The following is a 57,523-nucleotide window of genomic DNA, read 5'->3' as shown; positions in this document are numbered from 1 at the left end:
AGACTCTGACCCGCCCGGACGGCTCCCCCGTCCGTGTCCTCGTCGTCGACGACGAGCAGATGCTGGCCGATCTCCTGGCCAGTGCACTGCGCTACGAGGGCTGGGAGGTCACCACCGCAGGCACGGGAATCTCCGCGGTCAAGGCGGCCCAGGAGATCGATCCGGACGTCATCGTCCTGGACATCATGCTGCCGGACTTCGACGGCCTGGAGGTGATGCGCCGCGTCCGCGGCCACAGCCCCACCGTGCCCGTCCTGTTCCTCACCGCCAAGGACGCCGTCGAGGACCGCGTCGCGGGACTGACCGCCGGAGGCGACGACTACGTGACCAAGCCCTTCTCCCTGGAGGAGGTCGTGGCCCGCCTGCGCGGCCTGCTGCGGCGCTCGGGCGCCAGTGAGCACAAGCCCGCCTCCCTGCTGGAGGTCGGGGACCTGCGCATGGACGAGGACTCCCACGAGGTATGGCGCGGCCAGGACGAGATCCGCCTGACGGCCACCGAGTTCGAACTGCTGCGCTACCTCATGCGCAACCCCCGCCGCGTCCTGTCCAAGCCCCAGATCCTCGACCGGGTCTGGAACTACGACTTCGGCGGCCAGGCCAATATCGTCGAGCTCTACATCTCCTACCTGCGCCGCAAGATCGACAAGGGCCGTGAGCCCATGATCCACACCATGCGCGGCGTGGGCTACGTGCTCAAGCCGGCACCCGGCGCCGAGGCCACCGCGACCACCACCACTTAAGGCTCAGGCATGGCCGACTCCCAGACTCCCGCCCCCGCCTCGGCGGGCAGCACCCGTCCCCGGCCCTCCTGGAGGGACAGGTGGCGCTCCGCCACCAGGCGCCTGCGACGGCGTCGGCCCCACGCCCCTGAGGAGGTGGCGGACGGCGGCGCCCCTCGCGAGTCGGCCGGCGCCCCCCCGCCGCGCTCCCGCAGCCTGCGCACGCGCCTGGTGGCGGGGGTGCTGGGACTGGTCCTCATCACTACGGCCATCATGGGGGCCCTGTCCACACTGACGCTGCGCCACACCCTCATGAACCGACTGGACCAGCAGCTCATCGCGGCCTCCGAGCGGGCCGCGAACCGGCGCCACGGCGTCGAGCAGGCCGACACCGCCCCCCAGGCCCAGCCACCGACCTCCATGCAGGGCGCACAGGACCCCCAGCAGGAGCAGGACCCGCCGCCCGACTCCCCCCAGGATCCGGACGGCCCGCAGGACGACGGCAAGCTGGTCAAGGACGGCAAGGTACCCCCCGGCCTGGACGCCACCGGCCAGTCCACTGGGACCCTGACGGTCGTCATCTCCGGGGAGCCCCGGGCCTCGGGCTCCGCGGCCTCCATCCAGGCCGCCTACATCGACACCCAGGGCCACTACACGGCCCTGGACGAGCACCGCACCCGGGTACTGCTGGGGCTGACCGCCAACGGCCGGCCCGAGACGGTCCGTATCGACGCCCTGGGTGACTACCGGGCCCTGGCCTCCCGGGACCCGCACAGCGGCGACACCGTCATCATCGGCCTGTCCATGGAGGGGGACAACGCCCTGGTCCGTACCCAGCTGCTCATCGAGACGGCCATCGCCCTGCTGGGCGCCGTCGTCGTCGCCCTGGCGGGGCGCGCCATGGTGCGCTCCTCCCTGGCGCCCCTGGAGCGGGTGGCCCGTACCGCCCACCGGGTGGCATCCCAGCCCCTGGAGCGCGGGGAGGTCTCCATCGAGGAGCGCGTACCCGCGAAGGACCTGGCCTCCTCCACGGAGGTCGGGCAGGTGGGGGGCGCCCTCAACACCCTGCTGGGGCATGTGGAGGGGGCCCTGGCAGCACGCCAGCGCTCCGAGACCCAGGTGCGCCAGTTCGTCGCCGACGCCTCCCACGAGCTGCGCACCCCCCTGGCCTCCATCCGCGGCTACACCGAGCTCATCCAGCGCGAGGGGGCGCACACGCCCCTGCCGCCGCAGGCCACCCACGCCCTGGAGCGGGTCCACTCCGAGTCCCTGCGCATGACCGCGCTGGTGGAGGACCTGCTGCTCCTGGCCCGCCTGGATGCGGGGCGCGAGCTGCGCCACGAGGAGGTCGACCTGGTGGGCCTCGTCGTCGACACGGTCGCCGACGCCCGGGCGGCCGGGCCCGAGCACCACTGGGAGCTCGACCTGGAGGTCCTCGAGCCCCCGGCCGACGACCGGGCCGGTGAAGGCCACGAGGACCAAGAGCCCCCCGAGGAGGACTTCATTCCCGAGCCGGCGCTGGTCATCGGCGATGAGGCGCGCCTGCACCAGGTGATGGTCAACCTACTGGCCAATGCGCGCGTCCACACCCCCGCGGGCACCCGGGTGGTCACCACGGTCTCGCGCCGGGGCTCCACCCTGGTGGTGCGGATCGCCGACGACGGCCCCGGCATCGATCCGGAGGTCCGCGACCGGCTCTTCGAGCGCTTCGCCCGCGCCGACTCCTCCCGGGAGCGCCGCACCGGCTCCACCGGGCTGGGGATGTCCATCGCCCTGGCCATCGTGCAGTCCCACCGTGGGAGCCTGACCGTGGAGTCCAGCACCGGGACCGATCACGGCACCGTCTTCACCATCGCCCTGCCCGCCGCCGAGCTCGACTGACCCGGGCTGAGCGGTTTGAGCCCCGGTCAACCCGGCCGACCGGGTGGGCGCCGGTGATCCGGTTCCGCAGGAGCGGGCGATCCACAGGCGGATCCTGGCCCGCCTCCTGCGCGCCGGTGGTCCGGTGGTGTCGGCGAGACCGACGGCCTGGCCGCGTCGGCGGTCTCACTGGACCAGCGGTCTCGCAGGGCCTACGTCCGACCCTTACCACCCGACCCTTACCGCCCGGCCTCCCGCGCGCCCCGAACCTGACCGGTCTCCCAGATCGTCAGGGAGACCAGCGCGGACAGGGCCAGGCAGGTCAGCCCCGCCGTGGCCATGGATCCCGTGGCATAGGCGGTGAAGTAGTCCCAGTGGTAGAGCCCCTCGCCGGTCTCCTGCCACACCCGCACTCCGGCGATGGCGGCGCCCGCACAGCTCAGCGCCCCGGCCAGGGCCAGGAGCCGGTTCCAGGCCTGCTGACGGCGCAGGCGTCCGGGAGCCGCCGGCTGCGGTAGGGGCTCGGCGGCGTCATCCCGCGGCCTCATGGCCCGTACTCTCGGGTTGGCGTCGTCGGCCCAGGCGCCAGCGGCCACGGCGATGGCGCCCCAGGCCACGGGCAGGAGGATCGCTGCCAGAACGTCGGAGGGGCGGTGCCACTGCATCACCAGCGTGGAGTAGCCCATGGCCACCGTGCCCAGGGCGCCGAGCCATGCGGCGGCCGCCCGCCAGCGCGGCCCGGCCAGCAGCACCAGGGCCACGGCCGCCGAGGCGGCCATGGTCGTGTGCCCCGAGGGCAGGGTGTTGGCGTTGTCGAAGCGCTCGGTGATGCCGTAGTCCGGCCGCCACAGGATCCAGTGCTTGACCAGCTGGGTACTGATATTGGCCCCGACAACGGCCACGACCGCCCACAGCGCCCGCCGGTGGCTGCGGCGCAGCAGGCCGATGATGAGGATGACCACCACCAGGGTCACCGCGGCCGGCATGGATACGACGCTCAGCAGGGGGCGGGCATGCGGGGAGACGTAGTGCGACCCGATCTGGGAGCCCTCCAGGGCGGCGGCGTCCAGGTACTGGCCGCCGTAGGTGAGCACGAATACGGCCCACAGGATGACGACCCCCGCCAGGCAGGCCAGGGCCAGCAGCACGGCGAGCCGCCGCCTGCGCCTGGGGGCGCCGGAGCGCGAGGAGATCATCACCGCCACATGCTAGGGGCACCGGGCGCCGATGGGGCCGGGGCACGACCGCGATTCCCGGTGGTCCGCGTCTCGGATTCCCGCCCCGCAGCCCGGCTCAGCCGGCCACCACCCTCCCGCTGCACATCTTCAGCCGCGCTGGAGCCCGCCAGCCCCAGCCGAAGCGCATGATCCCGCGCCCCTGGCTCATCCAGGGCATCTGAAGATGTGCAACGGCCGCTCAGCGCAGGGTCAGGAAGCCCATGCGGGCCAGGTCCCGCACCGACTCGACCATCTCGGCGCGCACCTGGAGGGCCCCGTCCTGGTCCAGGCCGCTGAGGGAGGAGACGGCGGCGGCGATCTGGGTCACGCTCAGCTCGCCATCGGCCACGCCCACGAGCGCGGCGGTCACAGTGCCCACCTGGACCGCCCGGCCCAGCGCCCCGCCCTGGCGCAGGATGATGGCGGTGGGCTCGCTGCTGCCCGGCAAGTGGTGGCGCTCCTCGGTGACATCGGCGGCCAGGATCGGGGCGAGGCCGGCCACGGCGTCGTCATCGAGGCCGGCCAGGCGGTCCTGGAGGGCCAGGACCTGGGCGAGGTGGGGGCCCAGCGGCCCCTGCCCGCTGGTGGCGACCTCCTCCAGGACGCGCCAGGGGGCGCGGCCCGCGGGGTCGGCGGGCCGGGCCAGGATGAGGTAGCCGAAGCCGATGGCCTCGATGCCGTGCTCCTCGAAGTCCGCGATCCATGCCCCCAGGGCGGCCTCGAAGGCACCGGGGTCGCGCTCGGGGGCCAGGCCGCCGTCGCGCAGCCACATGGTGGCGTACTCCACCGGGTCCTGGGCCTCCCGCTCGATGACCCAGGCGTCGAGGTCCTGGGGCAGCCAGGAGGCGACCTCATCGCGCCAGTGGCGCCTGCGCCGGTGCTCCCAGTTGCCCAGGGCCACCACCGTGCCGCCGGGCTCCAGGTGGTCACCGATGCGGGCCAGGAGGCCGGGGAGGATCGGGCCGCCTGCGTCCCGGTACTCCATGAGGGGCAGGCCGGCCCGCCGCACCGCCGGTGGGGTCAGGACGAAGGGCGGGTTGGTGGCGATGAGGTCGAAGCGCCGATCGGCCAGGGGCTCCAGAAGGGAGCCCTCCAGCAGCTCGACACGCTCCTGCTGCCCGGCCAGGGCGGTGTTGAAGGCGGTGAAGGCCAGTGCCCGCGGGGACAGGTCGGTGGCGGTGACGTGCTCGGCGTGGCGCAGCAGGTAGAGGGTCTGGATACCACAGCCGCAGCCCAGGTCCAGGGCGGTGCGCACGGGGGTGCGGGGGGTCAGCGCCGCCAGGGTCAGGCCCGCGCCGCCGATGCCCAGCACATGGTCGGGGGCCAGGGCCCGGCCGGTGACGAGCTCGCCCAGGTCGGAGGCCACCCACCAGCGCACGGTTCCGGCGTCGTCGCCGGCCTCGTGGGGTCGCAGGTCCACCTGGGCCCGGACCTGACCGGCCTGGTCGGGGGGCGTGACCAGGCCGATCGCGACCGCGCCACGAGCGCGGGTGCGGGGCAGGACGGCATCGAGCTCGGCGGCGGCCACGGGCTGGCCGAGCATGAACAGTGCGGTGAGGATCGCCGTCGGGGAGGGGGCGGCGCCCGCCTGGCGGTCCTCCTCCAGGGCGGTGCGCACGGCGCGCAGGGCCGGCAGGCGGATCTCGCGGCGCAGGGCCTCCTGAGCGGTGCTCCCCAGGAGGTGGGCGACGGCGTCCACGCCCCAGCCGGTGGCCTCCAGGTCCTTGCGCAGTGCAGCGGCCTGGTCCGCGGTGGCCACGGGCGGCGGGGGCGAGGCCGGGGGCGGTGCAGCGGTGGTGGCAGCAGGATCCTGGCTCATGCCCACGACGCTACCCCGCCCCCTCAACCTTTCGACAATTTGCATGAGATCGTACTTCTCCAGCGCTGGAGAAGTACGATCTCATGCAAATTGTCGAAAGAAAGGGGGTCAGCTGCGGGGGTCGGCGTCGATGGCGCCCTGGGGGTCGTTGAACAGGAGGTTGGAGATCTCCACCTGCACCATCTCCACCTGGGGGACGTCCTCCAGCCGCAGGGGATCGTCGGAGGAGGTCTGGAGGGCCAGAGTGCCGCAGCCGAAGAAGCGGTCGGAGACGCTCTTGTCCTGCTGGACATCCGAGATGCGGCTCAGCGGGAGGTCGTGGCCGGTGCGCGACAGGATCCCGGAGCGGGTGATCACCCGCTTGGTGGTAATGGTGTAGGTCGTGTTCCACCAGGCCAGCCAGGGCAGGATGAAGACCGGGATGCTCACCACGAGCGCCACGATCCAGATCGCCAGCAGTCCCCAGGGGGCCCAACTGCCGGGAACGTAGATCGAGGCGACGACGGCGGCCACTACGATGAGGACCTGGGCGATGATGCGCCACAGGATGATCTTGATATGGGTGCGGGTATGGCGCACCACGACCTCGTCTCGACTGAGCATCTCCCTTGGTACAGGCATGCGCCCATGATGCCAGACGCGGCTGGCATCGTGGCGAGCAGCGCGGAAGCCGGTCCCGGTGGGGCGAGCCCGGGGCTCAGGCGGTGAGCATCTCCAGGCCCACCGAGGCGATGACCGGGACGATCCCCAGGATGATGAAGGCCGGCAGGTAGCAGACCCCCAGGGGCAGGACGAGCCGGACCGCGAGCCTCTGGGCGGCCTCCTCGTCCTGGGACCGCCTGCCGGCCCGCAAAGACTGCGCGGTGGCGGCCAGGAGGCTGATCGGGGAGGCTCCGTCCTGCCATCCCGGGGCCAGGCAGGCCTCCAGGTGCGAGCGCCGCCTGCGCCAGGCCGGGTCGTCCGGCGCCTGCCAGGCCTCCTCCCAGCCCGCCCCCAGCAGCAGGGCCCGCCCCACCACGGCCAGCGGCTCCTCCTCCATCGCCCGCCCCATGGCCACCAGCAGTCCGGGCAGGGAGGCACCGGCCCGCAGGGATGCCGCCGCCAGGTCCAGCACCAGCGCCTCATCGACTCCGCCGGCGGGCGCGGTCGCGGCACGCACGAGGCGCGCCGTCACGCGGTGCCCGGCGATCATGAGGACGAGGCCCAATACCCCCAGGGCCGAGCCCCAAGCGCCGTCGAGAAGCAGATGGGCGGGGTCGGCGCCCACCAGCGCCCCCAGGGCCAGTCCCACCGGGGGCAGGCCGGCCAGGAGGCGCGCGGTGGTGCGCGGGCCGGTGAGGGCTGCGGCGCGCGAGGACTCCGCGCGACCCGACTCGGCCACTCCCTCGGCCACGGCCTCCAGGATCTCTGCCAGGGGCGCGCCCAGGGTGGCCGACAGCCGGCAGGAGGCCACCGCACCGGGGACGGCGGCCCGGGCCGCACGGCGACTGAGCGCGTGCCGGCCCCGGGGCGGCAGGCGCCAGCACGGCCGGCCCGAGCGCCACCGGGGCAGCCAGGACTCGCCCCTGCCGCTGCCCAGGGCGCGCAGCGCCGGGGGCACGCCGTCCTCGTCGGGCTCCAGGCCCCAGGACACGCCCGCCCGCTCCAGGGCCCGCGCCCAGGCCCGGGCCGGGGCGGCGCCTGCGCGAAGGACGGCGGCAACCTCGATGAGCAGCAGGCCGATATCCGCCTCCGGCACCCTGGCACCCCGCCCGTTCGCCCCGCGCCACAAGGCGCTAGCGGCCTCCACCTGGGCTGCGGATCGGCGTGTGGGACCCAGGGACTCCGGCAGGCCCCTGCGCGCGGGCAGGGCCAGCACCGCACCGGCCAGCGCCACCAGGAGTGCGGCCGCCCACGCCCCGCCGCCTGCGGCGCTCATGGAAGCCCGCCTGAAGCCGTCGCCTCACCGCCCGGGCCTCCCTCCAGGGCGCGCCCCAGGGCCGCCTCCACGGGCGGGCGCCCGATGCGCGCGGCCAGGGACCCCGCCCCGGGCCCGGCCTCCACCAGGCCGTCCTCACCGACGCGCAGGGCCTCCTGGCACTCCAGGACCGGGCCCGCCTGCGACACCCGGCGTGCGAGTACTCCCAGGGACTCCACCCACCGGCGCGCCCCAGCGGAGCCAGCACTGCGGCGCAGGTGGACCACGACGTCCAGGGCGCTGGCGGCCTGGGCCGCCAGCGCCGCCTCGTCCATACCGGCCAGGGCCCCCAGGGCGGTCAGGCGGGCGGGGACATCGGCCGGGGAGTTGGCGTGCAGGGTGGCCCAACCGCCCTCGTGGCCGGTATTGAGGGCGGTGAGCACATCGCGGACCTCCGGGCCCCGGCACTCCCCCAGCACGATGCGGTCGGGCCGCATCCGCAGGGCCGTGCGCACCAGGGAGGTCATCGTCACCTCGCCCACGCCCTGGACATTGGCGCCGCGCTCCTGCAGATGGATGACATGGGGGTGGTCGGGCCGCAGCTCGCTGGCCTCCTCGATGCAGACGATCCGCTCAGTGCCCGGCACGCGGGCGAGGAGGGCCGCCAGGAGCGTGGTCTTGCCCGTCCCGGTCGCGCCGGTGATGAGGCAGCTGGCCCGCTGCTCCACCAGGGCGGCCAGGACCCCGTCGATACCGGGGGCGAGCGTGCCGGCCCCCACCAGCTCCTCGAGGGTGTAGCCGCGGCGCCTCCTGGTGCGCAGGCTGATGAGCGTACCCTCGCTGCTCAGGGGCGGCAGGACCGCGTTGAGGCGGGTGCCGTCGGGCAGGGTGGCGTCGACGGTGGGGCAGGCCTCGTCCAGCCGCCGCCCCGCGGAGGCCGCCATGCGCACCGCCAGGGCGCGCACCTGGCCCTCGGGCATGGCCGCCCCGGCGTCCTCCAGTCCGCGTCCGCGGTCGATCCAGATGCGCCCGGCCCCCACCAGGACATCGGTGACTCCCTCGGTGTCGATGAGCGGCTGGAGGTCGGGACCGGCCCCCTCCATGTCGGCCCGCACGCGCCGGCTCAGGCGGGCCAGGCCCGAGTGCCCGGTGGCGGGGGAGGCTCCGACGTCGAGGGCCTGATCCATGCTGCTGCCGCGGGCCAGGGCGCTGCGGATACGGGTCAGCTCGGCGCCCGCGGCGCCCTGCACCTGGATGCTCGGGCTCACCGCCCCGTTCCCCTCACCGGCCATGGGCGCTCACCGGCCCGCCGGTGGGCCCGCCCGCAGGCTCCCAGGTCGGGGGCTCCGTCTCTTCGCCGGCCTGCGGGGCTGCGCTCGCCCCACCCCCGACGGCGGCGCCCGGTCCCGCGCCTCCGGCCGGAAGCGCACGCTCCTCCTCCGAGGGCTCGGCCAGGCCCAGGCGGCGGACCAGGGCGCCTGCGGTACGGCGCAACGCAGAGCGGGAGCGCACGGGGTCCTCCCCGCGGATGATGCGCTGGCGCACGGCTCGGTCGGTGGGGACGGTGGCGAGCACAGGGCAGTTGGCGACGAGCTCGAGGTCGGGCATCGAGATGTCCTCGCCGACCTGTCGCACCAGGAGGCCCACCCCCTCACCCCGTCGAGGCCCACCGCTGCCCGCTCCCACCTGCAATCGGGGGACCAGGGCCTGGCAGGCCACCGCTGAGCGCAGGTCCAGGCCGCTGAGGAGCAGGACCTGCGAGCCCGGAGGTGGCGGGCAGCCCCGGGGCAGGTCGAGCAGGACGACGTCGTGCTCGCACAGGAGCGCCTCCAGGACGGCGGGAAGCACGGTGGGCAGGAAAGGCCCGGCCTGGGGCGCGGCGCCCGCCGTGGGGATGGGCAGGGCGGGCCCGCCCCGGCCATCACCGGTGAGGAAGGGGATGGTGTGCCAGGCCGGTAGGGCACCGATGAGCCTTCCCGGGCGGAAGGCCGACTCCTCGTGGGGCAGGTCGGCCCACCGCAGTCCCGGCAGTACCTCGTCGCCGAAGAGCAGGCCCAGGCCACCGGCGGGATCGAGGTCCACAATGGCCACACGCCTGCCCGCACGGCGCAGCGCCCAGGCCAGGTGGATGAGCAGGGTGCTCACGCCCAGGCCTCCCAGGGCCCCGGTCAGTGCCAGGAGGCGGGCACCCGTCGGGATGGGGCGCATGGCAGCGGCCTGCTGCCCCGGGCAGCGGCCGCCCGGGTCGGGTCCGCGCTCGGCGCCGCCGACCGCTGCCTCGGCGGGGCCGACGCCGGTGGGCTCGTGGCCGCCACCGGGGGCATGCGGGGTGGGGGTTTCAGGCGTCCACATCATGACCTCCTCGGACCGGTGCCGGCCAGCACCGGCGACGTCGCTGGCGGACGGGGCCCGCGTGGCACCCGCCCACCGCCCACTGTGCGACGGCTGATGGGGATGCGCCCCCGCAAGGGCCGGCCCTGTGGACAGAACCTGCAGAACAGGCACCTGTGGAGCACTGCTCGGCTTGCGATGACGCGACAACGCCACCCGGGGCTCGGCTATCCGGGCCCGGATGACCGCCGCCCCGCGCCTACAGGCACCCACCGGACATGCACGTATCACGCATTAAACTCATAGAAAATAATCTATGTGCGCCCACTAACCACCCATTAAGCGACCACTGAGCACTCACCGAGCACTGCCGACGGCGCACCGGGGAGCGGCAGAGTGGCCCCGACCACCGAACCGTGATGTGATGAGTCCATGTCCCCAGCGGCCCCAGCGTCCCCCGCATCCCCAGCACCCCCCGGCTCGCCCTCGCCCGGCGGGGCCCCGGCCCCTCGCCGCGCCGCGGCGCCGCAGGCCACCCCGGGGTCCACGGCGCCCGCGGCCGCCCCGCATCGCACTGCCGCCTACTTCGACCTGGACAAGACGATCCTGGCGACCTCGGCGGCGCTGGCCCTGGGTGAGCCGATGCGCCGCTCGGGCCTCATCTCCCGCACCGCCGTGGCCCGGGGCGTGGTCGTCCAGCTGCCCTACCTGCTCGTCGGAGTGGACACGCCGCAGGCCACCAGGATCATGGAGCGCCTGGCCCGCATGCTGTCGGGGATCTCGCGCAGCGAGCTGCGCCAGGTGGTGGACGGCGCCCTGGGAAGCGCCATCGAGCCGGCCTGCTACGCCGAGGCGCTCCACCTCATCGCCGCCCACCAGCAGGCCGGGCACGATGTGGTTGTCGTCTCGGCCTCCACCAGCGAGATCGTGGAGCCGGTGGCCCGTATGGTGGGGGCCAGGCGTGCGGTGGCCACCCGCCTGGAGGTCGACCCCCAGGGTCGCTTCACCGGCAGGATCGAGCGATCCCTGCTCCATGAGCAGAAGGTGGTGGCCCTCCAGGAAGACGCCGCCGCCCACGGCATCGACCTGGAGCGCTCCTGGGCCTACTCCGACTCGGTCTCCGATGAGCCCATGCTGCGGGCCGTGGGGCACCCGGTGGCCGTCAACCCCGACCGGGATCTGCGCCGCCTGGCCGCCCGTGAGGGCTGGCCGGTGCGCGACTTCGCCCGGCCCGTGCGCCTGCGCTCCTGGTCTCCCCCACCACCGGCCGCCGGAGCGCTGATGGCGGGCCTGCTGCTGGCCGTGGCGGCGACGACGGGCTGGGCCGTGGCCCGGATACCCCCGCGACGGGCGGCCGGGGTGCCGCTGGGCCCGCGCCTGGCGCGCCGACTCGGCCGCTGATCGGCGACCGGGAGTCCGCCGGCCCGCCCCGCCACAGCCCATGGGCCGTGGCCATAGTGGATGGCATCCGCCCTCCCCGGCCGCTGGACGCCGCACAGAACCACTGGAGCCCTGCGGAAGCATCCGCCCCGAGGGCCAGGCGGGCCCCGGGCAGCCCGGCGCTATCGATGCGGGCAGGCCGCCCTCATCCGGCCTGCCAGGTGCCCGCCTGCACCGCGCGGCACAGCCGGCCGGCCTCCTCGATCCCCACCAGGATCGCCTCGGCCTGCCACACCACCCATTCGGCCACCCCCTCCATGGTCCCGGTGGCGTAGGCGGCGGCCGCCTCGGTGTAGGCGCCGGGGGCCTGCGCCGCATACAGCTCGGTGACGGCGGTGCCCGTGGGCTCCAGCGCATCGGCGGTGATGAGGTGGCGCACCAGGAGCCTTCCCACGGCGGCGTTGCCGGCGCTGAAGGGCCGCACCGCGACCATCTCGGCGTGGACGACCGCGGCGCGCACCAGGGCGGGAGCCTGGCGGGCCTCGATGAGGGCGAGCAGGCCGTCCAGCCGGGCGTGCAGCCGCCCCGCGGTGGGGGCCGGCGCGGGCCCGCCCTCCCGGGGCGGGGCGTCGGTGCGCGGGGCGGCCACCTCGGCCATGGCGATCCGCCCGCCCGCCGCCAGGGGTCCGGTGATATCGCGGTGCAGTGCGCTCAGCAGGCCCCGCGCGTGGGGCACAATGGGCCGGCCGCGCCCCACCAGGTCGGGCATCCAGCCGACCACCTGCGTGCCCGCGCGCCACAGGCCCGCGGCCGCGTCCAGTCCCGGATCGCCGGTGAGGGCCGCCTCCAGGCCCGCGGCGACCTGGCTCCTGAGGACCTCGGCGGGCACGACGACGCCCTCCACCCCGGCGCCGGCCACCGCCCCACGGATGGAGGACTCCGCCCGGGCCTCACGCCACCGCCGCCGCAGGGCCCCGTGCCAGCGCAGCTCGGCCGAGGCCTGCCGGATCGCCTCCTCGGCCTCGAGCACGCGCCGGTCCTGGGCGATCGCCCGCAGGGCGTTGAGCATCACAGCGCCCGGCTGCGGCTCGGTCGGCGCAGGCATCGCAGCCGTCGCGGCCGCCCGCGCACCGCCGGCCTGCACGCCGTCGGCTCCCACCGCCGGTGCGCCCGGCTCCCCGCCGTCACCGCCCGGGCGCGCCGTCCCCCGCCGCCTGCCGGAGGGGAGTCCCGGACCGGGCTCGGCGGAGCCGATCCCCACTGACATCCTGACCATGGACCCACTGTGGCACACCCGGGGGACAGGCCCGCGCACACCCCCGGCAGAGCTCGGATTCGGCTCGGCCACGGCCCCTCCCGGGGTGCGGGCGCCGTCCCGGAATAGGGTGCAGTATCGGTCTCCCATTAGAATCGGGCGGGTGAGTTCCTCCCCTTCCCCATACGCCTCGTCCCCGGACCCGGTGACCACTCCCCCCTCGGGACTGGACCTCGCCCCCCGGGGACGGCGCTGGGACCACATCCTGACCGCCTTGACCGGCGTCGCACTATGCCCTGCGGCCCTGGCCCTCATCGGCATGTCCGCGACCGCCGTGGCCGCGGGCCACCCGCTGCGCGCGGCGCTGCTGCTCCTGGGCCTGGCGGCCCTGTGCCTGACGGCCTGCCTGTTCTTCGCGGCCCGCTCCTCAGTGGGCCTCCTGGCGGCGGGGCTGAGCGCGCTGGCCGTCCAGGTCGCCATTCTGCTGGCGCCGGGGCATGCGGCCACCCTGCCTGCCGCCTGGGCCCGCACCCTGGTCTCCTGCGGTGCTGCGCTGCTGGCCGGCGGGCTGTGGCTGGGCGCCGCCTGGGGGATGCGCCTGGCCCGCCGTGGCGGGCACCTCCAGGGCCGTTCGGCCTTCCGTCTGACCCGGGCCGACAAGGAGATCGGCACGACCCCCGCGCCGCCGCCCTCCCGGCGGCCCGATCACCTGCTGTCCCTCCCCTGGGTCCTGGCGGCTCTGGGCGCGGCCTTCCCGCTCCTGTACCGCTCCTACGCCGAGGTCAGCAGCCCGGGCGTCCCGACCGGCCTGGGCGCCTACGCCTCGGTTCTCACAGCCCTCGTCCTGCTCATCATCGCCGCCGCCTCCACCGGCAGGTCCTCCCTGGGGGCCCGGGCCGGCGGGGTGGCGATCATCGTCCTGGCCCTTCCCGCCCTGGCGGATCCCGCTCTTGCCTGGTACCGCCCACTGGTCCGGCTCGTGCCCCACGGCCCCGGGCCCGCAGTGATCATCGCCGTCGGGCTGATGCTCCTGACGTCGGGGTGGGGCGCCCATATGGCCCGCCGTCAGGGCCGCTCCCACGAGCTCGCCGACCTGCGCTCGGGCCCGACCCGCCTTTCGGGGCGGGCGGGCAGCCACTACGGTGAGCACACACAAGGAGGAACTCGTGAGCACTGACCACCCCCGCGGACAGGATGACACCCCGACGCCCACCACGCCTCTGGCCGCCGTGGCGCCGCAGCACGACGGCGGTCCGGCGGGCTCCGGCACGGCCGCGCCCCAGACGCCGGGTGGCAGCGATGGCGCGGCTGAGCGCGGCGCGCAGGCCGGGTCCGCACCGATGTCGTCGACGCCGGCGGAGGCGCGGGGCGGTGACGCCTCCGATAACGCCTCCGCGCGGGGGGCTCAGGACGCCGAGAATCCGGTCAAGCGCAGGCACCCGGCGGCCGAGCCCGCGGCGAGCCCCCGGCCACCGGCGGCCGACGACGCTGCGACCGCCTCGACGGGTGCCGATGCGGGTCACGGGGCCGCCGGTGACGTGGTGGCGCCCTCGACTCACGGCTGGTCGGCCGACCATGGGCATGCCGCCTCCCGGCACCTGCCCCACGAGGAGCTGGGCATCGCCCAGCCCCTGGCCAAGTCCGACGCCCTCCTGGATCGCAACCGCCGGGGCAGGGGCCAGCCGCCCTATGCCCTGCGCATGCCCGAGGCCCGGGCTGCTGCCCCGCTGGCCCGCGGCACCTCCCCGCATCAGGCTCCCAGCGTGCCCGAGACCCCCAGCGTGCCCCAGGCCGCCGATGTCCCGGAGGTGCCCAGCCTGCCTGAGCCCTCCACTGTTCCCCAGGCGCCCGAGGTGCCGCAGACCCCGACTCTGGAGGACACCTCCCGGGAGGCGCCGGCGCCCCTGACTCCTGAGGCCTCGGCGGCTTCGGGGTCCTCAGGAGCCACAGGCGCCCTCCACGCCCCCGCGCAGCCGCAGGAGGCAGGCCAGGCCCCGCCGCGGCCCGGCCTGCCTCCCTCGCAGACCCAGGAGCCTGCTGAGGTCCAGGATCGCGCAGTCGCCCAGGAGCCCACAGGATCCCAGGAGCCCGCGGGGGGCGTGGCGCGGGTCAGCCCGGCCACGGCCTCTCAGCGCCGCATCATTGTGGACGATATGCCGGAGGCCGAGCCGATCATGATGGATGCAGCCACGCCCGAGGAGCCCCTCAGCGATGAGGAGGCGCTCACGGCGGAGCCCGAGCCCTCCTCCGCAACGACCGGCCGGCAGGCGGTCGCCGCCCAGCAGGTGGTCGAGCAGGGCGACCAGGAGGTCTCGGCCCTCCCGCAGTCCGCCGTCGACCAGGACGCGGCAGGCACCGATGGGCCCGCAGCCGACCCCGCCCCTCAGGAGGCGCGGCCCGGGTCCGAATCGGCCCGCGACCAGGAGCCCCCCATGCCGGGCACCGCAGCGAGCCCTGCTGGTGCGGCGCCCGCGGAGCCTCTCATCGCGGATGCCGGGGCCGCGGCTCCCACAGTCGCCCAGGCCCCGCGCACCCCTGAGCCCGAGCGGGCACTGGGCTCCCAGAACGGCCCGGCACCCGAGCGGGCACTGGACTCTCAGGGCGTCATGAAGCCCGACGGCGCACTGGAGTCCGAGGCCCTCCCGGCCGCCGGGGCGGAGGAGGCTCAGGCCGCTTCCACTCCGCCGCTTCAGGCACGGGTCGCACCTGCGGCGCAGGGTGCGGCGCCGGCCCTCAGCACTGGCGCCAGCGCCGTCGTCGCGGAGTCCGCCCCGGTCGAGCCGGCAGGCGCTGCGCCCCACTCCGCTGCGCCGTCGGCGCCTTCAGAGCCGGCGCCCACGGAGGTACCCGAGGCGGCGGCACCTGACGCGGCGATGCCCGAGGCCCCGGCATCCACATCCGCCGCGCCGGTCCCGGCAGCGGACTCCCGAGCCGTGGCGCGGCCCGTCACCGCAACAGCGCCCCTGACTGCGCAGCAGCGGCCGGCCGAGCCTCTGGCCGCCGAGCCGCCGGCCGCACAGCCCCCGCCCGAGGGCCTCCCCTCCGAGGCGGAGCCGGTCCCCGCGGTGCCACCGGTGTCCTCCTTGGCCCCGTCGCGGACGGCCGACTCCTCAGCGCCCCACGAGCCCGCCACACCCACCCGTGAGCCTGCTGCGGCTCCGCAGCTGGCCTCCGACGACGAGGCCGCGGAGGCTGCGGCGGGCGAGGCCCAGGCCCCCGCGGGGGAGCCCGCCGCCGTCCAGGAGCCGCAGGACTCCCTCGCGGCCTTCGCGCCCCTCCCCGCCCCGCCCAAGGCCGCCTCCCCCGCGCCCGCTGCACGGACGCGGGACCGCGACTCGGATCCCGAACCGACCGCCGCCTCCCCCGAGAGCCCCAGCGAGCGGGACATCCTCCTGGAGGGCGCCAGCTCCCTCACGCGGGCCCCGCGGCGCACGGCCTCGCACTGGGCGGGTGTGCTGCTGGCCCTCGTCCTGCTGCCGGTGGCCTGGTTCCTGGTCAACGACGGCGCCAGGGTCCTGACCGGTGGGGATGCCACGGCGTGGCCGGCAGCGGTCTCGATGCAGGGCGTCCTGGAGCTGGGGGCCGGCGCGCTGCTGCTGTGCCTGGCGCTGCTCATGGCGCACCGCTCCAGCCTGGGTGCTCTCGTCCTCGGGGGGATCAGCCTGCTCATCGGTCTGCCCTTCGTGGTCGCGCCCGGCGCGGTGGCCTCCCTGCTCGGCCCCACGGTGGAGCGCCTCCAGGCGCATTCGGAGCTGGGCGAGGCCCTGGCCACCTACGCCATGACCGACGGGCTGACGGGTCGCTTCGCCCTCATGGGCCTGGTGATCATCATGGTGGGCCTGGTCGCGCACACCTCCCGCCGGGCCGGTCGCCGCGAGCAGGCGGCAGCGGAGCAGAACAACGAGGGCTCAACCAGTCTCGACTTCCTCCTCGACGAGCGATCGTGAACCGCGCCGCACCAGTTCCGGGAGCGGGAGGGGCCGTGCGATGCGCATGAGCACCGTCGGCGACGCCGCCCGCGACGCCGTTCCGATCATCATCGGCTACCTCACCCTGGGGCTGGCGGCGGGCATGCTGCTGGCGGCCGCCGGCCTGTCCTGGTGGTGGGCACCGGTGTGGAGCCTGGTCATCTACTCCGGCACCATGCAGATGCTCCTGGTACCCCTGGTGGCGGCGGGGCAGCCGCTGGCCGCGATCGCACTGTCCGCGTGCTTCGTCTCGGGCCGGCACGTCTTCTACGGCCTGGGCTTCCCCCTGGAGCGGCTTCGCGGCGGCCTGCTGCGGCGGCTCTACGGCGTCCATGCGATCACCGATGAGGTCTACGCGTTGCTGGCCGCCAAGGACCGCCGGGCCATGAGCGGGCGCTACCTGCTGGCCGTGGAGGCCATCAGCCAGGCCTCCTGGGTCGTGGGCACGACGGCGGGGGCGCTGGCGGGCACGGGGCTGGCGGCCCTGCTGGGTGAGCGCATCGAGCTGCTCGGCTTCGTCCTGACCGCCCTGTTCGTGGTGCTGGCCATCGAGAACTGGCGGAATCACCCCGATGCGGCCGTCGTCTGCCTGGCTCTTGTGGCCAGCGCCGCCGGTCTGGCGGTGGGCGGCTCGGCCACGCTCCTGACCGCCCTGCTGGTCCTGGCCCTGGGCCTGGTGGGGCTCTTCGCCCTGCGCTCCAGGCACCGGCCGCAGGTGCGGCCCGAGGAGGAGCGATGCTGAGCGATCCGCAGATCGCGGTGGCGGTCGGAGTCGTCGCCCTCATCACCTTCGCCTGCCGGATCCTGCCCTTCGTGCTGCTGCGGGGACGCCCGCGCAGCCCCCTGCTGGACTTCCTGTCCCACGCCATGCCCCTGGGGGTCATGATCGTGCTGGTGGCCTACACGCTGAGCGGGGTCAGTACCGCACCCTCCAGCTGGATGCCGGCGGTGGGCGGCATCGCGGCGACAGCGGGCCTGCACCTGTGGCGGGGGTCGATCGCCCTGTCGCTGATCGGGGGCACCGCCACCTATGTGGCACTCAGCCTCCTGCTGGCTTGAGCCGGCGATAGACTGCGCTGGTGCCTGTCACTGCCAACCGGCCCGGCCCCTGGGCCCATCGTGATCTGACCGCCGGGGGCACCCGGTTCCATGTCGCCCTGGCGGGCTCGGAGTCGGCCCTGGACGACGGCGCCCCCCTGGTGCTGCTCATCCACGGCTTCCCCGAGTGCTGGTGGACCTGGCGCAGCGTCATCCCGGCGCTCTCCCAGGCCGGGCACCGGGTGGCAGCCTTAGACCTGCGGGGGTTCGGCGGCTCGGACCGTCCGCCCTCGGGCTACGACCTGGCCACGCTGGCACGCGACGCCGCGGGGGTGGTGCGCTCCCTGGGCGCGGAGCGGGCCGTCGTGGTGGGGGCCGGGCTGGGGGGCCAGGTGGCCTGGGCACTGCCGGGTATCGCCCCGCAGCTGGTGTCGGCCATCGTCCCGGTGGGGGCGCCCCACCCTCTGGCCATGCGCTCCCTGCGGGGCCGGCTGCTCTCGGGCTCGGCGATGCAGTACCTGGGGCTCCAGATCCCCGGGATCGCGGAGAAGCGCCTGCGCAACCGCGGCAGCCTGGACAGGCTCCTGCGTACCTGGGCCGGCCCCCATACGCGCGAGGCCCTGGCCCAGCCCGCCGCCTACTACGCCGATCTCCTGGCGCGCCCCGGTGCTGCGCGCGCCGCCCTGGAGCCGCTGCGCCGTCCGCGCCTGTCCCGGGTGGAGTCCGCCGCCCTGGCCACGCCCGTGGAGGTCCCGGTGCTCTCGGTGCAGGGCGAGCTCGACCCGGTCCAGCCCGCCCAGGCCTATGCGCGCGACACCCACCGGGTCAAGGAGCGCCTGCACCAGGTGACGGTGCGGGGGGTGGGCCACTTCCCCCAGGAGGAGTCCCCCGAGGACCTGGTCTCGATCCTCCTGCCCTTCCTGGAGGAGCACGCCGGCCCCCAGTAGGGCGCGTGTGCCAGGCGGGCCTCTGTCAGAGACCCGCCTGCGGGCAGAGCCCGGCGGCGAGCAGGGCGCACTCCTGGCAGCGCGGGGCCCGGGCGGTGCACACGGCCCGGCCGTGGTCGATGAGCCGGTGGCAGCCGTCGGTCCACCGCTCGGGGTCCCACAGGGAGGCGATGTCCCTCTCCACGCGCACCGGGTCCTTCGAGGTGGTCCACCCCAGGCGCCGCGAGAGCCGCCCCACATGGGTGTCCACGGTGATGGCCGGCACGCCGAACGCATTGCCCAGCACCACATTGGCGGTCTTGCGCCCCACCCCGGGCAGGGCGACGAGCTCCTCGCGCGTGCGGGGCACCTCGCCCCCGAAGCGCTCGGTCAGCTCCGCGCCGATCCCCAGCAGGTGCCCAGCCTTGGCGCGCTGGAAGCCCAGGGGTCGCAGGATCTCCTCCAGGTCCTCGCGCCTGGCCCCCGCCAGTGCGGCGGCGTCGGGATAGCGGGTGAACAGCTCGGGGGTGACGGTGTTGACCCTGGCGTCGGTGGTCTGGGCGGAGAGCACGGTGGCGATGAGCAGCTGGAAAGGGTCCGCATGGACGAGGGCGCAGTGGGCGTCGGGGTAGAGCAGGGCGAGCTCGTCGTCCACGGCCGCCGCGCGCTGCGCTCCGCTCATGGCCTGGGCCCCGGGCGTCAGCACCTCAACGACCGGTGCGGCGCCGTCGTCGCCGGCACGCCCGGGGGTGGCGGTACTCGCCACCGCGGCGCCGGCCGTCCTCCTGGGATTCACCCGACCCATCTCCTTCACTGCTCTCCAGCCATCTTCTCACCATCATCGGCCCACCGTGCGCCTCATGCCCCGATGCCGGCCGCAGGTGCGGGGCCCGGCCGGCCACCACGCGCCGAGACCGGTGGCCCCCAGCCGCGATCAGTCACAATCGACCTCACCTGATATCGACCGAGGTCATGCTCTGAGATAACACGTCAGACCACAAGTCCTCTGGGCCTTTGACGCGAGACACAGGAGGGTTACAATGCACGACGGCGTGCCTTGGGTCACAAGACCGTGGCAGGATAGACGTTGAGGGCTCCCGCTCACGGGACGCCAGCCCTACCAGAACCACCAGGAGGACCTCCGTGGAAGACACCATCATCTCCAGGATCCCGCTCTTCGAGGGCTTGAACCCGGAGGAGCAGGAGGAACTGCGCGCCATGATGACGCAGACGACGCTGCGCCGTGGCGAGACTCTTTTCAATGAGGGCGACCCGGGCGACAGGCTCTACATCCTGCTCTCCGGCAAGGTCAAGCTGGGCCACGCCAGCCCCGATGGCCGGGAGAACCTGCTGGCCGTCCTGGGCCCCGGCGAGATCGTCGGCGAGCTGACCCTGTTCGACCCGGGCCCGCGCTCCACCACCGCCACCGCCGTGGCCCCCACCGAGATGCTCACCCTGGACCACAACCAGCTCATGGCCTACGTGGAGTCCCACCCCCAGTTGGCCAAGGACATGCTGCGCGCCCTGGCCCAGCGCCTGCGCCGCACCAACACCGCCCTGGCCGACCTGGTCTTCTCCGTCGTCCCGGGCCGCGTGGCCAAGGCGCTGCTCGACCTGGCCGACCGCTTCGGCTCGTCCACCGAGGACGGCGTGCACGTGCCCCACGACCTCACCCAGGAGGAGCTCGCCCAGCTGGTGGGCGCCTCGCGCGAGACGGTGAACAAGTCGCTGGCCGAGTTCGTCTCCCGCGGCTGGATCCGCCTGGAGGGGCGCGCCGTCACCCTGCTCGACGTCGACCGCCTGCGCCGCCGGGCCCGCTGAGCACCCCTGGGCGCCCCCGGCCTCAGGCCCCCGCCCCGGGGCCGCACCGCAGTCGGCTCGGCGCCGGCGGGCACTCCTGCGCTCGATGCGGCGTCACGACGTCGGGCGAGCGGCTGGCGCTCGGTGCTTCCCGCAGCCGACGGGCGGCCGCCCGCCCGTGGGTGCGCCGTCGTGGGTGCCGAGTCGGCCGGGCGAGCCGCCCGCCTCAGGGACTCGGGGTATGCGGCGCTCCTGCAGAGCACAGCTGAGAGTGCTGTTGGGGGCGAGGGAGGAGGCGGCCCTGCGCCGTGAGCACCGTCAGGACAGGGGGCGCTTGAGGTAGGCCACCAGGTTCTCCGAGCCGGTGGGGCCGGGAACGACCTGGACGAGCTCCCAGCCCTCCGCGCCCCACTGGTCGAGGATCTGCTTCGTGGCGTGGGTGATGAGGGGGACGGTGATGTATTCCCATGTCGTGGTTGCCATGGCCTCAGCCTAGGGTCGCCCGGCCCTGGCCGGAAGCCCGCCACCGCACGTGAGACGCGCTCCGCACGGCCGCCCGCGATGCCTCGCCGGTGCCCGCTGCCGAGGAGCGCCGGGGCCCACGGGCAATCAGGGCCTGAGGCTCAGGAGGCGCAGCGCACGCGCGCCAGGATGCGGGGAGCCCTGCGCGCATGGATCTCCGCCACCAGCTCGTCGTCCTCGCGCTCAAGCCACACGCCCCAGTCCTCGACCTCGGGGAAGCGCCGCAGCAGGGCGCGGCGCTCACGCTCGGTCAGCCCGCCCCAGACGCCGAAGCTCGACTCGGAGTTGAGCGCCTCGGCCAGGCACTCCATGCGCACCGGACAGGCGAAGCACACCGATCGCGCGTCGCGCTGCTCAGCTCCTTTGCCGAAGAGATAGTCCGGCTGGACAGTCGCGCAAGCGGCCCGCGCTGCCCAGGTCTGGTCGTTTGCTGCCATAAGTCTCTCCCCTAAGACGGACGACAGATGCCGATGTCGGCCGCGTCACAGCCGTTACCGTATGGCAACCGAACATCACATGCCAAATCCCTGACGGGACCCTGCGATGCATCAGACATCTCATCTCTAGTCCTTCGTGACACCGCCATCCCCGCGACCTGCACACCTGCTCATCCGATCGCGCTCGGCCGCGCCCGCCGCATGGGGAGTGCTCTCCAGACGTTCTCTGTCAGCGAGCCCGACGACCTCGGGGGGCCTGCCGCCGCCGGAGGCGACCACCGGTGCGCCAGCAGGTCCATCGCCTCGGCGATACCCGCGGCCTCGGCCCGCACCGGGCCGCGCATCCACAGCCTTCCTAGGGTCTTCTCAGCCCACAGGAGGAGCACGCCACAGCACCATCTGGCTATTCCACGTAGTCTGGGGCCATGTCGACATCCTCCGCTCGCGGACGCTCCCTGAGCCCGGCCCAGGTCGTCTCGATGCTCCTGGTCTTCCTTCTGCTCTCCACAGCCGGGGGCATCCTCTCCGCCGGCTTCGCGGCGCCCTTCGTCGGGGTCACCACGGCCCTGACCAACGCCTCGACCCAGCTCTTCGAGGAGCTGCCCAGCGACTTCAACATCCAGGAGCCCAGCGAGGTCTCCGTCATCAAGGCGGCCGACGGCACCAACATCGCCGAGTTCTATGCGGAGAACCGGATCGTGGTGCCGCTGGACCAGATCTCCATCAACATGCAGAACGCGATCGTGGCGGTGGAGGACCAGCGCTTCTACCAGCACAAGGGCGTCGACCCCACCGGCATGGTGCGGGCCCTGGTCTCCAACACCCAGTCCGACAGCCGCCAGGGAGGCTCGACCCTCACTCAGCAGTACGTGCGCAACGTGCTGGTGGAGGCCGGGCTCCAGGAGGACGACCCCGCCGCCATCCAGGCGGCCACGGAGAGCACGATCCCCCGCAAGCTGCGCGAGGTGAAGTACTCCCTGACCCTGGAGCAGAAGTACTCCAAGCAGCAGATCCTGGAGGGCTACCTCAACATCGCCCCCTTCAGCCCCTCCACCTACGGGGTGGAGGCCTCCGCGCAGCACTACTTCTCCCACTCCGCCGCCGAGATGACGGTGGCCGAGGCCGCCCTCATGGCGGGAGTGACCAACGCCCCCAGCGCCTTCGACCCGGTGGCCTACCCGGAGTACGCCAAGAACCGGATGGACTGGGTGCTGTCCAAGATGCTGGAGGAGAAGTTCATCACCCAGGAGCAGTACGACGAGGGCGTGGCCACCCAGATCTCCGACATGCTCAACGTTAAGCCGGAGGCGGAGGCCGGCTGCGGCGCCGCGGGTAATGCCGCCTACTTCTGCACCTATGTGGTCAACGAGATCCTGGGCTCCGATCTCTACGGCGAGGACATCGCCGAGCGCCGCCAGCTGCTGATTCGCGGGGGCCTGACCATCACCACCACCCTGGACCTGTACAAGCAGAACAAGGCTCAGGAGGCCATCGAGAGCGTCGTGCCCACCGGGGACCCCTCGGAGGCCAAGACCACGGTGGTCTCGGTGGAGCCGGGCACCGGCAAGATCATCGCCATGGCGCAGAACACGAAGTACGCTGCGGTTGAGAGCGTCGACGGCACCGAGGTGGTGTTCGCCGCCGACGCCCGGCATGGCGGTGCACAGTCGGAGTCCGGGACCAGCGGCTTCCAGCCCGGATCGACCTTCAAGGCCTTCATCCTGGCCCAGTGGTTCCAGGAGGGCCGCTCGGCGAACCAGTCCCTCAACACCCGGCCGCGGACCTTCCCCGCCAGTTCCTGGACCATCTCCTGCGCCCCCGAGCTGGCTGACAGCTGGGCTCCGCAGAACGTGGACAAGAGCCTGGACGGCACCCACACCGTCACGGACTCCACGAAGCAGTCCATCAACGTGGGCTACGCCCAGATGCTCAACGAGATGGACGTCTGCAAGGTCACGGATCTCGCGGCCTCCATGGGAGTGGCCAGGAATGACGGCACCCCGCTGGACCCCCGCCCCTCGATCGTGCTGGGTGCCCAGGAGGTGCCGCCGCTGAACATGGCCAACGCCTTCGCCACCTTCGCCGCCCACGGCACCTACTGCAAGCCTGTGGCCATCAACTCGGTGACCGACACCAATGGCACTGAGATGGCTGTGCCCAGCGCCGACTGCAGGGAGGTGATGAGTCCCGCGGCCGCCGACCAGACGGCCCAGACCCTGACCTCGACCACCCAGTCGGGGGGAACAGCCAAGGACGTCCAGATCGGGCGGCCGGTGGCGGGCAAGACCGGTACGACGGATGACAACGACAATGTGTGGTTCGTGGGCTTCACCCCGCAGCTGGCCACCGCCACCTGGGTGGGGCACTCCGACGGCTACCGCACGCTCAACAACCAGGTCATCGGCGGTCAGTCCTACGGCACGATCTACGGCTCCCACCTGGCGGTGCCGATCTGGAGGAACTACATGGGTCCGGCCCTGGAGGGCGAGCCCGTGGAGAACTTCACCCCCGCGAGCTCGGGCGGCGGCGGCCGCAGCGGGAACTAAGCGGGCTGCTCCATGCCTCGTTCCCTGGCCAGGGCCGCTCTGGGCGCCCTGGGTACGACCGCCGTCCTGGGCTCGGCAGTGCTGGCCTACAGCCTCATCGAGGCCCGCCGCCCCGTCCTGCGCCGGATCGATGTCCCGGTCCTGGCGCGCGGGGAGGAGCCCCTGACCATCCTGCACCTGTCGGACCTGCACCTGACCGACCGCACCGAGTGGCTGGTGGAGTGGGTCCGCGACTTGGCGGAGCACCGTCCCGACGTCGTCATCAACACGGGGGACAATCTCTCCCTGGCCTCGGGCCTGGAGCCGCTTCACCGTGCACTGGAGCCCTTCCTGGATCTTCCGGGCGCCTTCGTCATGGGGGATCACGACTACCGCTCCACGGTGTTCAAGCTGCCCTCGCGCTACCTGCTGCGCGACCCGCGCACGGCGAACGACCCTGATCGGGAGGCGCGGATCGAGGCCCTGCCGTGGGAGGAGGTGCGCGATCTGCAGGCCCGCGGCGGATGGGCGGATCTGACGAACAGGCGGGACGTCCTGGCAGTGCGGGGACGGCGCATCGAGCTGGTGGGGGTCGATGATCCCCATGTGGACCGGGACCGCTTCCCCGCGGCGCAGCCCGTGCAGGCCGGCTCCCTGGCGGCGGCGCTGCCCTCGGTGCGGGACGCCTCGGATCGGACGCTGCGCCTGGGCCTGCTGCACGCCCCCTACCGCAGGGTGCTCGATGCGATGGTGGCCGACGGCGTCGATGTGGCCTTCGCGGGCCACACCCACGGGGGGCAGTTGTGCGTTCCGGGCTATGGGGCGCTGGTGACCAACTGCGATCTGGACACGGGGCGCGCCTCGGGCCTGTCCCGGTGGCCCGACGGCGCTGGGGCGGGCACGCCCGGCATGTTCCTGCATGTCTCGGCGGGCTTGGGCACGAGCCCCTTCACGCCGGTGCGCATCGCCTGCCCGCCCCAGGCCGCGCTGCTCACCCTGCGCCCGGCCTGAATCGGGGGCCCCGAGCGGTCGCGCCGGGGAGGCCACCAGGATGTGGACCTTGTCCTGGCCCTGCCATATCCCCCAGGCGTTCCTGGGCGCCCTCCGCTATACCCGCAGGGAGGGCCCGGAGGTGGGCCACCGAACAGCGCCCGGCTGTTCTCCCCTTCGTCGCGCTTCCAAGCGCTATCGGCATGGTTGTCATCCCGGTGCTCTCACCGTGGCTGCTGCTCTGGGGGCTGATGTGACACTCGGGCGCTCGATCCTGCTGCGGGACTCCGCTTTGATGGCGATCCTCAGTGGAGCCCTCGCCTCCGCGGCCCTGGCCAAGGGTCGCTGATCCGCCTGAGGCGCGGCCATCCGCGCCAGTGCGCGTCGCCTGGGCTCCTTGCCCTCCCTGCCGACGCCAGCGGTCCCATTACCTGACATACTCCTGGTGCAGGTCACAGGAGTACGGTAGGTTTGTCACGAACAGGTATTTGGTCCGAGTGATTACAGATCCCTGGAGACATGATCCTTATGGCACATATATCATTCCATAGAATCGCGGTCAGCACTCTCGCTACTGCACTGGCCATAACAACGAGCTCATGCTCTTTCTTGTCCAAAAATCCGGAACCGGCACCGACACCGGCACCTGCCAGCATCAACGCCGACGCTGAGACCTTCACCTGCCCCGGAGTGCCCGACAGTTCCGTCAATACTATCATCGATGGAGAGGCGAAATTCCAACAGAACATCTATTATCAAGATAGTTGGTTCGTCAGAAGACTCGAATGCAAAGCCCGCGCCGAAGACTACACTCAGAGTTCCTATATGGTTTTAGCTGTTTTCGGTAAGGTACCGGACCCAAGCTGGATTCCCCTGGATGAGGTTGGTGCATATCGGGGCTCGAAGGAGGAGCCCTTCAGTGTTGAGGGGGTCGAGGGCGAGGGCATCATCACCCTGACCGACAACGGCGGAGGCGCCGCCTCCTTCACCTGCGGCGACTACTACGTCGTCACCTCCGTCTTCGGCAACAGTAATACTGTCGGTGATGTGCGCACCAACCTCATCAATCTCGCTACCTCCATGACCCCCTGGGTCTGCCAAGACCAACCCATCCCCGGCCTGCCCGGAAACACCCCCACCACCCTGACCGACCTGACCACCACCCCCAACAGCCCCACCCCCACCCCACCACAGGACCCCGCCACCAACAGCGCACACAGCGACACACAGAACGACGAATCATGAGACCCCATGGCCACAGGCAGGCCACCGCCGGGGACGCCGGGCCCTCTGTACATCCGCACCGGGCGCCGCGGGAAAATTCAGCCAGTCCAATCGCGCACCCAGCGGAGGACGTCGTCGAGCACGGCGCCGTCCACTGCAGCGATCCGCTCCAGCAGGCGCCGACGGGAGATCGTCCTGACCTGCTCGGTCATGGCGAAGGAATCGCTCAGCAGACCAGCACCACCGGGAATCCGCACATGATTGGGCCACCTGCGATCCACGGAGATGATCGGGACGGTGATGACCAGGGTCGTCACGGCCTCGTTGTAGCGAGCATTGGAGACGATCAGTACTGGGCGCCGTCCGGCCCGCTCATGCCCGATGGACCGGTCTGGTGGGGTGCTCACTCACCACGCGCCGCACTCGCACCCTCCCGGGGAAGTGCCGCCAGCGCGCTCAGCTCCACGCCACTCCACGCCTCCGACTCCCAGTCCGCGAGCTCGGCGAGGTAGGACTCATCCGGCGGGTTCGCAGCCATGGCGGCCTCGAGCTCGGCGAAGTGCAGCTCGCGCTCGGCCAGGGCGGTCATCCAGCGGATGGCGGCGTCCATGTCCATGCCCTGGCGCTCAGCCAGGGCCCGCACACCGTCCCGGGTACTGGCCTGCACCTTGATCGTCGTCATGCTAGGCATCGCAGCAGTGTGCCAGGCGGGGGCACTGATCACCATCCCCCTGAACCGCGCCCCTGGGGCACACTGGCCCGGTGCCCCACCCGCCCAGCCGCGATCTCACCGAGCTCCTGACCTCCATCGGGGGCCGGGACGGGCGCCTGATCCACCTGGAGCACAGCCCCTCCCGCCCGGGCCGGCAGGCCGACTGGCCCGCCTGGGCCGACCCCCGCCTCATCGAGGCCTACGCCCGCCAGGGCATCACCCGCCCCTGGACCCACCAGGCCCACGCCGCCCACACCCTCCACGCCGGGCAGCACACGGTCCTGGCCACCGGCACCGGCTCAGGCAAGTCCCTGGCCGCCTGGCTCCCCGTCGTCTCCGACATCCTCGTCGCCCAGGACCCCAACTCCTCACCCGCCGCCACGGCCGCCCCACGGCAGCCCTCCGCCGGCCCGCGAGCGCGCCCGACCCGCTCCGGCCTCGGCGCCCGCCGCCCCACCGCCCTCTACCTGGCCCCCACCAAGGCCCTGGCCGCCGGCCAGGACGCCGCCCTGTCCCGTCTGGTCGACGAACTGGAGGCCCTCCAGCGCGAGGCCGGCACCCCCGCGGGCTCCCTGCGCACGGTGCGCACCGGCACCTGCGACGGGGACACTCCCCTGCCCGAGCGGGACTGGGTGCGCGCCCACGCCGATATCGTGCTGACCAACCCCGACTTCCTCCACTTCTCCCTGCTGCCGGGCCACGAGCGGTGGGCCCGCCTGCTGCGCGGCCTGCGCTACGTGGTGGTCGATGAGTGCCACGCCTACCGGGGCGTGCTCGGCGCCCACGTCGCCCTGGTGCTGCGCCGCCTGCTGCGCCTGGCCCGCCGCCTGCAGCGCGGCCCGGGCCCCACGGTGCTGTGCGCCTCGGCGACGGCGGCCGAGCCGGCCCTGACTGCGGCCCGCCTCATCGGGGTGGGGGCCGACGACGTCGCCGCGGTCACCCAGGACGGCGCCCCCGCCGGGGAGCGGACCCTGGCCCTGTGGCAGCCGGCGCTGCGCGACCCGTGGATGATGCAGGACCCCGCTCCTGAGGCCACCCCCGGACCCGCTCCCGAGGATGACCCCTCGGCCTATCCCTCTGCCCGCCGCTCGGCGGTCGTCGAGGCCTCCGAGCTGCTCGTGGACCTGCTGGGCGCTGGGGCGCGCAGCCTCGTCTTCGTGCGCTCCCGTCGCAGCGCCGAGGCGGTGGCCGAGCACGCGCGCCGAGTCCTGGGCCTGTCCTTCCCCGAGCTGGTCGGCACCGTGGCCGCCTACCGGGGCGGCTACCTGCCCGAGGAGCGCCGGGCCCTGGAGGCCTCGCTGCGCGCCGGGCGCCTGCGCGGCCTGGCCACCACCAATGCCCTGGAGCTGGGCATCGACGTCAGCGGTCTGGACGCGGTCCTCATCGCTGGCTGGCCGGGAACCCGGGCCTCACTCAACCAGCAGGCCGGCCGGGCGGGGCGGGCCGGGGGCCGCGGCCTGGCCGTGCTCATCGCCTCGGACAACCCCCTGGACGCCTACCTGGTCCACCACCCGAGCGCAGTCCTGGCCACCCCGGAGGCCACCGTCTTCGACCCCTCCAACCCCTATGTGCTCGCCCCGCACCTGTGCTCCGCCGCCTCCGAATCCCCCCTGCGGCAGGAGGACCTGGCCCTGTTCGGCCTGCCCGATGACTCCCTGCTGGCTGAGCTCGAGCAGCGTGGCGCCCTGCGGCGCCGCCCGGCGGGCTGGTTCTGGAACACCCACCTGCCCGGCCGCCCCCAGGACCTGACCTCCCTGCGCGGGGAGGGCCCAGGACCGGTGGCGGTCGTCGAGGCAGACACGGGCACCGTCGTCGGCACGGTCGACGGGGCGGCGGCGGAATCCACGGTCCACCCCGGGGCGGTCTACATCCACCAGGGGCGGACCTTCGTCGTCGAGGAGCTGACCCAGGAGGCGGCCCTCGTGCGCGCGCGGGCGGCCGTGGGCTACCGCACGCGGGCCCGCTCCCACTCCAGCGTGCGTATCCTGGCCGAGCGCGAGCACCAGGAGTGGGGCTCGGGGGTGGGCTGGTCCTTCGGCTCGGTGGAGGTCACCAGTCAGGTCACGGGCTACACGCGCATGGCCCTGCCGGGGATGGAGGTCATCTCCTCCCATACCCTGGACATGCCCGAGCACGTCCTGCCCACCGCCTCGGCCTGGTGGACCATCCCCCTGGAGGCCTGCCGTGAGGCCGGGCTGGAGCCATCGGTCCTGCCGGGGGCGCTGCATGCCGCCGAGCACGCCTCGATCGGCCTGCTGCCCCTCCTGGCCACCTGCGACCGGTGGGACATCGGCGGGCTGTCAACCCAGGCGCACCCCCAGACCGGCGAGCCCACCGTGTTCATCCACGACGGCCATGCCGGTGGTGCCGGCTTCGCCGAGCGGGGCTTCCGCGCCGGACCCCAATGGCTGGCAGCGACCCTGGCCGCCATTGAGGACTGCGGCTGCACCTCAGGCTGCCCCAGCTGCGTGCAGTCCCCCAAGTGCGGCAACAACAACGAGCCCCTCGACAAGGCCGGGGCTGCGGCCCTCCTGCGCCTGCTGCTGGACGCCGCCCCTTGACCTCCGCCGGACCTCCGGCCCTCCTCCACTCGCGATCTCGTACCTTCGCCGTCGATCTCGTCAGTTGAAGGGACGAGATCGACGGCGAAGGTACGAGATGAAGGGCGAGCCGCGCCCTACACCGGCTCGCGCAGCCGGTCCAGGGCGGGACGGCGGTCCACGGCGCCGGGGATCCAGGTGGTGGCCACCGCCAGCGCCAAGCAGGCCAGGACCACCGGCCCCAGGGTGCCCAGCGGGAGCGCCCCGAGGAAGGCGGCGCCTCCCCCGCCCGAGTGGAGCGCGGCGGCCGTGGCCGAGACCAGGGTCGCCCCCAGCCCGAACAGGATCCCGGTGACGGCGTACATGGCGCCCTCGATCACCGTCGAGCGCATGGCAGTGGTCTCGGTGGCGCCCAGGACGCCCAGCAGCGCGGCCTCCTGGCGCCTGGAGGCCCCCACCATGGCGATGTTGGCCACGCCTCCCACCCCTGAGACCACGAAGACGGGCACGGCGATGGCCAGGAAGCCACTGACTCCCCCGGCCTCGCCCAGGGCCTGGCCCGCACCCACCGTGGCGTAGACCGTGCCGGTCATGGCCACGGCGATGGCGAAGGGGGTGATGGTGGTCAGGCTCAGGGTGGAGCGGTGCAGGGCGTTGGCGCGGGCCGCGAACCAGGCCGCGCCCCTGGCCGGGACCAGGGCGGTCCAGGCCGATAGGAGAGGCCGCAGGCTCCAGGCCGGCACGCACAGGGCGGCCAGGGCCAGGACCATCCCCATGGCCCCACCGGTGGTGGCCCGGCCCGCCGGGGAGCGCATCTGCTCGATCATCGCCAGCTCCTCTGCCCGGCTCATGCCGGTCTCGCCCTCGCCCAGGGCCTCCGCGTCGATGAGGTCCATCACCGGCAGCATGATGGCGGAGACGATGAGGAGCCCCGCGATCGCCCACTGCCATGCGCGGGTGCGTGAGGGAGGGGAGGCCGCCTCGCGCAGGGCCTGCATCTCAGGGGTGGAGGCCGCGCGCCGAGCCGCACCCAGGCCTCCCAGCACGCAGAAGGCCGTGGTCAGCAGGATCGTCAGCGGTGGGGCGTACAGGGGCATGGCCACGGGCATGTCGGCCGGGTAGAGGTCGAACTCGCGCCAGGAGGTGAGGTAGAGCCGGGCCAGGGCGGGTGCCAGGGCAGCGCCGAGGGTGCCGCCGAGCGCCCCCACCAGGGCCACCTGGCGGATGATGACGGTGCGGATGCGCGCCGGGGCCACGCCCAGGACCTTCCACAGGGCGTGGGAGCGCTGCTGGGCGGAGACCGTCAGCGCCAGGGTGGTGGCCAGGACCAGGGCGGTGGTCAGCCCCGCGTAGCCCACCAGGTTGCTGCCGATGAGGGAGGCCGCCTGCAGCAGCTCGGCGGAGTTGTCCTGCCCCTGGGACCAGGCGACGGCACTGTGCAGGGAGATGATGGTCACGCCAATGAAGGCGCCCCCGGTGGTGGCCACCAGCAGGGACCAGGCCCAGATGGGGGCGTGGTGGCGGATGTCCTTGACGACGAGGGCTGAGAGTGCGGACATGGTGGCTCCTCAGGACCGGGAGGCGTGGACGAGCTCGGCGATCCGGCGGGCGTCGCGGCTGTCGCTCCAGCCGGCCAGGCGCCCCCGGCTCATGACGGCGACGGCGTCGGCGCGGGAGGCGGCCTCGACGTCGTGGGTGACCATGACCACGGTCGCGCCCTGGCGGGCCAGCTGGCCGAGCCAGTCCAGGACGACGCCGCCGGACTCCAGGTCCAGGGCCCCGGTGGGCTCGTCGGCGAAGACCAGGCTGGGGCGCGAGGCCATGACCCGGGCGATGGCCACGCGCTGACGCTCCCCGCCGGAGAGCTGGTGGGGCTTGAGGTCGGCGCGGTGCTCCAGGCCCACCCGGGCCAAGGCGGCCAGGGCCTGGGTGCGCTCCACCCGCGCGCCGGCCAGGCGTGCGGGCATGGAGACGTTCTCGGCGGCGCTCAGGGAGGCGATGAGGTTGTAGTCCTGGAAGACGAAGCCCACGTGGCGGGCGCGGAAGGCGGCGCGCTCAGCCGGGCGCAGGTCGGCCAGGGCGGTGCCCAGCAGGGTGATGCGCCCGGTGGTGGGCTGGTCCAGGCCCGCCATGCAGTGCAGCATGGTGGACTTCCCTGAGCCCGAGGCCCCGACGATCGCGGTGAAGGTCCCGGCGGGCAGGTCCACGTCGACGCCGTTGAGGGCCTGGACGCGGGCGTCGCCCCGCCCGGGCACCTCGTAAATCCGGGTGAGGCCGCGCACCTGGACGGCGGGTGGCCCACTGGGAGGCGCGGGCTCCACATGCCCCTGTGCAGGGAGGGCCCGCACTGGACCGGTGGGGTGAGCGGTACCGGGGGCTGCGCCGGTCGCGGTGAGCCCTGACCGGCCGCGGGCACTGGGGTCGTTGTGCTGCATTGTTCTCATGGCCTCAGCCTTCCGGGGCCGCCGCCCCTCCACGATCCCGCTGCCTGGCGAGCAGAGGTCGGGGCAACCCGACAGTGCCCGATCCCCGAAGCCCAGCCCGTCACCTTGTTGGTGGTCGCGAGGAGAAGCCTGGCGGCTGGGCCGGCGGCGCCCTGCCCCCAGCCGCCAGGGTCGCTGCGCATCTTCCCGGCCTCCAGACCACCTCCAGGCCTCATCATCGGCATGATCCTGCGGCTCTGGCTCACGCCCAAGCTCTGAAGACGTGCAACGGGGCGGGCGTGAGGATGTGCAGCATCGGCTGGCGCGGGGAATCTGGCGCCCGCAACCGGCCACGGGCGGGAGCCCGCAAGCCGCACCCTGGAGCCTCGGGCCCGAAGGCCCTCAGTCCCACCCCCTCCGGGCACCGCCCGGCGCGGCCCGGGCCGCCCGGCGCCACGTGCCGCTGTTGCCCTCACGCGACGTCAGGCTGCTAGGTTCGCGCTCGTGCTCATACCACTGCTGCGCGCCCATCTGCGCCCCTACACCGGCATCCTCCTCGGCGTCCTGGTCCTCCAGTTCACCCAGGTGATGGCCTCCCTCTACCTGCCCACCCTCAATGCGGACATCATCGACAAGGGCGTGGCCACCGGGGACACCGGCTACATCTGGCGCACCGGTGGGCTCATGCTGGCGGTCAGCCTCGCCCAGGGCGTCTTCACCGTGCTGGCCACCTGGCTGGCGGCACGCGCCGCCATGGGCGTGGGACGGGACCTGCGTGCCGAGGTCTTCGACCGTGTGGGCTCCTTCTCGGAGCGGGAGATCTCCGCCTTCGGTGCGGGCTCGCTCATCACCCGCAACACCAATGACGTCCAGCAGGTCCAGATGCTGGTGATGATGAGCTGCACCATGCTGGTCACCGCGCCGGTGATGGCCGTGGGCGGGATCATCATGGCGGTGACCAGGGCCCCCAGCCTGTCCTGGCTCATCGCCGTCTCGGTGCCCACGCTGCTGATCGCCGTGGGCCTCATCGTGCGCCGGATGGTGCCCCTGTTCCGCTCCTACCAGGATCGGCTCGACGCCATCAACCGGGTCCTGCGCGAGCAGCTGACCGGCATCCGCGTGGTGCGCGCCTTCGTGCGCGAGCAGGCCGAGGCCGAGCGCTTCGGGGGCGCCAACCACGACATCGCCTGGGTGGGTGAGCGCGTGGGCCGCCTCTTCGTGCTGCTCTTCCCCCTGGTCCTGCTCATCCTGGATATCACGATCGTGGGCGTCATCTGGTTCGGCGGCCACCAGGTGGGCGACGGCACGGTGGAGGTGGGCGTGCTCATCGCCTTCATGGCCTACCTCATGCAGATCCTCATGGGGATCCTCATGGCCAGCTTCATGACCATCCTCATCCCGCGCGCCTCGGTGTGCGCCGAGCGCATCAGCGAGGTCCTGGCCACCGACCCGTCCCTGACCGTGGCCGAGCGGCCCGTCAGCGACTTCCCCTCCCCCGGCACCGTGGAGCTGCGCAGCGTCTCCTTCTCCTACCCCGACGCCGAGGCCGCGGTCCTGGAGGACCTCAGCTTCACCGTCCCTCGCGGTTCGACGACGGCGATCGTGGGCTCGACCGGCTCGGGCAAGTCCACGGTGGTCACCCTGCTGGCCCGCCTGCTCGACGTCACCGACGGCCAGGTGCTCATCGGGGGCACCGACGTGCGCCAGGCCGAGCCCGAGGCCCTATGGGCCCAGCTGGGCCTGGTGCCCCAGAAGCCCTTCCTCTTCGCCGGCACCGTTGCCTCCAACCTGCGCCTGGGCCGGGAGGAGGCCACCGATGAGGAGCTGTGGGCGGCCCTGGAGGTCGCCCAGGCCAAGGACTTCGTCTCACGGATGGATGGAGGCCTGGAGGCCCCCATCACCCAGGGTGGCACGAATGTCTCCGGGGGGCAGCGCCAGCGCCTGGCCATCGCCCGGGCCCTGGTGCGCCGGCCCGACATCCTCATCTTCGATGACTCCTTCTCGGCCCTGGACGTGGCCACCGACGCCCGCCTGCGCGCGGCCCTGGGGCCGGCCACCGAGGGTGTGACCAAGGTGGTGGTGGCCCAGCGGGTCTCCACCATCACCCAGGCCGACCAGATCCTCGTCCTGGACTCGGGCCGCCTGGTGGGCCGCGGCACGCACAGCGAGCTGCTGGACACCTCCCCGGTCTACCGCGAGATCGTCACCTCCCAGCTCGGAGCGGAGGCCGCAGCATGAGCGCCGTCGAGAAGAAGAACCGCAGCGGGGCCTCCCCGGCCCCCAAGGCGCCCGCCGGTAAAGCCGGCCGGGGCGCGCCCCAGGACCCCACCTTGAGCGAGGAGGACCTCAAGCTCGCCGCCGAGGCGCAGGCCGCCAGCGATGACTGGACCTCCGGCCCGCCCCCGGGCAGGGCCACCGCCTTCTGGCCCTCCTTCACCCGCATGGTGGGGCTCCTGGGCGCCTACCGGGGAACCCTGGCCGTCATCGCGGTGGCCTCGGTGGTCGCCGTCGCGCTGTCCGTGGCCGCCCCCAAGGTGCTGGGCAGCGCCACGAACATCATCTTCGAGGGCGTCATCTCCTCCATGCTGCCGGCGGGCACCACCAAGGAGCAGGCCATTGAGGGCCTGCGCGCCCGCGGCATGGACGACTTCGCCACCATGCTGGCCACCATGGACCTCAACCCCGGGGCGGGCATCGACTTCACCCGCCTGGGCGAGGTGCTCATCCTCGTCCTGGTCCTGTACGTGGCCTCGGCCTTCCTCATGTGGCTTCAGGGCTTCCTGCTCAACCGCATCACCATGAAGGCGGTCTATCAGCTGCGCACCGCGGTGGAGGACAAGATCCACCGCCTGCCGCTGAGCTACTTCGACCAGACCCAGCGTGGCGAGCTGCTCAGCCGGGTGACCAACGACGTCGACAACATCACCAACACCCTCCAGCAGTCCCTGTCCGGGGCACTGACCTCCATCCTGACGGTGGTGGGCGTGCTGGGCATGATGTTCTCCATCTCCTGGCGCCTGGCGCTGGTGGCCCTCATCATCATCCCGCTGACCGGGATCGTCTTCGGCATCATCGGCCCGCGCTCGCAGAAGGCCTTCACCCGCCAGTGGGCGCGCACGGGGCGGATCAACGCGCGCGTGGAGGAGTCCTTCTCCGGCCACGCCCTGGTGCGCGTCTACGGGCGCACCGCCTCGATGCGCGAGGCCTTCGCCCAGGAGAACGAGGAGCTCTACCGGGCGGCATTGAGGGCCCAGTTCCTCTCGGGCATGATGATGCCGGTCATGCTGGTCATCGGGAACCTGTCCTATGTGGCCATCGCCGTGGTGGGCGGGGCGATGGTGGCCTCGGGCTCCCTGCGCCTGGGCGATGTGCAGGCCTTCATCCAGTACTCCCAGCAGTTCTCCCAGCCCCTGGGGGAGCTGGGCGGCATGGCCACGGCTGTCCAGTCGGGCACGGCCAGCGCCGAGCGGGTCTTCGAGCTGCTCGACGCCGAGGAGGAGTCCCCCGACGAGCAGCCCACCGACGAGCCGGCCGGGCAGCCTGCCGCAGCCGCCGGGCCCGGTGTCATCGAGCTGGAGCATGTGCGCTTCTCCTACTCCCCCGACACCGAGCTCATCCGCGACCTGTCCCTGCGGGTGGAGCCGGGCCAGAGCGTGGCGATCGTGGGCCCCACGGGGGCGGGCAAGACCACCCTGGTCAACCTGCTCATGCGCTTCTACGAGATCGACGGCGGGCGCATCCTGCTCGATGGCCGGGACACGGCGCTCATGCCCCGCCAGGAGGTGCGCCGCCGCACCGGCATGGTGCTCCAGGACCCCTGGCTCTTCGAGGGAACGATCCGGGAGAACATCCGCTACGGGCGCCCGGGGGCCAGCGATGAGCAGGTCGAGGCCGCAGCGCGCGCCTGCTTCGTGGACCACATCATCCGGGCCCTGCCCCAGGCCTATGACACGGTCCTGGATGAGGATGCGGCGAATATCTCCGCCGGTGAGCGCCAGCTGCTGACCATTGCCCGGGCCTTCGTGGCCGACCCTGCCGTGCTCATCCTCGATGAGGCGACCAGCTCGGTGGACACCCGCACCGAGCTGCTGGTCCAGCAGGCGATGAACGCTCTGCGCCAGGGCCGCACGAGCTTCATCATCGCCCACCGCCTGTCCACGATCCGCGACGCCGACCTCATCCTGGTCATGGAGCACGGGGACATCGTGGAGCAGGGCAGTCATGCCGAGCTGCTGGAGCGCGGCGGGGCCTACGCCCGCCTGCACGCCAGCCAGTTCGCCGAGGGGACCGCGCCCGAGGACTGAGGGCCGGGGCCCTCCCAGCGCGGTGCGGCGGTCCGGTCAGGGCAGGGGGTTGACCGGGCCGGCGCGGGCACTGGCCCCCGCCTGGCGGGCCAACCCCAGGACGCTGACCGGGACGACGACGTGGACACTCACGTCCTCGCCACTGATGCGGCAGGAGGTCAGGCGGGCACCGTTGGCCTGGGCCACGCGCCCGGCGGTGGCGCAGGGATCCCCCGGTGAGATCACGGAGCTCAGTGCGGTGGCGCCGGCCAGGGCCGCGAGGTCCGCGGCTGAGCGCGCCCGCCCGGAGGCGCCCTGGGCCTGGATGAGGCCGGTGGCGCCCAGGCCCAGGCTGAGCACCACCGCGATGACGGCCAGGGCCATGACCGTGCCCGAGCCCCTCTCATCGGTGCTCCAGTACCGGCGCAGGCACCGGATCAGGCACCGGGCCGAGTAGCGGCGCGGGCGTCCCGGGGGAGCGGCATCCTGGTCGGGCAACTCCGCTCCGGCCCAGTCCTGCCCGGCCGCGTCCGGCCCGATCGGGCGGGGATGGGCCGCGGGGCGCGCCCGGGCGTGCACCGCGCTCATGGGGTGCTCGGCTCGGTGTAGGCGCAGGCGCGCGCCCGGGCGTGCAGGCCCAGGCCACCCAGGGGCCCGGGCACGGGGCGCGAGACGCTCACGCAGGTCAGCTCCCCGGACTCCACCCCCACGCTCACGGGCCCGGCGATCCGACCGGCGGCACTGGCATAGTCCTGGTCGCCGATGGCGGCCTGGCGGGCGGCCGCCCGGGCGGCGTCGGTGACCCGCAGCTGGGTCAGGCCCGCACTGATGGCGGCCAGCACCAGCAGCAGGACGAGCATGACGGCGGGCAGGCCGATGGCGATCTCGGCGGTGACCATCCCCGCCTCACCCGACCCTCGGCGGGGCCGGGCGGGGCGGGACCTGGTGGGCCCGGAGCGGGGGGTCGCGCGCCCGCCTGCCATGAGGCGGCCGCACATCACACCGACAGCGCGGACTCGATGATGGACTGGAGCATGCCGGTCAGGCTGCCGGACCTGATGAGGGCCAGCAGCAGGCCCGCGAAGGCGGCGGCCGCCAGGGTGCCGATGGCGTACTCGGCCGTGGCCATGCCCGCCTCACCGGACCGGTCCGTGCGGCGGCTCAGCATCATGCAGGTGCGCAGGGAGCGCAGGGTGTTCCTCATGGGGTTCTCCTCCCGATCATGGGACCCCGCTGCTGCCGGGCCCCAGCGGGCGCCGTGCCCGCAGGCCCAGGCTCACCCGGGTGGGCCCATTCGCGCTGGGCGGGCCGACAGCCCTGTGGAGGAGCCCCTGCAATCGACCGCCTGGGGAGCACGGCGCTCCCACACGCCTTCGAGCGCCCCGGCCACACCCCTGCCTTCGCGCTTTCCGCGATGCGGCGCCACCACCGCACCGGAGACGTGCCGGAGCGGTGGTGGCGAGCGCTCAGACGATCCCCAGGGGCGTGCCGGGGGTGAAGCCGGGGAAGACCTCGGCCATGGAGGCCCCGTTGCCCAGCTTGGTCGAGACGATCTCCGAGAGCGCCTGGCGGTAGTCCAGGGTGATGGGCACATCCCCCAGGGACAGGTTGGCCTCCTCCAGGCTCGGCACCGTGCCCAGGACGCGCCCGCCCTTGACCCCGCCGCCCATGACGAACATGGTGTTGCCCTGCCCGTGGTCCAGGCCGGCGCTGCCGTTCTCGGCCACGCGCCGCCCGAACTCGCTCATGGTCACCACCGTGGTCCGCGCCCAGTGCTCCCCCAGATCCTCGCGGAAGGCGGCCAGGCCCTCGGCGAAGTCCCGCGCCCTGCGGGAGAACCAGGCCTGCTCATCAGCGGCCGATCCCAGGGAGGCGTGCATATCCCACTCGCCGATGTCGATGCAGGCCACCTCGATGCCCACATTGGCCTTGGCGAGCTTGGCGATCTCGGCCAGGCCCCTGCCCCAGGTCGAGTCGGGGTAGCCGCCGGGGGCCTGGGCGGGCTGGGCGGCACGCACATCGCGCAGGGTGGAGGCCGCGGCGAAGGTGGCGGCCGCGGTCTCCTGGGCCTGCCCTCCGGCGCCGCCGTACATCTCCTCCAGGGCCGAGGAGACCCGCGACTTGACCTTCTCCGCGCTCCACGAGGCCAGCTCGAAGGAGTCGATGCTGGAGACCGCCAGGGTGTCCAGGGCGTTGGTGGTCAGGGAGAAGACCGTGGAGCCCCCGATGCTCACGCCGCGGAAGGTGCCGGTCTGCGAGGACACGGTCTGCAGGTGGCGCCCCAGCCACCCGCTGCGCACCGAGGCGGGGGCGGCCCGCTCCACGGTGACCTGGTCCTGGAAGTGGGAGCGGGAGACATCCGGTGAGCCCGATCCCTGGATGATGGCCATCTGGCCGGCGTCCCACAGGGGCTTGAGGGCCTTCATATGCGTGTTCAGGCCCCAGGTGGAGTCAAGGCCCAGGGTCTGCTCGGGCCGCACCGCGATGGAGGGGCGGGCCGCGTAGTAGGCGGAGTCGCCCACCGGCACCACCGCGGAGAGCCCGTCGAAGCCGCCGCGCATGAACACGCACACGAGCAGCTCCTGGGGGCCGGTCGAGCCGGTGGAGGGGGCGGCGAAGGAGTAGCGGGGCATCGCCGTCGTCGTCAGCAGGGCCCCGAAGCCCGCGGCCGCCCCGGCCAGGATGTGACGGCGCTTGACGTTGCGGGGGCCGCCCTCGACGTGCTCGACCTCGGTGAGCTCGGGCAGGTCGTACTTCTCGGTGATGTAGCCGTCGGCCTGGCAGCCGGTCATGTGGCGGGTGATGCCGTCGACCTCCACCAGGAGCGCGTCCTGGGACTCGTCGTGGTGGTGCATGGGGGTGACGATGTCCTCGCGCATAAGGGCCGAGCCCTGCGTGAAGCGCGTCTTGCGTGAACGATCCATCGGTGGTCCTTAGTGGTCAGCGGAGGAAGCCGTAGGGGCTGGCGAAGCACAGGCGGACCGCCTGCTCGGCGTTGTCGATGAGGGCGGCCTCGGCCACGGTCCACTCCTCGATGCCGCCGGAGTCGGGGACGCCGGCGAGCAGGGCCGCCACGGGCTCCAGGTGGTTGTCGGGCCAGGCGTAGCCGGTCAGGTGCCAGGCGATGCGGGCGGCGGTGTCCTTGGCCTTGGCCCCGGGGGTGATCTGGAGGACCCGGGACCAGTCGGTGCGACCGGACTCCTCCACGTCCCCGCGCACGGCCGTCTGGGTGGCGTTCCACAGGTTCATCAGGAGGCTGGAGGACATCCAGTGCTCGGCGGTGTCCGGGTAGCCGTCGACGGTGGCGTACATGCGGGGCTCGTGGCCGGCATTGACCAGCAGCCAGCCGTAGAGGCCCAGGTTTCCCTCCGCATCCCCTCCCACGCGCCCGCGGGGGTTGATGCCCTCCACGTGGGCGGCGCGGGCGATGGTCATGATGAGCTCCATGGGGCGGCGCCACTTCTTGCCCACCGACTCGGCGAACTCGGGGTGGGTCAGGGCGGCGCGCACGGCCGGGGCGATCCGGGTGTCGTTGTCCAGGTAGGCCTTGGCGATGTGGTCGACGACGGCCTGGCTGGGCTCGTCGGCGATGAAGCGCCGGGCGATGCGGGTGGCCAGGCGCTTGGCGGTCTCCTCACGGGCGCACAGGTACTCCACGTACCGCTTGAGCAGATCGGGCCCGGCGGCGGGGTCGGCGTTGGGGTCCTCGAAGCCCAGGATCTTCACCGCCCCGGTGGCGTGCTGCTCGGGGCGGTAGACATAGGAGTAGGGGCCGGCGCCGGAGGCGTCGGACTCCTTCCAGGTCAGGCCGTGCCCGGTCAGCAGGACGGTGGAGCTCTTGACGTCCTCCTCGGTGTAGGCGTCGCGCCCCACCGTGTAGAGCTCGAGGAGCTCGCGCCCCAGGTTCTCGTTGGGGCTGTCCTTGGTGGAGGTGGCGTTGTCGAGCTCCAGCAGGAGGGCCGGGTTGGTCAGGGCGGCCAGGAGGAAGTCGGCGTAGCGGCCCAGGCAGTGGGTGCGCAGGATCTGGTCGAACTCGGTGATGAAGGTCTGGGCCTTGTTGCGCATGGGCACATAGACGTGGTCGCCGATGAGCTCGACGACGGACTCCTGGAGCACCCGGTTGCCGAAGCGCAGGCGGGTGAGGACGGCCAGGGTGGCCTGGTTCGAGGCCAGGTGGATCCTCCCCCCGGTGGGCTCGGCCAGCTCGTTGGCGCTCATGGAGGCCCAGGGGAAGTAGGTGGCGATATAGCCCTCGGCCCGGGAGTCGTCGATCCCCTCGGGGGCCAGCTGGGCGTCGATCCAGGCCTCGGCCCCCATGGACTCGATCTGGGCGGCGATCTCGGCGGTGGCCGAGCAGGCGGCGGCCCGCCGGGCCAGGTGCCAGGCCGGAGAGGTGCGCAGGGTGATCTGCGGGGCGAGCTCGGTGGTCTTGTCGATACTCGCCGACGGCGGCGTCTTGCCGTAGACGTCCGACTGGCCGGAGGCCCCGGGCTGCTGGGAGCCGTCCGCGCCGCCGCCCTCACCGGCACCGCCACCGGTGCCGCCGTCACCAGCACCGTCCTGGCCGGTGCTGCCCTGGCCGCCGCCCTGGGGCGCGCCGCCGTCGCCGGGCCGGCCGCCCCCGGAGGACTGCTCGGCCGACTGCTGGGCGACCGAGTCGGCGGCCTGCTGCTTGTCGGAGAAGGGGTCGGGGTCCATGTCTGAGGGGTCGCCCTCAACGGCCCCGGCCTTGGGCTGGCTGAGGCTGCCGGTGATCTCCCCGTTGCCGGGGCTCGGCTCGGCTCCCGGCGACGGCGCAGCGCCACTGCCGGCGGCCCCTCCGCTGCCGGCCGAGCCGCCCGATCCGGGCGAGCCGCCGCCTGCGGCGCCCTGGGTGGAGCCGCCTGCGGAGCCCCCGGAGATGGTGCAGCCCGCGGCCCCCAGCATGCCCAGGCCCACCGCCCACAGGGCTGCGCGGCGCGAGCCGGATGAGGGCACGCGGCGGGCGCCTCGGGTGGTCTCGGCGGCCAGGGACGAGTGCGGGGCTGGACCTGCCGGGCCTGTCGTGTGCTGCGGTGCACCACCGGCGGTCGGGTCACTACCGGCCTGGGAGTCCGGTTCGAGTTCAGGCATGACAGTCTCTCAGATATGTCAGGGAAGACGGGTCTTCTCTTGTGGATTCACACTGTCTGCGACCCTACTGTAACGAATCAGTCACAGCACATTTTCAGTCTTTTACCAGACTCCGTGGATGATCCGAGAAGACCGCAGGAAGGCCCCGATGTCACGTTTTTTCACAGGTTCCACAACGAGGAAAATGTGATCTTGTTCGCTTCGTCAAGAGCGGTGTGATGACGCTGTTTCGTCCCTGGGGCCGGCCGCCTCAGCCCCGGGCCAGGCGCCTCGGCCACTGCCCCGCCCCGCCTTGACGGCCGCCTCAGCCCTCGATGAGGGCGCGGATCTCCGCGGCGCTGAGGGCCGCCGGCCCGGAGGTGCTGGCCGGCCCCCGCTCCTGGGGGTCGGCGCTGCCCTCGACCACCCGCCCGAAGAGCTCGGCCTTCTTCTCCTTGAGGGCCATGACCTTGTCCTCGATGGTCTGGGCCGAGACCATGCGGTAGACCATGACCGGCTTGTCCTGGCCGATGCGGTGGGTGCGGTCCACGGCCTGCTCCTCGGTCTGGGGGTTCCACCAGGGGTCGAGGAGGAAGACGTAGTCGGCCTCGGTCAGGGTCAGGCCGAATCCTCCGGCCTTGAGGGAGATGAGGAAGACCTCGGCCTGCCCGCTGCGGAAGGAGTCGATGACCCCCTGGCGGTCGGTCGTGGCCCCGTCGAGGTAGGCGGTGCGCATCCCCCGGGCCTCCAGGTGCTCGCGCACGCCGGTGAGGTAGCGGGTGAACTGGCTGAAGACCAGGGCCCGATGGCCCTCGGCCAGGATCGGCTCCAGGCGCTCCAGGAGCGCTGTCACCTTCGCCGTCGGCCGGCCGCGAGCCTCGGACCGGCCGCCCTTGGCGGCCCCGGGCCCGCCGGAGGGCTGCGGGCCCTCGATGAGGGCGGGGTCCAGGGCCATCTGGCGCAGGGTGGTCAGGGACTTCAGGGCCGAGAAGCGCGCCTGGGCGCTGTCCTGCTCCAGCAGGCCCAGGATCTTCTGGCGCTCGCGGGCCAGGCGCTGATCGTAGGCGTGGCGGTGGCGGGGGTCGAGCTCGATGCTCAGGACCTGCTCGGTCTTGGCGGGCAGCTCGGCGGCGACCTGCTCCTTGGTGCGCCGCAGCAGGAAGGGGCGCATCCGGCGCCGCAGCCGGGCCAGGGCCTCCAGGTCGCCGTGGTCGATGGGCCTGCGGTAGACCTGGCCGAAGCGCTCGGGCCCCGGCAGCAGCCCGGGCGCGGCGATGCTCAGCAGGGACCACAGGTCCATCAGCGAGTTCTCCAGCGGTGTTCCCGTGATAGCGACGGTCGAGGGCGTACGCAGGCGCCGCACCGCCTTGTAGGTGGCCGAGGCTCGGTTCTTGAGGAACTGGGCCTCGTCGCACACCACCCAGTCCCACTCCTGCTCGACGAACTCCTCCTCGCACAGGCGCGCGATCGTGTAGGAGGTGACGACGATATCGGCCCGCTCGGCGATGGCCGCCAGCGGCTCCTCGCGCTTGGCGGCGGTGCGGGTGACCGCCTGCACGCGCAGGCCGGGGCAGAAGCGCTCGGCCTGCTCCACCCAGGAGCCCACCACGGAGGTGGGGGCGATGACCAGGACCGGCTGCACCGCGCGGGTGCCCTGCTCATCCGCGCCTTCACCGTCTGCCCGGGCCTGAGCGCCGGCACCGCCGGCAGGGTCCGCAGCGCCGTCCCCGCTCTCACGCGGCTGGCCCGGTGCAACAGGCGGGATCTCCGCGCCCTGGTCCGCGATGCTGCCCCGCCCGGGGCCCAATGCCTGGGGCTCGGGCCCCCGGGCACCGGCCGCCTCGATCATCCGCTGGATGGCGGCCAGGACCTGGACGGTCTTGCCCAGGCCCATGTCGTCGGCCAGAACCCCGCCCAGGCCGGCCGATCGCAGCATGTCCAGCCAGCGGTAGCCCTCGAGCTGGTAGGGGCGCAGCTCAGCGCGCATGCCCTCAGGCGCCGGCAGGCCCTCGGCCCCGCCCGCCCCGCCGGCGGCCTCGGCCGCCTCGGTGCGCTCCAGCAGCCTGCCCACCCGCTCCTTCCAGCGCCGGCTGGCGCGGCTGACCACGCCCAGTGCCTCGAGCTCCTCGTAGTAGCCGGCCTGCAGGCCGGTCACGCGCAGGGTCCCCGGGGAGTCCTCCAGCTCGCGGCCCTCCTCCATCAGGCGCGCCAGGGTGTGGATCTCGGGGCGGTCCAGGCTCACCCACGCCCCCGAGTCCAGCAGGACCTCCTCCTGCCCGGCGGCCAGGGCCGCCATGACCCGGGGGATGGGGATCTCCTCCTGGCCCACCCGCACCCGGATCCTCAGGGAGAACCAGTCGGGGCGGTCATCGTCGTCGGCGACCTCCGTGGTGATGAGCGGGGCGTGCTCGGACTCCCGGTAGTCGGGGACATCGCCGTCGACCTCCACCTCGAAGCCGGGCATGTCCTGGAGCAGGGGCAGCGTGCGGGTGATGAAACGGGCGGTGTCCATGCCGCTCAGGCTCAGGGGACGGGTCAGCTCCCCGTGCCCCGGGGCCAGGGGCGCCAGAGCGTCGGCGGCCCGGCGGGCCAGGCTCGCCTCGGCGGAGGTGTCACGGGAGGCCCCAGCACGGCCGGGGCCGCCCGGGCCCGACCGGCCCCCGGTCCAGGCCGAGGCCAGGTCGCCCAGGGCGCCGGCCTCGTGGCGCCCGCGCTCCTGGCCCGAGGAGGTCCGGTAGCGCACCTGCCAGCCAGTGGTCATGCGGTGCCCCTCGGGGTCGACGTGGACACCGAGTACCAGGACCGGCTGGGCGGGGTCGGGCAGTTCTACGGCGGTCTCGTTGATCAGCACCGGCAGGGCCCGGCTGACGGCCTCCAGGTGCTCGGCCTCGAAGCGCTCGACGTCGCCGGAGGGCACGACGATGCTCTCCCTGTGTGCGAGCATCTCCGCCAGGGCCGGGCCGGGTGGCGGATCCAGGGGCAGGAGCAGCAGCTCCCCGGTATGCATCCAGGCGTAGTAGCCGTGGACGGGCTCCCCCACGGCCAGGAGGTCGGGCATGAGGCGCTCCGGCAGCGCCATCAGCTCCTCGACCTCCACGTGCTTGACGATGGGGGAGATGATGAGCTGCGTGCCGTCGCCGCCCTGGTGGTGCATGGCCACGCCGGCCTGCAGCCCGGGCACGATGCGCACCGCCGCACCGCCCTTCTGGGCGGTGGTCAGAGTGATCCCGGCCTCGACGGCTCGCCCCAGGCCCTCCCACACCCAGGCCGGGGAGTCGGCCAGGGGGATGCGGGCACTGGAGTAGAACAGGCTCTCCGGGGCCAGGCTGGCCAGCTCGCGCAGGGCACCCAGTGCCGCGGCGTCTGCCTCATCATCCAGGGCGCCGCTGCAGACCCTCTCCCAGGAGGCGCCCTGGCGGTTCCAGCCCCGCTTGCCCTCGATGAGGGGCGTCATGGACAGGCCCTCATCACCGCCCCAGGAGCTCCAGCCGGTGGAGTGCTCGTCGGTGATCTCCAGGGCCATGCGGCGCCCAGCGCTGCGGCGCTCCTGGCGCAGGATGCGGGAGAGCTGCAGCTCCCAGGAGGGCGAGGGCCGCGGCGACCTGCGCGGCACCCGGCCCGCGGAACCGTCAGGGTCCTGGCCCGAGTCCTCGTCCTCGGCCAGGGCCCGCGCCGTGAGCAGGACGGCGGCGCTGTGCTTGCAGTTCACACCCACCGGGCACGAGCAGCTGCCCACCCAGCCGCCCTCGGCCCCGCGCACGATGAGGGTCTGGTAGGCGCGCCTGCCCGAGCCCTGGACCTCGGCCGAGATGAGCTCCCCCTGCCCGGCGATGGCCAGGTCGCGCACGCGCCCCCGCAGGGCGTAGTCGCGCCCCCGGGCGTAGGCGCGCTGGCCGACCCCGGTGATGATCTCCTCATCACTGAGATGCTCGGGCCAGTCGCCTGCACGGATCGCTCTGGACATGGGAACACGTTATGCCACCGCGACGACATCAACCCGCAGCGCTCGCGGCGCGGGCGCCCTCCCCGGGGACGCGCTCACCATCGGAGTACTTCAGGTTCGAGCACCCCGCCCCTCCTGCTACTCCGGATCCGCCGTCTCGGCCTGGGCCAGGGCCGCATCGAGGGCCTCCCACACGCGCGGGGTCAGGGGGCGGCGCTGGGTGCTCAGGAGTTGGAGCACCTGGAGGAAGAGGTCCTCCCGGGAGGTCCAGGCGCTGGCCGTGGCCCGCACCTCCTCGACGGCCCCCACCAGCTCGCGCGGATGGATCTCCTCGATCCCGGCCTCCAGGTGGTCCAGGGCCCCGCGCCGGTAGGGCGCGGCGGTGTGCACCTGGTCCTGGCGCAGCCACACGAAGTCGTGCTCGTCGATGTGGGCGAAGGCCTCCCCCAGGATCTGGCGCACCGACTCCTGGCGCTCGGCGGTGGGGTGCGGTACGCCGAAGGCGCGGCACACCTGGACCACCAGGCGCCTCCGGCTCAGGGGAGCCTCCACCTCGCAGATGCGCCGGGCGATGCGCCGCACCTCGTTGCGCGCACCGGCCTCGCTCTGCGCGCGCTCGAGCACGGAGGGGTCCAGGGCGCGCTCGGGCGCCCAGGAGCGGTACTCCGGGACGCCGGGGGCACTGAGCGCACCGGCCGCCCCGGGAGTCCCGTCGGCCCCACTGCCGGTCGCGCCGTCGGCCCCACCACTGCCCTGGAGGGCGGCGCTCCGGCAGGCCTGGACCAGGCGGGTGATGACGGCCTCCTTGTCGGCGGCCCACTGCGGGGCCCAGATGCGCTCGACCCGCGGCCAGCCCATGGTGCGCAGGACGTCGACCGGCATGATGTCGCGGTCGGCGGCGCTCCCACGCCCGTTCCACTGGCGCCCATCGAGCACGACGGCCACCGTCGGCTCATGGGGCCTGTCAGCAGGGGCCAGGACGAGGTCGACGGCGAAGCTGGACTGGCCCACGGCCTCGTGGACGACGAGCCCGGCGCCCCGCAGCTCCTCGGCGATGGCGTGGCGGTACCAGTCCGGCGCCCCGCCCGCGGCCCCCGGGCGCGCGGGCGCCCCGGCGTCGCGCGCCTGCTCCAGGTAGGCGCGCAGGTCCTTGACCCCCTGGTGGGCCGAGCGCTCAGCGCGCAGCTGCTCGGGGTCGAAGCTGGTGAAGACGATGATCTGGCGGCGGGCCCGGGTGATGGCGACGTTGAGGCGCCGCTGCCCGCCCTCACGGCTCAGCGGCCCGAAGGTCAGCGGCAGCTCCCCGCGGGAGTTGGGCGAGAAGGTCACCGAGAACAGGATCGTGTCGCGCTCCTCGCCCTGGACGTTCTCCAGGTTCTTGATCAGCAGGCCGTCGCGTTGCTCCAGGGCCTCCTGGATGCGCTCGGGCGCCCTGTCGCGCAGCATCTCCTCGATGAGGTCGCGCTGCTTGTCGTTGAAGGTGATGACGCCCAGGGAGGGGGCCCGCTCGGGCGAGGCCTCGAAGCGGCGCAGGACCTCCTCAACCACCTGCTCGGCCTCCTGGGGGTTGGTCTGGGGCCGAGCCCCGCCGTGCGGCCCGCCCTGGGCCGCACCGCGCGCCTCGCCCCCGCCCTGGACGTCGGCGGGCCGGAAGTACCGGCCCTGGACGCGCCGCAGGGTGATGCCGTGCCCGCCGGGGGCGGGATCGGGGCCACCGGCCATGGCCAGCGGACTGGGGAAGGAGCGCAGGGCGCCGTCGTAGTAGCGCTCGTTGGAGAAGGTGATGAGGGACTCCACGCGGCTGCGGTAGTGCCAGGGCAGGCGGTAGTGGCGCATCCGGGCGCTCAGGCACTGGGTGAGGATGGAGTCCTTCTCCTGGGCCTGGACGCCGACGAGGTCGTCATGGGTGACGGACTGGACCCCCAGGGAGGTGACGATGCTGGTGGGGGGCATCTGCTTGGGGTCCCCGGCGATGACCACGGAGCGCCCGCGGCCGATGGCCCCCACGGCGTCGGCCACGGGGATCTGGGATGCCTCGTCGAAGACGATGATGTCGACGTACCTGCGCCCCGCGGGGAAGAAGCGGGCCACCGAGTCGGGGGAGACCAGGATGCAGGGGGTGATGGCGGTGATGAGGTCGGCGTAGGCCCCCATCATCTCGCGGATGCTCAGGGAGCCCTTGCGGCGGCTGATCTCGCGGTGCAGGGCCAGGGTCCGCTCCGTGTCGCGGGTGAGGACCCGGTCGCGGTGGGCGAGCACGGTGTGGAGCAGCTCGGCGGGCAGCAGCTCGCGCAGTCGGGCCACGGCCTGGCGGTAGTCCTCCACGAGGCGGCTGTGGCGCTCGGCGTCGAAGGGCTCGCCGTCGGGTCCCACGGGCTCCGCGGGTCCGCGTCCGTCATCATCCCGGCCGCCCTCGGCACTGCCACCGGCACGATCACCGGCGGTATCACCGGCGCGATCACCGGCAGTATCACCGGCGCTGCCGGTGGCGGGCGCCAGGCGCGCCTCGTAGTCCTCGTAGAGGCTGCGGCCCTGGGCCCCGGGATCGTGCAGGCCCGAGCGGTAGGCCTCCAACTGGGCGCGCAGGGCGCGCACGGCGGCGCGCCGCTCCTCCAGGCCCCCCAGGTCGATGTTCTCCGCCCTCAGCTCCAGGGCCCGGCGCAGGGACTCGCGCATCTGGGCGGACTTCATGCCGTTGTCGTGGAGGTTGAGGACGAGGTCGCCGATGCCGGCCTCGTCCTGCAGGCGGCGGGCGACGACGTCGAGGGCCGTGCGCTTCTCGGCCACGAACATGACCGTGCGCCCGGCGGCCAGGGCCCGGAAGATGAGGTTGGCGACGGTCTGGGACTTGCCGGTCCCGGGCGGCCCCTCGACGACGAGGCTGTGCCCGGCCACAGCGTCGGCCACCACCCGGGCCTGGGTGGCGTCGGCGGTCAGCGGCAGGTTCTCCACCACCTCGTCGATGCCGGCCGGCTCCTGGCCCTCGGCGCCGTCGGGCTGCGCAGGGTCGATGAAGGGGTGCTGGGCGGGGTCCTGGGTCTCGATGAGGTAGCGCACCAGGGGGTTGTCGGCGATGGGGCGCCAGGAGTCCTCCAGGTCCTTCCACATGCGGTAGGTGGAGAACTGGAACAGGCCCAGGTGCACGGTGGGGGTGACCTCCTCGGGCCGGCCCGCCCGGGACAGGCGCTGGCGGATCTCCTCCAGGGTGGCCAGGAAGTCCTCCTCACGCTCGGGGCGCAGCCGCTCGACCAGGTCGGACAGGTCGATGCCGGTGTCGGCGGCGAAGCGGGCCAGGAAGGAGTAGTTGGGGGTGGACTCCCCGGCCTCATCCAAGATGAGGCCGTAGTGCCCGCCGAAGGGGTGGAGGGTGACGGGGATGAGCACGAGGGGCGAGCGGGCGCGACGCCCGCCGATCTGCCACTCCATGGTCCCGAAGGCCAGGTAGAGGTTGTTGGCCCCGGTGTCCTCGACGATGGTGCGGGCCTTGGTGGCCAGGACGCGCAGGCGGGTCCCGTAGTCCCTGGCGCTCAGGTCGAGCTCGATGGCGCGCTCCTGGATCAGCAGCCGGGCGGCGAGCTCCTGGGCTCTCTCGCCCTCGTGGTCCTGCCCAGAGGCGGGGCGCAGGACCACGAGGTCCTTGGCCCGCACCATCCGCTCGATGTCGCTGATGAGGCCGGGGGGCAGGCTCAGGGGGATGGCCTGCTGCCGGCTGCGGTCGATGAGGGGGTTGTGGGCAGTGAGGTCCAGGAGGCACTGCTTCCACTCGCGCACGCGCGCAGGGGCCTCGGGAGCCTCCTGGTCGGCGTCGTGGTCGGCGTCGTGGTCGGCACCGGCTGACCGGCTGACCGGTTGGCCGAGGGCCTGTGGGACGGCCGGCGGCGCTTGGGTCGTGGACAGCGGCCCGGCCAGGGACTCGGGCTCGGTCTCGTGGACGACCCCGTCCTCGTCGCGCTCCAGGAGGGCCTGGGGGTCGGCACCCTGGGCACGGGCCTGCCCGAGCCACAGGATCAGGGCCGCCTCCCTCAGGGTGGAGGTGGCCTGGGCACGGGCGTCTCCGGGCAGGAGGTGGAGGGCCGGGGGCTGCGAGGACATGAGGAGGCCCGGGTCAACGACTCCCAGCAGACCGCGCTCCACCAGGTCGGCGACCGCCTCGCCGTCCTGGGGCGGGGGCTCGGGCATCTGCCCGTCCCTCCAGTAGCCGACCATGGCGCAGGCCGGGGTGAGCAGGAGGAGGGTGGGGACCTCCAGGCGCTCCAGGAGTCCGGCCAGGGCCACGGCGAGGTCCAGGGTGGTGCCCCGGCGGGTGTCCATGAGGGCCTCGGCGGAGCGGATCGACTGGGGCGCGGCGGACCAGGGCGCCTCAGGGGCGTGGATGCTCAGGTCCTGGCTGCGCAGGGCGGCACAGGCGGCACCGACCAGGGCGTCGGCCGGTTCTGGGCCCCAGGTCTCGGACTCGGTGCGCCCCTGGTGGCGCGCCGTGGCCTCCAGGGCGGCGAGCGCGGGCTGGGCGGGCTGGACGAAGGTGGCCAGGGACGCTCCGGACCAGTGGGCCGGGCCCTCCAGGGTCCACTGGCGTACGGGCAGGACGGTGGGGCCGGGCAGGGTGCGCACCTGGGTGGCGCCGTCGGGCAGGCGCAGCTCGACACGGATGCGGGAGGGGCAGGGCTGGGAGACGTGGAGCAGGCGGTCGCGCTGGAGCGGCAGGTCGGTGGTGGCGCTCAGCTCCTGGGAGCCGTCCTCCCACTGCCACTGCGGCGCCGGGTCGAGCTCGATGGGGCCGGCGACCTCGTTGCCCTCGCCCTCCTCGATGATGCTCACGGTGATGAGAGGGGCGCCCTGGTCGGGCGGGGCGGCATCCTGGCCGGCGGGATCCGCGCCCAGGAGGGTGTGGTGGGCCAGGTGGAGGCTGACGCGGGGCTGGAGGTGGGCGACGGCGTGGGCGTAGCTGATGACGGGGGCGGTCTCGGCCTGGGCGAGGACGATCGGAGCGCTGGGGGCCTGGGCTCCAGCGCCGGGCTGCGCATGGGCGCCCGGGGCCTGCTGGCCGTCGTCAATGGCGGTGATGAGGGCGCGGACCTCGGCGACGGCGTCGGCCGCACCGATGCGCCGCAGCACCTCGCTGACGGCGACCAGGGCGGCCAGGGTGGCGTCGGGGTCGAAGGGCCGGCCGAGGACGGCGTCGTCGCGGAGGCGGCGGACCTCGTGCAGCCCGCCGCCCAGGCCCGGGGGCAGGGGGAGCAGGTAGTGCCCGTCGTCGTCGCGCGCGGTGAGGATGCGGATCTGGGTGGCCAGATCGCCGGTATCCACATGCGGGGAGGTGATGTGGACGGCCTCGATGAGGCGGCGCTGCTCCTGGGGCGCCAGGCCCCTGACCGTGGAGCGGACGTAGGGCTCCAGGTGAGCCGGCAGGATGCTCAGGGCAGCCCGGATCACCAGGTCACGGTTGTCTCGTGTCATAGGTTTTTCTTCACTCGCTGAGGTCCTGCACCATGCTGCCGAACGTGGGGCCTCCCGGCCGTGCCGGGTCTCTGCGCGAGGTTACCCTGAGGTATCGCCCTGCGCTCTATTCCGGGCCGTCAACCTCTGCCGGGCCAGGGCGCGCCTCGACCAGGGCCCCCAGCAAGCCCAGCTGGCCCGACTCCCTCCTCACGGGGGCTCACGGCCGCCCAGGGCCCGCAGGAGCAGGGCCTTGTCGGCCTGCCCGAGGAGCTCCTGCGGCGGGCCTGCCGGGCGGTGCGCGGGGCCCGCGGCGGCCCCTGCGGCGCTGCGGGGCACCGGTCGGCGCATGACGATGGCGTGGAGCAGCGCCCCCAGGATCAGGCGCGCCCCGGCGTCGGGGTCCAGGGCGCCCACGTCCTCGCCCCGGGCCAGGCCGCGGCGGCGGATCCGCTCCAGGTGGTCGCGGGTGCGCTCGTGCAGGTCCGCGATGAGCGGGGCGCTGAGGTCGGTGCACTCGGGGGCCTGGCCCAGGAGGGCGAGGAGGGCGGCCCCGGTCCTGCCCGCCAGGAGGCGGCTCTTGTGGTCCACCAGGGCGCGAAGGTCGGTGCGCACGGAGCCGGTGTCGAGGTCGACCTCCTGGGTGGTGGACAGCTGCCGGGCGGTGGCCAGGAGGAGCTCGCGCTTGGTGGGCCAGCGGCGGTAGAGGGTGGCGGTGGAGACCCCGGCGCGGCGGGCCACGGCGGCGGTGGTCAAGCCCCCCAGACCCTCCTCGGCCAGGATCTCCAGGACGGCGCTGATGATCGCGGGCCCCAGGGCCGCATCCGCCGGGCGGCCGGGCGGGCGCCGGGCCGGGCGCCCAGGTGGAGGCCCGGGCGAGCGTCCGGGTGGCGGCTCAGCAGTGGGGCGGGGGTCGGGCATGGAAGGATCCTAGGTCGTGCGGCGGGGGCCGGTGGTGTCATGCGAGAGCTCGAGCATCCGGCGGGCGGGGCCGCCGCCGCGTCCCCCGCCGTCGGTGACGCCTCCCCCGCCATCGGCGGAGACCGGCCCCACGTCGCCGGGGATAGCCGCAGATCGCCGGGGTTGTCTGCAAACCGCAGGTCTTGTCGGTACTTCGCACCCCTGGGACCCCTCCGATCTGCTGACATCCCCGGCAATCTGCAGACAACCCCGGCATCCTGCACCCCTCGCCGCCCACCGGCCACAACCCACCCACCCGGGCCCACTCCCCCGCGTGGGCGCGGTCGACTCACTGGCCACCTCGCCATATCTGGAAGCGGTGGGCGTCAGGATGGTCAGTCGATGGGGCGCTCGCCGATTCCCACCTGCGGGCGTAGCAGATAGCCATCGGGGTCCATCACCACGAACTGCCGTACTCCGAGGAGCCTGTCACCCGCGGCATACCAACGCTCCTCGGGCTTGACGACATAGGCCCAACGAGCCTTCTCAAGGCGACTACCGATGGCATCGAGGTCCGGCACCTGGATCTCGAGGTTGATGCCCCGCCCCAGGGGCGGCTCCAACTCAGCCGTCTGCCACGTGCGGCCGCACGAGATCTGGTCGAGCATCACGTGCGAGCGCCCCAGGGTGATGTACGCGAAGCGCTCCTCCGGACGGGCATACCTCACCGAGAAGCCGATGAGACCGCACCAGAACTCCAGGGAGGCGTCCACGTCGCGAACGGCCAACTCAGGGACCAGATCCGGCTGATGGCTCATCCTCCCACCCAAGCGCGCTCACCATCGGTCCGTCAAGTGACCCTCACGCGGCACCGCAGCTCGGCTGGCAGTGGTCGTGCGACCAGCAGCGACGGGGGCTTCACACATTTACGAAACTACTTGACTTCGTTTCTGTGGTCGGCGAGGCTGCCGCCATGCACACCTCCCCTCGCCCATCGCCCCGGCCCGCACTGGCAGAGTCCACAGATCCCACCTCCCCCACGGCGCCACCCGCCGCTTCGCACAGCACCGCCCCCGGCGACCCGAAGGACGGCGCTCCCAGCCATGCCGACCCCCAGGCCGCCCCGGCCCCCGCTGCGACCAGCCCCGCCAGCGCGACTAGCCGGCCCGCACCAGCCCCCACGGGCACCGGGGCCCGCGCTGCCCTGCTGACCCACGGCGGCATCGATCTGCGCGGCATCCCCGTGGACGCCTCCGCCCCGGTCATGGTCACCGGGGCTAGCGGCTACCTGGGCAGCTGGGTGGTCGCGGGCCTGCTGAAGGCGGGGGTGAGCGTGCATGCGGCGGTGCGCGATCCGCAGGACGCCGCCAGGACCGCTCACCTGCGGACCGCCGAGGAGCGCAGTCCGGGGCGCCTGCGGCTCTTCGCCGCGGACCTGCTCCAGGAGGGCTCCTACGACGAGGCGATGGAGGGCTGCGCCGTCGTCATCCACACCGCCTCGCCCTTCATCCGCTCCGTGGCCGACCCCCACCGCGATCTCATCGCCCCGGCCCTGGAGGGCACGCGCAATGTGCTGGCCGGGGTCAATGGCACGCCCTCGGTGCGGCGGGTGGTGCTCACCAGCTCGATCGCCGCGATGTGCGGGGACGCCGCGGATCTGGAGGACTACCCGGGGCAGATCGTGGGCGAGGAGTCCTGGAACACCAGCTCCTCCCCCGAGCATGAGCCCTACCCCTACTCCAAGACGGTGGCGGAGAAGGAGGCGTGGCGGATCGCTGAGTCCCAGGAGCGCTGGCAGCTGGTGACCATCCACCCCTCCTTCATCCTGGGCCCTGCGCTCAATACGGTCCCGACCTCGGAGAGCTTCGGCATCGTGGGGCGCATCCTCGCGGGGGAGCTGCGCGCGGGAGCCCCGGATATCGGCATCAGCGCCGTGGATGTGCGGGAGGTGGCGCAGGCGCATATCGCGGCGGCCTTCCTGCCCCGGGCCCATGGCAGGTACATCGTCTCGGCGCAGGACACGGACCTCCTGGGGCTGGCGCGCTGCCTGCGGCCGCGCTTCGGCCGCGGCCTGCGCCTGCCCCGCCACTACGCCCCTCGCGCCCTCGTGCTGGCCCTGGCGCCCCGGCTCGGGCTGACCCGCCAGTACGTGCGGCGCAATGTCGGCTATGCGCTGCGGGTGGACTCCTCCCGCAGCCGCCGGGAGCTGGGGATCCGCTACCGCCCGGTGCAGGAGTCGGTGGAGGCGATGGCCGCCCAGATCCTGGCCCGCGCCGCCCGACGCCATAGCTACCGAATGACACCGATGGACACCGACCGTCCTGCCCGAGGAGCACGATGACCCGCCAGCTGATCTCCACCCTCTTCTACTCCGTGGACGGGGTGGCCTCCGACCCGTTCCGCTTCCAGCACGACTCCTTCGACGCCGACCTGGCCGGGCTCATGACCGAGGCCATCGGCCGGATCGACGACGTCGTCCTGGGCCGGGTGACCTACGGCGAGTGGGCGGGGTACTGGCCCGGGCACACCGGTGAGGATGCGGGCTTCGCCGGTTTCATCAACGGCGTGCGCAAGCATGTGGCCTCGCGCACGCTCTCACCGCAGGAGATCACCTGGTCGGGCGCCTCGCTCATCGAGGGCGACCTGCTGGAGCACGTGCGGGCCCTCAAGGCCGCCGAGGGCGGGGATATCGCCGTCCAGGGGTCCTTGTCCGTGGTGCGCCAGCTGGTGGAGGCGGGGCTCATCGATGCCCTGACCCTCATCATCCATCCGGCGATCGCCGGCAGTGGCCGCTCCCTGTTCGAGGGCTCCCCGGCCACGCGCCTGCGGCTCATCAATGCCTCCTCCACGCAGAAGGGCAATGTGGTGGCGGTCTACGGCCCCTACCGGGACTGAGGCACGCCGGCGGCCCGGGCGGCCTGCCGGGCGCGCGCCCGGGGCGCCGACCCTGCGGCACCGCGTTGCATTGCGCTGCACGACGGGCTGGTGGGGGTGAAGAATGGGGGGCATGCTCATGCCCTATGCCCCCGCGGCCGAGCCGCTGACCCGCATGGCCGATGGGACGATCAAGCAGATCAGCCCTTTCACCGGCACGGAGGTGTGGACGGTGCCGGGGCGCGGGAATCGCCCGATCGCCCACCCGGTGGCCGAGGTGCGCGCGCTGGCGCCGCGGGATCGCACGCATGCCTGCGCCTTCTGCTCGGGCCGCTACCTGGAGACGCCGCCGGAGAAGTCGCGTGTGGTGCGCTCGGCCGACGGCGGCTTCAAGCGGCTCGATGCCCTGCCGGCCACGGAACTGGAGGCGACGACGGCGGAGTTCCGGCGGATCCCCAATCTCTTCGAGATCCTGTCCTTCGAGTACTGGAGCGCCAACCACGGCTATGAGCTCCCCGATGCGGCCCGTGAGCGCATGGACGCCTATCTGGCCGATCCGGCGGGGGCCGCCCATCTGACGGCGGTGGCCAGAGCCAAGCTGCGGGCCTCGGGGGCCGAGCCCTCGGCGTGGGCGCTCATGGATGAGGCCTCGCGGCGCCGCTACCTGGCGGCCTTCTTCGCCGGCGGGCACGACGTCATCGTGGCGCGGCGGCATTTCACCGACGACGCGGTGGACTCCTCGGGCCTGGCCGGATCGGGGACGCTGAGCGTGGCCGAGCACCGGGCCTACACGAGCCTGGCGGTCGATGCGATGGCGGATCTGTACGCCGCGAACCGGTGGGTGCGCTATGTGGCGGTGTTCCAGAACTGGCTGCGCCCGGCGGGGGCGAGCTTCGATCATCTGCACAAGCAGCTGGTGGCCATTGATGAGCGGGGGGTGACCAGTGAGCTGGAGCTGGCCCGGGTGCGGGCCAATCCGAACCTGTACAACGAGATGGCGGTGGATTATGCGGCCTACCGGGGGCTGCTGGTGGCCAGTAACGAGCATGCGGTGGCCTTCGCGGGCTTCGGCCACCGGTACCCGACCCTGGAGGTCTACTCCACCTCCGCGACGCCTGAGCCGTGGCTGATGCGGGGCGAGGAGGTGGATGCGGTCTCGGACCTGGTCCATGCGCTGCATGCGGCCACGGGCGCGGAGGTGCCGTGCAATGAGGAGTGGCATCACAAGCCACTGGATGTGGATCAGCCGATGCCCTGGCATGTGACGCTCAAGTGGCGGGTCTCGACGCTGGCGGGCTTCGAGGGGGGCACGAAGATCTACCTCAACACGATCGACCCGTGGTCGCTGCGCGACCGGGTGGTGGCCGGCCTGGAGGATCTGCGGGCCGATCGGCTCATCGCCCCGATGGCCGTGGGCGAGGAGTGCCCGACGACGCCCAACCGCCTGCTGTACAACCCGGTCCTGGCTGCCCGCACGGCTCAGGAGGAATGATGTCGTCAGTGACCGGCATCTCATCGCAGTCAGCGCATCACCGCCAGTGAGAGGTCGTTACAATCTCGTGACGCAGGCGAGCCGCCCTTGACGAGGAGATCCTCCATGACAGCCGAGCACAACTACTACCGCGACAGCGTGGAAACCCATAAGAGCCTAGCGGAGACCTATGCCGACGACACGAAGTCCGACGGTAGCGGACACATAGGGAACCCCTGCAGTGGGGCCAGCACGGCGATCACTAATGGCGCCTGGGAGTCCCCCGAGGCCGATCGGTGGGTAGAGGAACTCAACGGTCTGGGGAACAGTATCAAGAACGCTTTTGAGAGTCACTTCACTCACGCAACGGAAGAATATAATGGCGAACCCGAGGAGGTTGAGGTTCCTGGGGATCAGGATTGGAAGTTCTATTGGCTGACTAGAGGAGCCTCGCCCGCCCTTGGGGCGGCAGTCGGATTCGCGGCACCCTACTAAAAGGAATTCATCATGACTAAGGTCACTGTTGATATCGAGCAGCTCCGTGGCGCCGCAACCAGCCTCTCCTCGGCCGCGACGACCATCGAGGAGAAGTACAACACTCTCACGAAGAGCGCTGGCGAGGTTTATATAACCACCTATGCACTGATATTTGTTCCCAGCTATGTGGAGGATCTTCGAAACAAGTCGAAGACACTGGACGCCAAGGTCGATCTGGCAATCCTCATCAATTCAGGCGATACCGGCAATGTGCCCGAGAGTGGCAGTATCTCTTATGAGGTCTCAGGGAACGACCCCACCGACCTGGAAGGAATGCAGACCGCTATCGGCGAGGCAATGGCCGATATGGGTCAGGATATGGCCTCCATCGATGGTGGAGCCGAGGACGATCCACGCATCGCCCTGATGAAGACGTATTTGGAGAAGTGGGGCTCGAACGAGAACACGGCCGGAGCCATGCACTCCCAGTTGGGGCCGGAGGGAACTCTTGCCCTGACGGAATACATCGGGGCGCATGTAGCAACAGACAGTAAACAGAAGGAGAACGCGAAATCCGTTCTGGAGCTGTTGAAATCCTCCCTGAACACGGCGACCAATGGGTGGAGCCCCGAGAAGGCCGAGGAGTTCGGGGAAGAATTAGTTCGGTCGGCGCGCTATCCAACATCAGACCCGAACTCAGTGCCAATTTACCCCAGGCGAACTCACACGGACGGCCTGCAGTGGCTCCTGTACAATAACGATGACGCGAGCGATCCATTCATGCGTGGCGTCGCCGAGAAGATGGACGAGATCCAGCGTCAGGATGCGGAGGCGAATACGACGAACAGTTGGCCGTGGCACGGTGAGCCGCGCTTCTTCTACGAGATGGTTGGCCGTGACGAAGCGGAGTGGAGCGAGGACATCCCGTCAATCGTGTTCCACAATCTGGGCAATCGGCCGGAGCTGTCCTTCGAGTTCTTCAACGGGCACCCGGAGCGGATTGGATACTGGCTCACGGAGCATGACCACTATGCCGCTGGCGGGGACCTGAGCGGGATCTCCTCGGCAATGGCAGCAGCGTCCACCGACCCCGGCGTGAAGGCAGCGCACCCCGCCGAGGCCGCAACCCTCGCCGCTCAGGCGATACAGCGCCTGCCCCACCAAGCGGACACCAGCGCCCTTGCCGGCGGACCTGATGCTGACGTTGCAGGCGTCGAAATGGCCCCGCACCTTGAGCGCATCATGGAGACCTACATGCCATCCGTCGCGTCAGCATATGCCAACGGCAGTGGCGCTCAGCCTACGAAGGACGACGATGGCGACGGTGTCATTGATCTTCGACACACGGTCGCCCCACCAAACGGGGAACAACTCACCGACTCCCCCTGGTTCAGTACGAAGGATCTTGACGTTGCGCTCGGCGTCATCGGCCGGGACCGTCAATCCCTGATTGATATGCGACAGG

Annotated in this window: 44 protein-coding genes (2 of these 44 only partly in view); 20 read left to right on the top strand and 24 right to left on the bottom strand. The window is 72.7% G+C overall.

Going from position 1 to position 57,523, the window contains the following annotated elements; translation table 11 throughout:
• Both MANAM107_RS06690 and MANAM107_RS06685 read left to right on the top strand, forming a co-directional pair.
• Positions 1-740: the 3' portion of a response regulator transcription factor gene (locus MANAM107_RS06690; RefSeq protein ID WP_223906535.1), read on the top strand. The gene continues 16 nt to the left of window position 1, outside the view; 740 of the gene's 756 nt are visible here — the last part of the coding sequence; the start codon falls outside the window, past its left edge; its stop codon occupies positions 738-740.
• Positions 741-749: 9 nt separating this feature from the next.
• Positions 750-2,600: a sensor histidine kinase gene (locus MANAM107_RS06685; RefSeq protein WP_223906532.1), complete on the top strand. Its 1,851-nt coding sequence runs from the start codon at positions 750-752 to the stop codon at positions 2,598-2,600.
• A gap of 218 nt (positions 2,601-2,818) precedes the next feature.
• Here MANAM107_RS06685 and MANAM107_RS06680 read toward each other — a convergent pair whose 3' ends face one another.
• From MANAM107_RS06680 to MANAM107_RS06655, 6 genes are all read right to left on the bottom strand, one after another.
• Positions 2,819-3,775 carry a phosphatase PAP2 family protein gene (locus tag MANAM107_RS06680; protein ID WP_223912922.1) on the bottom strand — a complete coding sequence of 319 codons (957 nt, stop codon included), beginning with the start codon at positions 3,773-3,775 and terminating at the stop codon, positions 2,819-2,821.
• A gap of 220 nt (positions 3,776-3,995) precedes the next feature.
• Entirely contained in the window at positions 3,996-5,615 is a 1,620-nt protein-coding gene (locus MANAM107_RS06675) for a DUF7059 domain-containing protein (protein ID WP_223906529.1), read from the bottom strand.
• Between the two features lie 108 nt (positions 5,616-5,723).
• Positions 5,724-6,236 (bottom strand): PH domain-containing protein, encoded by a 513-nt coding sequence (locus MANAM107_RS06670; protein WP_223906527.1) that lies wholly within the window; start codon positions 6,234-6,236, stop codon positions 5,724-5,726.
• 76 nt (positions 6,237-6,312) lie between these two features.
• Entirely contained in the window at positions 6,313-7,533 is a 1,221-nt protein-coding gene (locus MANAM107_RS06665) for a hypothetical protein (protein ID WP_223906524.1), read from the bottom strand.
• Positions 7,530-8,699 carry a TadA family conjugal transfer-associated ATPase gene (locus MANAM107_RS06660; protein WP_373314086.1) on the bottom strand — a complete coding sequence of 390 codons (1,170 nt, stop codon included), beginning with the start codon at positions 8,697-8,699 and terminating at the stop codon, positions 7,530-7,532. The genes MANAM107_RS06665 and MANAM107_RS06660 overlap by 4 nt, the downstream gene beginning before the upstream one ends.
• Before the next feature lie 94 nt (positions 8,700-8,793).
• Positions 8,794-9,864, bottom strand: a complete 1,071-nt coding sequence (locus tag MANAM107_RS06655; protein WP_223906521.1) for a cellulose synthase operon protein YhjQ/BcsQ — start codon at positions 9,862-9,864, stop codon at positions 8,794-8,796.
• Between the two features lie 411 nt (positions 9,865-10,275).
• Here MANAM107_RS06655 and MANAM107_RS06650 point away from each other — a divergent pair, with 411 nt between their 5' ends.
• Positions 10,276-11,244, top strand: a complete 969-nt coding sequence (locus MANAM107_RS06650) for an HAD family hydrolase (protein WP_223906518.1) — start codon at positions 10,276-10,278, stop codon at positions 11,242-11,244.
• Positions 11,245-11,428: 184 nt separating this feature from the next.
• Here the strand turns inward: MANAM107_RS06650 and MANAM107_RS06645 are convergent, their stop codons facing one another.
• Positions 11,429-12,499, bottom strand: coding sequence for a Fic family protein (locus MANAM107_RS06645; RefSeq protein WP_308443614.1), 1,071 nt, complete (start codon positions 12,497-12,499; stop codon positions 11,429-11,431).
• A gap of 142 nt (positions 12,500-12,641) precedes the next feature.
• Between MANAM107_RS06645 and MANAM107_RS06640 the strand changes: the two genes are divergently transcribed.
• Genes MANAM107_RS06640 through MANAM107_RS06620 form a run of 5 tightly spaced genes read left to right on the top strand, consistent with a single transcriptional unit; the run spans position 12,642 to position 18,431 of the window.
• Positions 12,642-13,655 carry a hypothetical protein gene (locus MANAM107_RS06640; protein WP_223906515.1) on the top strand — a complete coding sequence of 338 codons (1,014 nt, stop codon included), beginning with the start codon at positions 12,642-12,644 and terminating at the stop codon, positions 13,653-13,655.
• Positions 13,645-16,425: a hypothetical protein gene (locus MANAM107_RS06635; RefSeq protein WP_223906512.1), complete on the top strand. Its 2,781-nt coding sequence runs from the start codon at positions 13,645-13,647 to the stop codon at positions 16,423-16,425. Before MANAM107_RS06640 ends, MANAM107_RS06635 begins: the two co-directional genes overlap by 11 nt.
• Before the next feature lie 46 nt (positions 16,426-16,471).
• Positions 16,472-17,188, top strand: coding sequence for an AzlC family ABC transporter permease (locus MANAM107_RS06630; protein WP_223906509.1), 717 nt, complete (start codon positions 16,472-16,474; stop codon positions 17,186-17,188).
• On the top strand, positions 17,182-17,505 hold the full coding sequence (locus MANAM107_RS06625) for a branched-chain amino acid transporter permease (protein ID WP_223906506.1): 324 nt from the start codon (positions 17,182-17,184) through the stop codon (positions 17,503-17,505). Before MANAM107_RS06630 ends, MANAM107_RS06625 begins: the two co-directional genes overlap by 7 nt.
• Before the next feature lie 20 nt (positions 17,506-17,525).
• Positions 17,526-18,431, top strand: a complete 906-nt coding sequence (locus MANAM107_RS06620) for an alpha/beta fold hydrolase (RefSeq protein WP_223906503.1) — start codon at positions 17,526-17,528, stop codon at positions 18,429-18,431.
• Positions 18,432-18,456: 25 nt separating this feature from the next.
• On the opposite strand, the gene nth is transcribed toward MANAM107_RS06620, so the two are convergent.
• Positions 18,457-19,092, bottom strand: a complete 636-nt coding sequence (gene nth, locus MANAM107_RS06615; protein WP_223912914.1) for an endonuclease III — start codon at positions 19,090-19,092, stop codon at positions 18,457-18,459.
• A gap of 461 nt (positions 19,093-19,553) precedes the next feature.
• On the opposite strand from nth, the gene MANAM107_RS06610 reads away from it, so the two are divergent.
• Positions 19,554-20,231, top strand: coding sequence for a Crp/Fnr family transcriptional regulator (locus tag MANAM107_RS06610; protein WP_223906501.1), 678 nt, complete (start codon positions 19,554-19,556; stop codon positions 20,229-20,231).
• 297 nt (positions 20,232-20,528) lie between these two features.
• Here MANAM107_RS06610 and sp36 read toward each other — a convergent pair whose 3' ends face one another.
• Both sp36 and MANAM107_RS06600 read right to left on the bottom strand, forming a co-directional pair.
• A complete protein-coding gene (sp36, locus tag MANAM107_RS06605; RefSeq protein WP_179900468.1) occupies positions 20,529-20,693 on the bottom strand; it encodes a Sp36 family protein in 165 nt (54 codons plus the stop codon).
• Between the two features lie 140 nt (positions 20,694-20,833).
• Positions 20,834-21,169 (bottom strand): WhiB family transcriptional regulator, encoded by a 336-nt coding sequence (locus MANAM107_RS06600; RefSeq protein ID WP_179900469.1) that lies wholly within the window; start codon positions 21,167-21,169, stop codon positions 20,834-20,836.
• 425 nt (positions 21,170-21,594) lie between these two features.
• Between MANAM107_RS06600 and MANAM107_RS06595 the strand changes: the two genes are divergently transcribed.
• From MANAM107_RS06595 to MANAM107_RS06585, 3 genes are all read left to right on the top strand, one after another.
• A complete protein-coding gene (locus MANAM107_RS06595) occupies positions 21,595-23,715 on the top strand; it encodes a transglycosylase domain-containing protein (protein WP_223906498.1) in 2,121 nt (706 codons plus the stop codon).
• Positions 23,716-23,727: 12 nt separating this feature from the next.
• The gene (locus tag MANAM107_RS06590) at positions 23,728-24,705 is read left to right on the top strand and encodes a metallophosphoesterase (RefSeq protein WP_223906495.1); all 978 of its coding nucleotides are present in this window, start codon (positions 23,728-23,730) and stop codon (positions 24,703-24,705) included.
• An 804-nt stretch (positions 24,706-25,509) separates the two neighbouring features.
• Positions 25,510-25,929: a hypothetical protein gene (locus MANAM107_RS06585; RefSeq protein WP_223906491.1), complete on the top strand. Its 420-nt coding sequence runs from the start codon at positions 25,510-25,512 to the stop codon at positions 25,927-25,929.
• Between the two features lie 77 nt (positions 25,930-26,006).
• On the opposite strand, the gene MANAM107_RS06580 is transcribed toward MANAM107_RS06585, so the two are convergent.
• Together MANAM107_RS06580 and MANAM107_RS06575 are read right to left on the bottom strand one after the other, a co-directional pair.
• A complete protein-coding gene (locus MANAM107_RS06580; protein ID WP_223906488.1) occupies positions 26,007-26,315 on the bottom strand; it encodes a type II toxin-antitoxin system PemK/MazF family toxin in 309 nt (102 codons plus the stop codon).
• On the bottom strand, positions 26,312-26,599 hold the full coding sequence (locus tag MANAM107_RS06575; protein WP_223906486.1) for a hypothetical protein: 288 nt from the start codon (positions 26,597-26,599) through the stop codon (positions 26,312-26,314). The genes MANAM107_RS06580 and MANAM107_RS06575 overlap by 4 nt, the downstream gene beginning before the upstream one ends.
• A 71-nt stretch (positions 26,600-26,670) precedes the next feature.
• Here MANAM107_RS06575 and sftH point away from each other — a divergent pair, with 71 nt between their 5' ends.
• On the top strand, positions 26,671-29,181 hold the full coding sequence (sftH, locus tag MANAM107_RS06570; RefSeq protein ID WP_223906483.1) for a DEAD/DEAH box helicase: 2,511 nt from the start codon (positions 26,671-26,673) through the stop codon (positions 29,179-29,181).
• Positions 29,182-29,297: 116 nt separating this feature from the next.
• On the opposite strand, the gene MANAM107_RS06565 is transcribed toward sftH, so the two are convergent.
• Together MANAM107_RS06565 and MANAM107_RS06560 are read right to left on the bottom strand one after the other, a co-directional pair.
• Positions 29,298-30,719: an FtsX-like permease family protein gene (locus MANAM107_RS06565; RefSeq protein ID WP_223906479.1), complete on the bottom strand. Its 1,422-nt coding sequence runs from the start codon at positions 30,717-30,719 to the stop codon at positions 29,298-29,300.
• A gap of 9 nt (positions 30,720-30,728) precedes the next feature.
• Positions 30,729-31,604: an ABC transporter ATP-binding protein gene (locus tag MANAM107_RS06560; protein ID WP_223906476.1), complete on the bottom strand. Its 876-nt coding sequence runs from the start codon at positions 31,602-31,604 to the stop codon at positions 30,729-30,731.
• 483 nt (positions 31,605-32,087) lie between these two features.
• Between MANAM107_RS06560 and MANAM107_RS06555 the strand changes: the two genes are divergently transcribed.
• Both MANAM107_RS06555 and MANAM107_RS06550 read left to right on the top strand, forming a co-directional pair.
• Positions 32,088-33,821, top strand: a complete 1,734-nt coding sequence (locus MANAM107_RS06555) for an ABC transporter ATP-binding protein (protein WP_223906473.1) — start codon at positions 32,088-32,090, stop codon at positions 33,819-33,821.
• Positions 33,818-35,887 carry an ABC transporter ATP-binding protein gene (locus MANAM107_RS06550; protein WP_223906469.1) on the top strand — a complete coding sequence of 690 codons (2,070 nt, stop codon included), beginning with the start codon at positions 33,818-33,820 and terminating at the stop codon, positions 35,885-35,887. Before MANAM107_RS06555 ends, MANAM107_RS06550 begins: the two co-directional genes overlap by 4 nt.
• Before the next feature lie 36 nt (positions 35,888-35,923).
• Here the strand turns inward: MANAM107_RS06550 and MANAM107_RS13255 are convergent, their stop codons facing one another.
• From MANAM107_RS13255 to MANAM107_RS06500, 10 genes are all read right to left on the bottom strand, one after another.
• A complete protein-coding gene (locus MANAM107_RS13255) occupies positions 35,924-36,454 on the bottom strand; it encodes an Rv3654c family TadE-like protein (RefSeq protein WP_373314035.1) in 531 nt (176 codons plus the stop codon).
• Positions 36,451-36,765: a TadE family type IV pilus minor pilin gene (locus MANAM107_RS06540; protein WP_179900811.1), complete on the bottom strand. Its 315-nt coding sequence runs from the start codon at positions 36,763-36,765 to the stop codon at positions 36,451-36,453. The genes MANAM107_RS13255 and MANAM107_RS06540 overlap by 4 nt, the downstream gene beginning before the upstream one ends.
• A gap of 98 nt (positions 36,766-36,863) precedes the next feature.
• Positions 36,864-37,037 (bottom strand): DUF4244 domain-containing protein, encoded by a 174-nt coding sequence (locus tag MANAM107_RS06535; protein WP_308443654.1) that lies wholly within the window; start codon positions 37,035-37,037, stop codon positions 36,864-36,866.
• A gap of 295 nt (positions 37,038-37,332) precedes the next feature.
• Positions 37,333-38,790, bottom strand: coding sequence for a DUF1501 domain-containing protein (locus tag MANAM107_RS06530; protein WP_223906463.1), 1,458 nt, complete (start codon positions 38,788-38,790; stop codon positions 37,333-37,335).
• Positions 38,791-38,806: 16 nt separating this feature from the next.
• Complete coding sequence (locus tag MANAM107_RS06525) at positions 38,807-40,843, bottom strand: DUF1800 family protein (RefSeq protein ID WP_223906460.1); 2,037 nt, start codon at positions 40,841-40,843, stop codon at positions 38,807-38,809.
• 439 nt (positions 40,844-41,282) lie between these two features.
• Entirely contained in the window at positions 41,283-44,921 is a 3,639-nt protein-coding gene (locus MANAM107_RS06520) for a DEAD/DEAH box helicase (RefSeq protein ID WP_223906458.1), read from the bottom strand.
• A 117-nt stretch (positions 44,922-45,038) separates the two neighbouring features.
• Positions 45,039-50,357, bottom strand: coding sequence for a DUF4011 domain-containing protein (locus tag MANAM107_RS13090; RefSeq protein WP_263421870.1), 5,319 nt, complete (start codon positions 50,355-50,357; stop codon positions 45,039-45,041).
• 189 nt (positions 50,358-50,546) lie between these two features.
• Positions 50,547-51,257 carry a TetR/AcrR family transcriptional regulator gene (locus MANAM107_RS06505; RefSeq protein ID WP_223906455.1) on the bottom strand — a complete coding sequence of 237 codons (711 nt, stop codon included), beginning with the start codon at positions 51,255-51,257 and terminating at the stop codon, positions 50,547-50,549.
• A gap of 9 nt (positions 51,258-51,266) precedes the next feature.
• Positions 51,267-51,389 carry a hypothetical protein gene (locus MANAM107_RS13085; protein ID WP_263421869.1) on the bottom strand — a complete coding sequence of 41 codons (123 nt, stop codon included), beginning with the start codon at positions 51,387-51,389 and terminating at the stop codon, positions 51,267-51,269.
• 242 nt (positions 51,390-51,631) lie between these two features.
• Positions 51,632-52,054 (bottom strand): bleomycin resistance protein, encoded by a 423-nt coding sequence (locus MANAM107_RS06500; protein WP_223906453.1) that lies wholly within the window; start codon positions 52,052-52,054, stop codon positions 51,632-51,634.
• Positions 52,055-52,209: 155 nt separating this feature from the next.
• On the opposite strand from MANAM107_RS06500, the gene MANAM107_RS06495 reads away from it, so the two are divergent.
• From MANAM107_RS06495 to MANAM107_RS06475, 5 genes are all read left to right on the top strand, one after another.
• On the top strand, positions 52,210-53,577 hold the full coding sequence (locus MANAM107_RS06495; RefSeq protein WP_223906450.1) for an NAD-dependent epimerase/dehydratase family protein: 1,368 nt from the start codon (positions 52,210-52,212) through the stop codon (positions 53,575-53,577).
• Positions 53,574-54,131, top strand: a complete 558-nt coding sequence (locus MANAM107_RS06490) for a dihydrofolate reductase family protein (RefSeq protein WP_223906447.1) — start codon at positions 53,574-53,576, stop codon at positions 54,129-54,131. The genes MANAM107_RS06495 and MANAM107_RS06490 overlap by 4 nt, the downstream gene beginning before the upstream one ends.
• A gap of 112 nt (positions 54,132-54,243) precedes the next feature.
• A complete protein-coding gene (locus tag MANAM107_RS06485; RefSeq protein ID WP_223906444.1) occupies positions 54,244-55,602 on the top strand; it encodes a DUF4921 family protein in 1,359 nt (452 codons plus the stop codon).
• Between the two features lie 105 nt (positions 55,603-55,707).
• Complete coding sequence (locus MANAM107_RS06480) at positions 55,708-56,076, top strand: hypothetical protein (RefSeq protein ID WP_223906441.1); 369 nt, start codon at positions 55,708-55,710, stop codon at positions 56,074-56,076.
• A gap of 12 nt (positions 56,077-56,088) precedes the next feature.
• Positions 56,089-57,523, top strand: partial view of a hypothetical protein gene (locus tag MANAM107_RS06475; protein ID WP_223906438.1) — the 5' portion only. The gene runs 659 nt beyond the window's last position; only the first 1,435 of its 2,094 coding nucleotides appear in the window; it begins with the start codon at positions 56,089-56,091; the stop codon falls past the right edge of the window.

The organism is Actinomyces capricornis, assembly GCF_019974135.1.
In the GTDB taxonomy this organism is placed as follows: Bacteria; Actinomycetota; Actinomycetes; order Actinomycetales; family Actinomycetaceae; genus Actinomyces; species Actinomyces capricornis.
The sequence above is the reverse complement of the archived record's forward strand: the minus strand, read 5'-3'. Positions and strand labels throughout refer to the sequence as shown.

Excerpts from the sequence above, each read along its gene's own strand:
- MANAM107_RS06685 (WP_223906532.1), top strand. The coding sequence starts at position 750 with ATGGCCGACTCCCAGACTCCCGCCCCCGCCTCGGCGGGCAGCACCCGT.
- MANAM107_RS06680 (WP_223912922.1), bottom strand. The coding sequence starts at position 3,775 with ATGATCTCCTCGCGCTCCGGCGCCCCCAGGCGCAGGCGGCGGCTCGCC.
- MANAM107_RS06675 (WP_223906529.1), bottom strand. The coding sequence starts at position 5,615 with ATGAGCCAGGATCCTGCTGCCACCACCGCTGCACCGCCCCCGGCCTCG.
- MANAM107_RS06670 (WP_223906527.1), bottom strand. The coding sequence starts at position 6,236 with ATGCCTGTACCAAGGGAGATGCTCAGTCGAGACGAGGTCGTGGTGCGC.
- MANAM107_RS06665 (WP_223906524.1), bottom strand. The coding sequence starts at position 7,533 with ATGAGCGCCGCAGGCGGCGGGGCGTGGGCGGCCGCACTCCTGGTGGCG.
- MANAM107_RS06660 (WP_373314086.1), bottom strand. The coding sequence starts at position 8,699 with ATGGATCAGGCCCTCGACGTCGGAGCCTCCCCCGCCACCGGGCACTCG.
- MANAM107_RS06655 (WP_223906521.1), bottom strand. The coding sequence starts at position 9,864 with ATGTGGACGCCTGAAACCCCCACCCCGCATGCCCCCGGTGGCGGCCAC.
- MANAM107_RS06650 (WP_223906518.1), top strand. The coding sequence starts at position 10,276 with ATGTCCCCAGCGGCCCCAGCGTCCCCCGCATCCCCAGCACCCCCCGGC.
- MANAM107_RS06645 (WP_308443614.1), bottom strand. The coding sequence starts at position 12,499 with ATGGTCAGGATGTCAGTGGGGATCGGCTCCGCCGAGCCCGGTCCGGGA.
- MANAM107_RS06630 (WP_223906509.1), top strand. The coding sequence starts at position 16,472 with ATGAGCACCGTCGGCGACGCCGCCCGCGACGCCGTTCCGATCATCATC.
- MANAM107_RS06625 (WP_223906506.1), top strand. The coding sequence starts at position 17,182 with ATGCTGAGCGATCCGCAGATCGCGGTGGCGGTCGGAGTCGTCGCCCTC.
- nth (WP_223912914.1), bottom strand. The coding sequence starts at position 19,092 with ATGAGCGGAGCGCAGCGCGCGGCGGCCGTGGACGACGAGCTCGCCCTG.
- sp36 (WP_179900468.1), bottom strand. The coding sequence starts at position 20,693 with ATGGCAACCACGACATGGGAATACATCACCGTCCCCCTCATCACCCAC.
- MANAM107_RS06600 (WP_179900469.1), bottom strand. The coding sequence starts at position 21,169 with ATGGCAGCAAACGACCAGACCTGGGCAGCGCGGGCCGCTTGCGCGACT.
- MANAM107_RS06595 (WP_223906498.1), top strand. The coding sequence starts at position 21,595 with ATGTCGACATCCTCCGCTCGCGGACGCTCCCTGAGCCCGGCCCAGGTC.
- MANAM107_RS06590 (WP_223906495.1), top strand. The coding sequence starts at position 23,728 with ATGCCTCGTTCCCTGGCCAGGGCCGCTCTGGGCGCCCTGGGTACGACC.
- MANAM107_RS06585 (WP_223906491.1), top strand. The coding sequence starts at position 25,510 with ATGGTTTTAGCTGTTTTCGGTAAGGTACCGGACCCAAGCTGGATTCCC.
- MANAM107_RS06575 (WP_223906486.1), bottom strand. The coding sequence starts at position 26,599 with ATGCCTAGCATGACGACGATCAAGGTGCAGGCCAGTACCCGGGACGGT.
- MANAM107_RS06565 (WP_223906479.1), bottom strand. The coding sequence starts at position 30,719 with ATGTCCGCACTCTCAGCCCTCGTCGTCAAGGACATCCGCCACCACGCC.
- MANAM107_RS06560 (WP_223906476.1), bottom strand. The coding sequence starts at position 31,604 with ATGAGAACAATGCAGCACAACGACCCCAGTGCCCGCGGCCGGTCAGGG.
- MANAM107_RS06550 (WP_223906469.1), top strand. The coding sequence starts at position 33,818 with ATGAGCGCCGTCGAGAAGAAGAACCGCAGCGGGGCCTCCCCGGCCCCC.
- MANAM107_RS13255 (WP_373314035.1), bottom strand. The coding sequence starts at position 36,454 with ATGAGCGCGGTGCACGCCCGGGCGCGCCCCGCGGCCCATCCCCGCCCG.
- MANAM107_RS06540 (WP_179900811.1), bottom strand. The coding sequence starts at position 36,765 with ATGGTCACCGCCGAGATCGCCATCGGCCTGCCCGCCGTCATGCTCGTC.
- MANAM107_RS06535 (WP_308443654.1), bottom strand. The coding sequence starts at position 37,037 with ATGATGCTGAGCCGCCGCACGGACCGGTCCGGTGAGGCGGGCATGGCC.
- MANAM107_RS06530 (WP_223906463.1), bottom strand. The coding sequence starts at position 38,790 with ATGGATCGTTCACGCAAGACGCGCTTCACGCAGGGCTCGGCCCTTATG.
- MANAM107_RS06520 (WP_223906458.1), bottom strand. The coding sequence starts at position 44,921 with ATGTCCAGAGCGATCCGTGCAGGCGACTGGCCCGAGCATCTCAGTGAT.
- MANAM107_RS13090 (WP_263421870.1), bottom strand. The coding sequence starts at position 50,357 with ATGACACGAGACAACCGTGACCTGGTGATCCGGGCTGCCCTGAGCATC.
- MANAM107_RS06505 (WP_223906455.1), bottom strand. The coding sequence starts at position 51,257 with ATGCCCGACCCCCGCCCCACTGCTGAGCCGCCACCCGGACGCTCGCCC.
- MANAM107_RS06500 (WP_223906453.1), bottom strand. The coding sequence starts at position 52,054 with ATGAGCCATCAGCCGGATCTGGTCCCTGAGTTGGCCGTTCGCGACGTG.
- MANAM107_RS06495 (WP_223906450.1), top strand. The coding sequence starts at position 52,210 with ATGCACACCTCCCCTCGCCCATCGCCCCGGCCCGCACTGGCAGAGTCC.
- MANAM107_RS06490 (WP_223906447.1), top strand. The coding sequence starts at position 53,574 with ATGACCCGCCAGCTGATCTCCACCCTCTTCTACTCCGTGGACGGGGTG.
- MANAM107_RS06485 (WP_223906444.1), top strand. The coding sequence starts at position 54,244 with ATGCTCATGCCCTATGCCCCCGCGGCCGAGCCGCTGACCCGCATGGCC.
- MANAM107_RS06480 (WP_223906441.1), top strand. The coding sequence starts at position 55,708 with ATGACAGCCGAGCACAACTACTACCGCGACAGCGTGGAAACCCATAAG.